Genomic DNA, 40,460 nt, shown 5'->3' with positions numbered 1-40,460 from the left:
TAACTATAGGCGTGGACCACTTCAAAGGGGGAGGCTCAAGAAGCTGAGGAATAATAATTAATCGGCAAACCTTCTTTTGCGGCAGTGCAGACGTCATGCAACTATCATGTTTTGCGTTTAGTGCTCAATTGAAGTGAAGTGTCACCCCTCTCTTACCTTTGGTAATTGTATTTAAATGGCCTGCGCCTTTAAATAGGTCTTGCGAGCGGGTTGCAGCTTCTGTGATGGCCGCTTTTGTGGGGTGTAACAAAGGGCGAACGATGGAAGAGATTCTCGAAAAGCTGGAAGCTGCGATTGCACAGGAGGATTGGGCGGTAGCGGAAAAGTACATTCTTCTCATGCTGGAGGAGGATGAGACCAACCCGAGCCTTTGGTACAACCTTGGCCTTGTGCGCCGCCGTGCGGGCAACAATGTGCAGGCCCTTGAGAATTTCGAGAAGACACTGGACCTCAACCCGCAACACAAAGGCGCGATGTTTGAACGGGCTGCGGCTTGTCTGGACATGGAGGATTTCACCGCAGCGCTCAATGACTTTGCCGAGTTCACCGCCGCCTACCCTGATGATAGCGATGGTTTGCTGAACCTTGCCCGCATTGCACTGCACATGGAGGTTCCGGACCTGGCCCTGCAAGCCTTCCAAAAACGGGCTGAGCTGGAGAATGATGCTGAGAATATTCTTGGTGCAGCAGAAGCCATGCAGATGCAGGGCAATGATGAAGGCATCAACATGTTGCGACGATTGTTTGCCAACAATCCTCCTGTGCGTCCTGAATTGCTGAAAATTATGAGCCAAGGATCCTTCGGGCGCGTGCCATTGAACTCGAAAGCTGTGCTTCCATAAGACGGTCTATGACTGGCCTCTTAAGCTTCAACAGACCGTTTGGCACGGACAGATTTGCGGTAGTGGCCCGGTTCTGCCTGTAATTTACCTTGTGTGTCCAGATGGGTTTCAAATTCGTCTTCATCCATCGGAGCGCAATCCAGCTCCAACGCCTCTCGCTTGAATGGGAAAGCTTGTGCGATTGGAGTGCCTGCTTTTAGCGTGCCTTCGAATTTTGGGTCTTTCCAAAGCGCTGGAAAATGAACGAAGCCACCTTTGAAGCGGTCACAATCCACCACACCTGCCAGTGTTCTGAACGGCAGTTCCTCGCGGTTGAGCGGATGGGTGAAGAGCAGTGAGATGCCTTCAGGGGCCTCGATGCTCCAGAAGTTGTTGAGCTTGATGATGAAATCACCCGGATTCGTGCCCAGCGGAGCACCGGTTGCCTGTTCTGGCACATGCAGGCCGATGGGTGAGCGGGTTTGTTGTGCCTTAGGTGAGACTGGCTTTGGCCAGTGCCATGAGAACTCGCCGCCTTTCATCGTCACATCACAGGGCAGCTTGAAGAGGATGCCCGTTGAAAAGCCGTCGATGATTGGTGGGCAGTGTTTGAGCGTGCGCACCTGTTCGTTGCCCAGCAACTCACTTTCAGCCGTTGAAGGGATGTCTTTCAACCAGTCAGGCAGTGATGCCTTTGCTTCTACCGGCTCAGGAATATGTCCGTGAAGTTCTGGCAGGCAACGAAACTTGAGCTTCATGAAGGCTCCTAAATACGTCTCTTAATCTGAAATCCGGCGTCATCTTTCGGTAAAACGCCTTAGAGTTTCACGATGGCAGTTTTCAGCTTGTTCAGGCAGTAGGCCCATCCGGCGCTGGAGTTCATGGCACGCAGGTATTCCCGCCAGCCGTCTCCGTAGCGCTCGAAATGACTATGCACCAGTTTGAGCTGCGTTCCACCCTCAACATCTGAAAACTGAATTGTGACGATGCCAGCTTTTTGCGGGTCTTCAATCAGCAGGCGCTTGGGCGAGATCTGCCAAGCAAGGACAATCTTGCAGCCCTCCTCCAGCTCCTGAATGGTGCCCCAATGCAGGCGCCTGCCGTCTTCCACATCTTCAAAACACGAACCGCCCACCAGTGGCTCGATGCCGAGTACACCCTCAGGTGCAAACCTGTACTCTGCGGGCCACCAGGCGTCGATTTTCTCCAGAAAGCACGCATAGGCGCTTTGAGTTGATGCAGGCAGAAGCACCTCTGCCTTGCATAGTGAAAATTGCTCCAAGACGCCCGTTTCGCCTGATGTCATCGCATCCCCCAATTACACTCAACCGCGTCCCTTCCTACGGCGAGCCATCACGTAGACTGTAGCAGCAATTATCGTAATTGCTACAAAGAGAACACCGATGACATTGATGACAGGGGATATGCCAAACCGCATGCGCGCACCAATCTCCGTGACCAGTGTCCAGCTTGGGCCAATGGCAAAGAAGGTGGTGTTGTAGTTCTCAATAGACTGCAGGAACGAGATTGCAGCAGCTGTGAGAATGGTCGGCATGAGGAATGGCAGTGTGATCTTGCGGAACACAAAGAACGAGGAGGCTCCCAGATCCAACGCCGCTTCTTCCTGCACGATATCCTGCCGTTGCAGGCGTGCCATGAACATGAGCATGCAGTAGGAGGCGATGAAGCTGGACTGCGCAATAGTTGCGGTCAGCAGGCCACCTTCCACCCCGAAGGCATCCCGCCAGAAGATGAGCGTGGTTGCCCCCAGCACGATGCCCGGAGTGAGCATAGGCGACACCAGCACTGTGTAGAGGAATGTGGTGGCTTGGGATTGCAGGCGTGTGAGCAACAAAGCCCCAGCCAATCCAAGTGGGATTGAGATGACGATGACGCCCAGCGCGATAATCAGCGAATGCCATAACCCGTCTATGAAACGCTGATCCTCCGGCAGTGCACGAAACCAGTCCAGCGTGAAGCCTTGCCAGTCGATGACAGATGGAGTCGGTGATGCGTTGAAGGCTGCAATCACCATGAAGATCATGGGCAGGAACATGTAGGCGAAGAAGATCACCAGATAGCCATTGAGGATGGTGGCGGCCCAATCAATAGGAGATTTCACCTGTTCTTTCATGGCGCCGCTTTCAAGTGTTGTTGTTGTCATTTCGCGATGTCCCGAATGCCGACGCGGAAGACCCACATGTTGAACAGAATGAAGACAATACAGGCCACCAACAATGCCAGCGAATAAGCGGCGCCCTGGTTCCAGCTGTCGGCCTCAAAGAAACGGCGATAAATCACCTGAGAGAACCAGTCGGGGTGCAGGCCACGGCCCACAGCACTTGGAACGGCGATGGAACCCGCAGAGAGCATGAAGGTCATGATCGCGCCAACGGCAATACCGGGTTTGGCGTGCGGAAGAACCACGCGCCAATGAATACGCCATGTGGACGCGCCCAGATCCTTTGCCGCTTCGATCTGGTTTTTGTCGAGCGTATCAACCGTGTTGTAAATTGGGAAAACCATGAAGAGCACGTAGGCGTAGACCATTACGGTGAACACGGCACCATTGGAGGCAACAAAGCGGAAGCCTTCGCCAGCTTCCATGTTGATGATGCCCAGCAGGTCCAGCAAGCCGTTGAGCACGCCTTGCTTTTCCAGGATCATGATCCACGAGAAGATGCGCAGCAGCTCGTTGATTGCGTAGGGAATCAGAAGGCCAAGCATCAAGATTGCAAGCTTGTTACGGTTCGTGGTCATCGCAACGGCGTAGGCCACTGGATAGCACAGTGCAAACGCCAGAATGGTGACGCAGAGCGCGTAGATGATGGTGGCAAGGAAGATTTGGAAATGCACAGAACTCATCATGGTGAAGTTCTTGAGCGAATAAGAGGTATCCAAGCCGACAGCGTCTGTCGTGGATTTCTCAGTTATTTCCAGCGCAGCAATTTGGGCTTCCAGCTCGCCTTTTTGCGCGAGTAACGGTGCTTCTTCGGCCTCAATTTCAGCAAGGCTGCGGCTTACCGCGCTTGTGTTGCCTGGTGATGGTGCGCCAAACGGGTTCAGGCCTGATGTATCGTTTGCTTCTGGTACCGACGGCGTTCCGAATGGATTGAGGCCGGAGGTATCATCAGAGGGTGACTGTGTACCAAACGGATTGAGTGCGGAGGCACTGTCTTGCTGAGGAGCAGTGGACGTGCCAGCAATCAGATCTTCTTTTTCGGCCTGAAGCTCCACCAGTCTGGTGTTGATCTGGAACACGTCTTCATAGGCGCGGTCAATTTCCAACGCCAGCGTTGCTGCGGCTCCGCCCCTGTCTTCATAGGTGAAGGCGCGGTCGATCATGGACATTTGCGGCAGCACAATCAGCACCACAATCCAGATCGCAGCCAGGCCTATAAAAAGTGTGGTCAGGCCTTTGCCATAACTCTTGATCAGACTATTCACTGGCCAGCTCTCCCGGACGCATCACTACGGCATCTTGCGCAGCAAACCAGAGTTTCTGGTCAGCGCCCAGAGGCTGGTGGGTTTGCTCAACATTGGTCACGTGGATTGCAACAGGCTGATCCCCTGCCCGCATATGGAGGTTCACAAAAGGGCCTTCCATGTCTCGGCGCTCTAGAATTGCGGAGAGGCCGTTTTGCTGGCCCTGCTTTTCTTCCAGGGTCATTCGCTCAGGACGTACGAAAAGGATGGCCTCCTCTCCCTCATTCAATCCGTGTGCGTTCTGGCCAAAGAGCTTGCCTTGCGATGTTTCCAGAATTGCGAAGTCGCCTTCTTTGCCAATGACTTTGCCTTTGAAGATGTTCTGCTCACCCACAAAGCTTGCCACAAAGGGCGTTTTGGGGTGCGCGTAAATCTCGTCAGAGGTGGCAACCTGTTCCACCACGCCTTTGTTCATGACTGCAACACGGTCTGACATGGTCAGTGCTTCGCCCTGATCGTGTGTGATGTAGATGAAGGTTACACCCGTTTTACGCTGCAGGTCTTTCAACTCTGCGCGCATGTGCTGGCGGAGTTTGAGATCGAGTGCGGAGAGCGGTTCATCAAGCAGGAGCACGGAGGGCTCAACTGCAAGGGCGCGGGCAATAGCAACGCGCTGGCGCTGTCCGCCTGATAATGCAGTTGGCAGTTTGTCGCCCTGACCATCCAGCGCGACCAGAGACAAAAGCTCCTGCGCTTTTTCCTGCCGGGTCTTCTTTGCAATGCCGCGCGCTTCCAGACCGAAGGCAATGTTGTCTCGCACGCTCATGAGCGGAAACAACGCAAGGTTCTGAAAGATCAGAGCGGTTGGTCTGGCGTTTGCACGGATGCCGGACATGTCTTTCTCGCCGATCACGACACGGCCCTGTGAAGGGGTGAGAAAGCCGGAGATCATGCGCAAAATGGTTGTTTTGCCACAACCAGACGGGCCGAGGATGGAGAAAAACTCACCAGCGTTGATCTTAAGGTCAGTGGGCTGGACGGCGACGAAATCGCCAAATCTCATGGAGAGGTTTTCAAGAATTACATCATTGCCGTGCATGAAGTGCCTATTGCTTCGCTTCAATCTTTTAAAGATTGGAAATCTGGGTTTTCTGCGTGCCTGACACTTTGACCAGTGCACAGTCCTTGCTCACAAGGTGCGCAGTCTTGCTGCTGCATTTCTTAGGAGCGGATGTGCAAAGCGCGGCTGATGCCGCGCTTTGCTGCCAACGTCGTTATGCGTTGGTGATTTTGTCAACGTATTCCTGACGCAGCGGGGCGAACCACGGCGTATCTGCCGGGTACCACCACAGGTTCGCCAGCGTGTCGTTGTTGTAGATTTCCAGGAACTGCTTCTTGTAGGTTTCGCCAGCATGGTTTGCAGCGCCTACAACGGCTGAGTTGTAGCCGGTGTTTGAGCTGAACATGCCTGCCATTTGCGGATCAAGCATCGCATTGATGAAGGCGTAAGCCTGCTCTGTGTTGGCTGCACCGCTTGGAATGCCCATGGAGTCCATCCAGGTCATGCCACCTTCTTTTGGCATGCGGTACTTCCATTTCGCATCTTCACGGCTGAGCAGCAGACCCGTTGTGTCCCATGTCTGGCCGATAGACGCGCCAGCCTGTTTGAAGGCGTTTGTTGCTTCGGTTGCGTTGTTCCAGAACGCAGCAATGTTTGCTTTGCGCTCAATGATGAACTTGGCCACTTCGTCCCAAACGCGGCGGGCGTCTTCCTCGGTCTTGTAAACATCGAGCATACGGTCAGATTTCACTTTGCCGATTGCATCGAGGTATAGGCCGGTGCCGATCAGAGCGGATTTCTGGCGGAAGGCAGCCTTGCCTTTTGCTTCCGGTGCCCAGAGGGAACCAAAGGAAACTTCGTCGTTTGACAGCGGGAATACGGAGCTGTCGAAGGTGATTGCCTCTGTGCCCCAGTCGAATGGCAGCAGCATGCGCTTGCCGCGGTAGGTACCGCCCAGCTTTACGCTGTCGCGCAGCATGGAAGGCACAACAGCATCAACCTTGAGCTTGCTTTCATCAAGAGGAGCCAGCAGGTCATCCGGGTAATAGTTGGCGCCGTTGGTGATGGATGGGAAGATCACGTCAAAGCCCTTGCCGCCAGCTGCTTTCAGCTTCTGCTCAGCTTCATCGTTGGAGCCAAAAGTGGACAGGTTGATCTTGATGCCTGTGTCACCTTCAAACTTCTTGATCATGTTGTCCTGAACGTAATCGCCCCATGCGAACACATTCACCTGACCAGAAGATGCCAGCGCATCAGAGGCCTTCAAAATTGCAGGAGCGGCAATCGCAGCAGCGGAGGCTGCGGCAGTGCCTTTTAAAACTGAACGACGAGAGATAGACATTTACGGGCCCTCAAGAGACAAAGAATTCTTAATAGCAACCGAGGCGCGATACTTAGATTCGGCGCCCCTCCGGTTCCATCACCTAGGCAGCTAACTGCAACCTGTGACAGACCCATGACAATTTACGTATATTAACTTATGGAGCGTAGCTCATTATTAGCGGGCTAGGCAATATTGTATTTATATTTCTATAGGTTGACCTGAAATCTCTAGGTAATTTCAATCTGTTATTTATTTGGCAAACTAAAAAGGGAGCACCTTTTCAGGTACTCCCTTTCAATTGTCGAGACCTACAGGCTCTATCAGACGCTTGCGTGCGCTCTTTGCCGGCGACGCCGCATAACGACGCCATAATGCGGAGCAAACAACATGGCAAGCACCTGCTGCAGACCAGCGACAACCGCAATCATACCGGCTGCGGACACGGAGAATTCGTAGCCAAGCAAGCCCGGACCGAACGCTGCCAACAAGTAACCAAACAGGCCAGCGGACAGGGATGCGATGCCGGAGATGAAGAGCTGGACTTTCAGGTTATCTGTCAGCATACGAGCCGTTGCTGCGGGGCAGATAAACATAGCAATCACAAGGATAGACCCAACAGCTGTAAATGCAGCAACAGCAGCGATTGCCACCATGACAATGAGTGAAAGGCCAAGCCATTTAGGCGAGAAACCAAGGCTTGCTGAGAGCAACGGGTCAAAGCTGGAGATCTTCAACTCTTTGAAGAACAGCACGATAAACATAATCACCAGCATATTAACAACAAACAGCTGCTTGATGCTTTCGGGCAGGGTCATGAGCACCTGCCAGTTCCACAGGTCTGAGAGGGAATAGGCATCCAACCAGATTGCACTTTCTAGATTACCGTAGAGCGCGTGTTCCACATCCAGATGGACGCCAGCGGTTCCGGTTTGCTCTAGAATGACAACGCCTGCTGCGAACATGGTGGTGAACACTACACCCATAGCAGCCCCCGGCTCTACATTGCCGATACGCCGGATAAGCTCAATCAGGAGGACTGCGAAGATTGCTGCTCCCCCTGCTCCGAGCATCATGGCCCAGGAGCTGGTCTCATGGGTGAACAGGAAGCCGATCACGATGCCGGGCAGAACCACGTGGGAGATTGCATCGCCCATGAGTGCTTGCTTGCGCAGAACGAGGAAGTTGCCAAGAAGACCGCAGGCAAGTGCTGCCAGAGATCCAAGCAGGATGCTTGGGAGGTCAAATTGCAGGAAAATATCCATCAGACTGCTCCTCCTCTGGTTGTTTCACCGCCGCGCACAACATGCGGGCTTAGTTCCTGTTCCAACACTCTGACTGTATCAGCGGGTAAAACTTCTCCGATTGGCTTCAGAGACCAGTCTGCGAGTGCATGGGATTCTTCGGGATGTATTTCGCGGTAGAGGTTCCAGAGTTTCTGGTCCCGCTCAATGAGGCGAGCTTCAGACTGGCCTTTGACCGTCGGCTGGCCATCGCCGCCCATGAATCCGCCGCGGCGGAGGATGGAGCGAGTGAGAGGTTCCAGCACTGGTTCATCGTGTGCGATGGCAAGTAAGCCCTGACGCAAGTGCACGATGCGCTGGAAACGATAGTGCTTGAGCGCTGCTGCCAGAATGCCTCTGACAGGCGAGATCAGCAGGGAAACTACAAAGAAACTGAAGAGCACCAGCACGATCAAACCGCCTGTTGGCATGTTTGGTGCACTGGCTGAGAGAGCAGCTCCAATGTAGCTTCCCGAGGCGCCAATACCTGCTGCAATGGCAACCAACACCGGCACGCGGTCTGTCCAGAAACGGGCAGCCACAGGTGGGATGATTGCCAAAGCAATAATGAGAACGAGGCCTACTGTTTTAAGGCCGATCACCACAATGCCCAGTAAGAGCAGAAGCAGTGTGCGGTCCAGCCAGCGCACATTGTAGCCACAGGCCGCTGCAAAGCTTTCATCAAAGCAAAGTAGTGAGAATTCTTTCATACGCAGCACAACGGCAAGGCCAACGAGTGCTGCAGCCACTGAGATGGTCAGCGCCTCAGACTTGAGCATGCCGGAGGTTGCACCAAGCAGGAAGCCTTCCAGACCCGCCTGCCCTGCAATGGACATGGACTGGATGATCGTCAGCAGTACCATACCCACAGCAAAGAACGTGGAGAGCACGGTGCCGATGGCGGCATCTTCTGTCAGACGGGTGTGGGTTTTAATCCAATCCACGGCCAGAACGCCGATACCGGCAGAAAGGGCTGCGCCAAACAAGAGCACTGGCAGGGAGCGACCTGAGTCAAAGTAGACCTGTGCGATGATGAAGGCGAGCGCTACGCCGGGAAGTGTTGCATGGCTGACTGCATCGGAGATCAGTGTCCGCTTTCTGAGCAAAACAAAAACACCGATGGCACCACTGGCCGCGCCCAAAAGCGCTGCACCAATACAAACCAGTGCCGTGTTGTAGCCTGCTGACAAAGTAAGGGCGGCAAAGAAATGTTCCATGACGTTGCCTTACGCGTTTGAGGCTTCAGAGAGGCCATCCAGCTGAGTGCTGGCAAGACGTCCGCCATACGCTTTTTGCAGGTTTTCAGCGGTGAAGGTTGTTTCCACTGGGCCGTCTGCCACGTGCTGCCCATTGAGCAGCAGGATGTGGGAGTAGTAATCACGCACGGTTTCAAGATCGTGGTGCACCACAAGAACGGTCTTGCCATCTGCTACCAGTTGGCGGAGCACTGCCACGATTGCTTTTTCTGTTGCAGCATCCACACCAGCGAACGGTTCGTCCATGAGATAGACTTCAGAATTCTGCGCCAATGCTCTTGCAAGGAACACTCGCTGCTGCTGACCACCAGAGAGCTGACCGATCTGTCGGTTTGCAAAATCCTGCATGCCAACAGACTTCAGGCAGTCCATCGCCTTTTGGCGGTGTTTGCGGGATGGCCAGCGGAACCAACCGATTTGGCCGTAAAGGCCCATCAACACAACATCGATGGCGGTTGCCGGAAAATCCCAATCCACGGCAGAACGCTGCGGAACGTAGGCGATGCGCTTGAGGGCCTTTTCGATTGGTGCGCCAAACACTTTGGTGTCACCAGAGAGTTTCGGGATCAGGCCAAGAGCTGCTTTCAAGAATGTAGACTTACCAGCGCCATTGGGGCCGATGATGGCGGTCAGGCATCCCTTTGGAGCAGAGTACGATACACCCCAAAGCACAGGTTTGTGGTGGTAAGCAACCGTCATGCCCTGCACTGTGAACGGCAGGTCTTGCGGGTTCACAGTTTTCGAGCTTTCGGTATCGTGCAACAAGTGCAGACCGGAGGAACTTCTATCATGCATCTTAGTGACCTGCTCCAAGCTTACCCTGCATACCCTGTGCTGGTGCTTCACCGCCCAGAGCGCGTGTAATCGAGGTCATGTTGTGGTCGATCATACCGATATACGTTCCTTCATAGGTATTGGACTGGCCCATCGCATCTGAGAAGAGCTCGCCGCCGACCTCGACCTTGTGGCCTTTGGCTGCTGCACCTTCGACCAGCGCACGTACGTTTCGCTCTGATACTGACGATTCAACAAACACTGCTGTGACTTTGCGGTCGACGAGAAGGTCAACCAGTGTCTCAATCCTCTGCAAACCAGCTTCTGAGTTGGTGGAGATGCCCTGAATGCCAACCACTTCCAGATTGAAGTCGCGACCAAGATAGGTGAAGGCATCGTGCGCGGTTACAAGAACACGGCGCTCTTGAGGTACTGTCTGGAGAATCTTATCGCCATAATCTGCGAGCTTCTGCACCTGTGCCAGATAGGCTGCTGCGTTGTCGCGATAGTCCTGCTCGTTTTCAGGGTCCATGGAGACGAAGGCTTCGGTCACACCATTGATCGCACCTTGCCAAAGGGTTGGGCTCATCCAGACGTGCGGGTCATAGCGACCAGTATACGCGGTTGAACCTTCAAGCTTGGCAGAGTCGATGGTTTCACCGATGAAGAAGACAGGCTTACGTTTTTGTAGCTTCAACAGCAGATCTTCCATCTGCGCTTCCAGAAACAGACCGTTTGCGAAAATTGCATCTGCACGACCCAGTTTCACCACATCAGAGCGGGTTTGACGATAAGAGTGAGGATCGATGCCGGTTCCCATCAGCGCTTCAACGGTAACATTGTCTCCACCAACTGCACGCACAGCGTCGGCGACCATGCCGACTGTTGCAACTGCATTGATCGGAGTTTTTGCAAATGCTGCTGACAGGCCAGAGAGACCTGCAAAAATCATGACTGTTACTGCAAGCACAGCAGCTTTTAAGTAGCGCATAAAATCCAACTTTCTAAAACGACTTGAGCAAATTTTCACGCTCATCATCTTGCACAGTTTTCGGACCCGGCCTCGTTGTTCTCAGCCAACATCTTCGCCCTGAGCTCTTTAAATAAAGATACCATTAGAATTTCTGCAGGCATCCTGTTTCTTCCGGCAGTCTAGTTGCAACTCATTCTTAATTGCAATAAAAAAATGAAGCTTTTCGAAAATTGGTGTTTTGCGTCGTTTGCGATGGAAAGCGCGGCGTGAGCAGAAAGTCGACCATCAATCAGGCCTAGTTGCCATTGCCTCTTATTTGCCAAAGGCTTATTTATGGAGGCAATGGGAGAGACCTGACATGAGCAAGATGGACTTCAATCGCGAATTTGATGCACGACATGGTGAGCTTGTTGCAATCACCGATGAGCTGTCGCGCGTAACCTGCAATAACCCGAGTGCCCTAACGTTTGCAGGAACTAACACTTTCCTTGTTGGTAAAAACGAGGTTGTTGTCATCGATCCGGGCCCGATGGATCTGGAGCATCTGGACGCGTTGATGAAGACCATTGATGGCCGACCGGTAAAAGGTATTCTCGTCAGCCACACTCATGTGGATCACTCCCCTCTTGCAGGCCCTTTGAAGGAAAAGACAGGCGCTCCCGTGATGGGGTGCGGACCTCACAAACGAGCTGTTTCGTTTGCTGACATGGCCGAAACGCCCATGGATGCGAGCTCTCAAAAGGACTTTGCGCCGGATGAAGAGCTGAAGGATGGTGCCAAAATCTCTGTTGATGGCGTGACAATTGAAGTGGTTGCGACGCCGGGTCACACAGAGAATCACCTGTCTTTCGCCCTTCCTGAGCAAGGTGTGATGCTGCCCGGTGATCACGTGATGGCCTGGTCCACGACCATTGTGGCGCCTCCAGACGGGTCCATGAACGCCTACATGAAGTCGCTGGACAAGCTCATAGCGCGCAGTGAAACTCGCTATTTCCCGTCCCATGGCGGCGAAGTGAACAACCCGAAGGTCTTTCTTCCTCAGTTAAAGCAGCATCGCCAGATGCGCTCCGATGCTATCCTTGAACGTTTGCACGCTGGGGATGATGACGTCATGACCATGGTGAAAGCCATTTACACGGATGTGGACCCAAAGCTTCATGGCGCAGCGGCGCTCAATGTTCTTGCACAACTGGATGATCTCATCGCGCAAGGGGTTGTCTTGTGCAATGGTAAGGTTACACTCTCCGCAAAATTCACGTTGCGTGAGCTGACTTAGCTCAGCTTACACACTGTCAGGACACCCCAGAGAAACCGATCTCTCCAACATTTAGAGACGTAATGACCAGTATTTTTGACCAGAAGATCGATCGCAGAAACACTCATTCCCTGAAGTGGGATGAGATGGAAAGTCGCTATGGCATCAGTCCTGATGACGGTTTGCCGATGTGGGTTGCTGATATGGACTTCCGCCCGCCACAAGCCGTGAATGACATGGTTGCCCGCGCTGCGGAGCACGGGATCAACGGCTACTACGGCAATGATGCGCCTTACAAGGAAGCTGTCATTTCCTGGATGAAGCGACGTCACCAGTTCGATGTATCTGCAGACTGGATCACCACTGTACCGGGAGTTGTTGCTGGTTACTCCATGGCTATTCAGGCGTTTTCTGAGGAAGGCGATGGCGTCCTGGTGTTCTCACCAGTTTACCACGCGTTTGGCCGCGCCGTGCGCGACAACAACCGCCGCCTTGTAGAAAGCCAGCTGATTGAGCGTGATGGCGCTTATTACATGGACTTTGACAATCTGGCCGATCAGATTGATGAACGCACCAAGATCCTGCTGCTGTGCAGCCCTCACAACCCGGGTGGTCGTGTTTGGACTGCAGAGGAGCTGACCCGCATTTGCGAGTTCTGTCTTGAGCACAACATCCTGATCATCTCTGATGAGATCCACCACGACCTTATTCTGGATGGATCCAAGCATGTGGTGACCTCGACCTTGTCTGAGGCGATTGCAGAGCGGACGATTACATTCACATCTGCTTCCAAGACCTTCAATCTGGCTGGATTTGCGACGGCTGCGTGCATCATCAGCAACAAAGAGCTGCGCGACAAAATCCGCAAGGTCTTTACAGCTTGTGGAGTTCACGCCACCCCGCTTGGCTCACAGGCCACGACTGAGGCTTACAACCATGGCGATGAGTGGCTAACAGAAGCTTGCGACTATATTGCGGCCAATCAGGAGCTGCTGATCGAAGGGCTGGAAGCTGCTATTCCCGGCGCTAAAGTGATGCGCATGGCAAGCACTTATTTGCAGTGGGTCGACTTCAAAGAAGTAGACCTGCCGTTTGATGAGATTGTGACGCGTATCCAGAAGCAGGCAAAGGTCGCCGTCAACATCGGCAGCACGTTTGGAAAAGGCGGAGAAACGTTCCTGCGATTCAATCTGGCCTGCCCAAAATCAACTGTCGAAGAGGCTATCAAACGTTTGGAAGATGTTTTTGCAGATCTTCGCATCCAAGCAAACGCCTGATTTCAAAGCAATATTTTGAGTTATCAAAGATACGCCCGTTTCTGGGCGTATTTTTTTGTGAGGTCGTGACAATTATCACACACATATGCTATTAAATGAGTCATATTGAATTCATAGAGTTCAACGGCTTCCCCGGCTTCAGAACTCTCAGAGTTTCGCGATAGCCTTAAAGCGGTACTCGTTGTTCACGCAAGCTTTCATAACCAGTGCTTCCCCGGCGCTGGTTATGTCGTTTCTGGGCCTGCTTTTATCTCGAGACCACACTCCCCAAAACAACAGCTGATCTTATGAGAGATACTCGCGATTTATTGCGCAGGCTTTTGTGATGGGATTGGCGCGGCGCCACGCTCTTTCAACATGGATGCAATTGAAGGTGGCAGCTCTAATGGCGCTTCCAGCAACGGTACGCTCTCAGAGATTTTTAGCTGAGCCGGTTGCTCGGCCTCGTCCTGCAAGACCAGCTCAGGCTCTTCAACCCGGGCTGTGATGCCGTAGTTTTGCAAGAGCACTTTATCCAGGCTTGCCAGAAACCCTCTGATACGGCGGGCGTTGGTGCCAAAGTCATGACTGCCGAAGCGGGACGCAGAGCGGATGTCCAAAAGTGTACCGACCCTATCAGGCTGGATGCGAATGGCGACATCATCCTTCAAAGAAAAGTATGGCATACGCGCTTCCATGAGCAAGTAGGTGGGCTCATCCGGGAAACCTGCGGGCAGTTCGTAAATCACCTTCCACCCCATGCTGGAGGCGACGTTGGAAACAGCGTTGTGCAACTCTGGTGGAGGCAAGCGGAACCGGCGCGGGACGATGTCAGGATAGCTGGCCTTTTGCATGAGCTGCTTGTCCTGCTCAATTTCATCATCAATGCGATCACCAGCGATTAGCGCAGGTGGCTCATCCATATCCGTTGAGACATCGTTGAGCGGCGGAAACAGATAGAGCCCCAATGTCGCGACAAGTAGTGGGGCAAGCACGATGGCACCATAGAAAGTGCCCAAGAAACTGTTGCCGAACCCTTTGCCGCCGTTGTTCCACAAATCAACCACGGCCATGGCAGCCAGAGCAATTGCGGCAGCGCCCATGAAAAAGCCAATTACAAAGAGAACGAGCAGCACTTCTGTATTGAACAACTCGAAGTAATGACCGGCAACGGAGATAATGAGGAACGGGATCGCAATTGCGCCAATGCGACGACTGCGCAGGGCAGTGCGAGAATGTTTCGAGGGCAATTGCAGGGTCATTCTATCCCACTCTCTTCAATCTGCAGCTCAGAGTTCAACTTAACCGTTCGGCATGAAGGTTACAGCTCTTTACTTTACGATACCAGATAGTAGCAGTTCAGAATTACCGAGGGTTGAATACTGCCATTATTTTCGCGCAGATTTTGAGAGAGGGGAATTGCGGCAGATGAACCGCCGCATTCGGGAGCCGATACTAAGCAGCAGCGCCCTCTCCTGCCGCCTTTAGGCCAACCAGGTTCACAAGATCAGTCAGGCTGTCGAGCAGGTGGTCACAGTGATCCTTCAGCTCTTCAGCAGTCAGCGCGCCAGTTGTTACGCCAACCCGCACCATGCCTGCGTTTTGGGCTGCATGCATGTCGTGAAGGCTGTCACCCACCATGGCGATGTGCTGAGGCTCGATACCTGTGTGCTCTGCAAACCCGAAGAGCTGGCCCGGCTCCGGCTTTTCACCATGACCACTGTCATAGCCCACAACGAAGGTGAAGTAGTCGAGAATACCAAGGCGCTTCAGCTGGGCTATGGCACTTGCTTCTGTACCATTCGTTGCCAGACCAATCGGCAAACCAGCAGCTGCCAGGGCTTTGATAGATGATGCTGTGTCATCAAATGCTGCAACACAGTCTGCAGCATGGTCCAGAATAAGGTCTTCAATACGGTCCAGGAACGCGCGGTTGAACTCAACACCAAGATGATTGGCCCATGGTTCGCTGTAACCGCTTGGCGGATTGGTCAGAATAGGGCTGCCCGGTTCGCAGGCACAGCTGGCGTAATCAAACTTCACGAGATGACCCAGTTCAGTAGCCAGCTTCAGATTTCCATCTGCCAGATCCATCAGAACATGTTGGAGCACCGTGCCCCATGTCCTATTGAAATCAATGAGAGTTCCATCGCGATCAAACAGTACGGCGCGCACGTTCATTGTCATTTTCCTTCAGCGCATTTGACGGCTTATATGGGAGACCGTCTTCGGGAGATTACCCGAGCAAAATAGTTCTTATGCAAGCGGCTCAATCTACGCACTTATACAGAGTATTACGAGCACCAATCACTATGAGCGATGCTAATCAATCAGCCACAAGCTTCTTGGCACACTAAATACACAGTTTTTTGTCAGTTTCGCAGTCAGGGAAATCGCGGCCAAATGTCACTCAAAATAGCCTGATACATTAATGGTTTAGTCGCGATAATTTTAACTAGCTCACAACCTGATATCCTATCCTTTTGTATAATAATAATAATTTCCAGAAAGGCCGCTGAGCAATTAGTTAACGTCATGTTTCATGCATTCAAATTGCTGAGTTTATTGGGAAATTCCCCCCTCGAAATTAGATTGGCTTTTTTAGTTTTTTTGGCGCTAACATATTCATGCCCGATTTGAGTATCACTCCTGCATATGAGCTGACGCTTATATCGGGTTATCCGGCTACTCATTCCGGATAAGCATCGCGATTTCTGCAACACAACTTGTCCCAAGGGGACGGACTAAAATGGCCTTCGGAACGACTGAGCAACAAAAGAAAAACGCTAAACCTGATCTGGACAAACTTTATCGTCCAGTGGGCATTCAGGCTGTCAATGCTGCGAACTGCTGTAACGGCAAGCAGAAAGAGGCATATCAGCCTAAGGTTCAGGAAGAATATCCTCTTCCGACGGACTGATGCGTCAGGGCTACAAATCAGAGATTCCAGCTTGTTTTTCAAGAACTGAATTGCTTGATTATGTATTCCAATCACATTGATGACTGCTTCAATGCGTAAGCCACGCCTTATTAGGGCATGGCTTTACAGAGACTTGATGGCTGAACGGGCGTCTGGTTATCTGAACAAAGAAGGCGACCCGCAGGATTGCGAGCCGCCTTATTTCTTGCCGAGCCTGTAGAAGCATCAACTGTTATGTCTTCTGCATGACGATCCCGCAGCCCTGCCCCATATCTAATTTTGCTTTCAATAGCGGCTCATGTTCTGGCGCTGATAAATGACCAAGCACACCATGTTTGTAATGCGCTCTGCCTTCATCTGAAATGCATTATGGATACAGACGTACCTTATCCCACTGGTCTTCTGCACTGTCTCTTTTGAAGACAAATCTGTCATGCAGGCGGAAGGCACGATCGTGCCAGAATTCGATTTCCAATGGTTGCAAAATGCAACCGCTCCAATACCCAGGACGCGGAATATCACCAACAGCATATTTAGCAGCGTATTTGGCAACTTCTTTTTCAAGCGCGAAGCGGCTTTCCAATGGGCGGGATTGTTTGGACGCCCACGCACCAATGCGGCTTTTTCGTGGCCGTGAGTTGTAGTATTCGTCGGCCTGGTCTTCAGTTACGTGGATAACATTGCCACGTACCCGGACTTGCCTGCGCAAGCTTTTCCAGTGAAAACACAAAGCAACCTTAGGGTGAGCAAGAATTTCGCGGCCTTTTGTGCTTTCAAAGTTTGTATAAAACACAAAACCCTGTGGACTGTAACCTTTAAGGAGTAACATCCGTACATTGGGCATGCCATTCTCATCTACAGTCGCAACTGACATGGCATTAGGATCATTGGGCTCGCTCTTTTCTGCAAGCGCAAGCCATTCACCAAATAGTTGAAAAGGAACCTCTACGCTTTCAGAGTAACTATTTGTAAACTTTTCTTCCAGATTTTGGATGTCACCATTCATAGTTAATAGTCCCTTTAGGATCCTCACACTGTGGATGAACCGGAATTCGTTAAAACAACGGATTCAACCTGAGGCTCTAGTAGTAATATGGCAGTTTTGTATAGCAAGAAAACCCGTTTACGCCAGTCGTGTTTTGTCTCGGCTGCGCTCTTGCTGACACTTCCTGCCTGCACTCAAATGTCCATATCTGTGAACAACAGTGAGTATCAAGAACCTCTGAACCTGACAGAGACAGTTGATACCAAGCAAAAGGTCGCGGATAGCGAGATTCATCGCACCGACCGTACGGTTATTACGAATACCATTGAGGAAGCTCTGAACGAGAACGGGCAAACCAAGCACCGGTTTGCCCCTATGGCCTGGACTAATCCTGTCAGCGGCAATAGCGGCACAATCACCTCTCTCATGTCTGTTGATAAAACAGAAAGCATTGCGGGTTGCACCGATTTTGTGACCAGCGCGAACACTGTTGGCGGCGTCAGAGCCTATCAGGGGCGCAGCTGCCCTGATACCAATCATAAAATGAAGATTGTCCAACTTGCTCCGTTCCAAACAGATGCAACGGTCACAGAATAACTCTTCCTCGCTTCAGTTTCGCAAATGCGATGTAGCCTACTAGATTAAAACCACTGAAATACTCACGTCTGATTAGCTAAGTTCGGCTACGGCTGCTTGCGCCTCATCGAACTCAAGGTTATGTAATGGGTGAGTAATAAACTGCCCTTATTTCAATTTGATGGATGACGATGAGAGATCCCTATTCTGTTCTTGGTGTTAGCAAAAATGCCAGTGAGGCAGAGATCAAGAAAGCGTTTCGCAAACTGGCCAAACAGTTCCACCCAGACCAGAATGCAGACAATCCAAAGGCTAAGGAGCGCTTCTCTGAAGCGAACCAAGCCTATGAAGTTTTGGGCGACAAAGATAAGCGCGGACAGTTTGATCGCGGTGAGATAGACGCGGAAGGCAAACCGAAATTTTATGGCGGCCCGGGTGGTGGCGGTGGCTTCGAAGGTTTCCGTAATTCAGGACGTCGTGGTGGTTTCCGGTTTGAGCAGGGCTTTGGCGAAGGCCACGGCGGTGCCGGCGGACCTCAGGATGCTGGTGGTTTTGACGATATCCTAAATGATATTCTTGGTGGCTTTGGCGGCGGCAAACGCCGCAGCGCAGGCGGTGGAGAATCTCATTTCCATGCTGGCCCTACCAAGGGAGCTGATGCCAACCTGATTGCACGGGTGACACTTGAAGACCTTGCCCACCATGGCAAGGTTCAGGTGAAACTGCCAAGCGGTAAGACTGTGAATGTAAAAATTCCGGCTGGTACGCAGAGCGGCGACAAGATCCGCCTGAAAGGGCAAGGTTTTGCTTCTGCCAAGAGTGGTCAGGCTGGTGATGCACTGGTAGAAGTTCGTATTTCCACACACAAGCTCTTCAAAGTGGATGGAGAAGATATTCGTGTAGATGTCCCCCTCACCCTTTATGAAGCCGTTCTTGGTGGGAAAGTACGCATTCCAACTCTCAGCGGCGCGGTTAACCTGACAATCCCTGCAAATACCAGCAGCGGAAAGACCATGCGGCTGAAAGGCAAGGGCCTGCCGAAGAAAGAAGGTGGCCACGGCGACCTTCTTGTTGGGCTTGAAATTGTCCTGCCAGAACAGACAGATGAAGAACTTGAAAATCTGATGCGCGCCTGGAAAGAAGTGAAGCCGTATTCGGCACGCGGTCCCGAGTTCGACTAATCATTACCAATGATAAAGGCGGGTTACCCCGCCTTTTATTTTGCCATGCTTTGAATCTCTCAGAAGCAGAGTGCCTCAACGATCAAAGCTAAGCTTCGATTGCAGCCAGGCTGACTGGCGCTACACTGTCATCGGGAACAAAGAAATCTGGCTGCAGATTCACTTTCGGATTCACGCGGTACTTGTCAAAATCGATCATACCGTTTTCCGCCAGCAATGTATCATCAATGAAGAAGTTGCCAGTGGTTTCTGCTGCCGGTTTTGTGAAGATCAGATGTGCAGCATCTGCCAGAATGTCTGGCGTCCTGCTTGCCTGAACCATCATATCACCACCAAGCAGATTCTGAACAGCAGCCGTGGCAATGGTCGTGCGCGGCCAAAGGGCGTTTACAGCAATCTTCTTAGAGCGCAGTTCTCCGGCAAGTCCCAGTACAACAAGGCTCATGCCGTACTTGGCAATGGAGTACGGTGTATGGTTCTTAAACCACTTCTCCTGCATATCCAGCGGTGGAGAAAGCATCATGATATGCGGATTTTCCGCTTCTTTCAGATACGGGATCGCTAGTTTAGAGCAGAGCAAAGTGCCGCGCGTGTTGATCTGGTGCATCAGGTCAAAACGCTTCATATCGATTTTCTGAACCGGTGTCAGGTTGATCGCACTGGCATTGTTGACCACAATATCGATACCGCCGAACTTTTCAGCAGCCGCCTTCATTGCATTCTCAACGCTCTCTTCGCTTCGCACATCAACCACGAGCGGGAGCGCCTGACCTCCGGCATCCTCAATCTCTTTGGCCGCTGTGTAGATCGTCCCTTCTAGCTTAGGATGCGGTTCTGCCGTTTTTGCAGCGATCACAATGTTCGCGCCATCTTGTGCTGCTCGCTTGCCAATCGCGAGGCCAATTCCACGAGATGCACCGGTAATGAACAGTGTTTTACCCTTCAGACTTCCCATGTTTTCCCCAATTTCCTGAATTGAGATGCGGCGATAAACACCGCATCTGAACGAGTTAAGCTTTGCTCATGAACTTCATGAAGGCTTCGCGAGCCTCATCAGATTTAAGCAGCTCAGCAAAGAGACCGATTTCCTCAAAAATGCGCTTTTCAAGCGGCTCACGCTTGCCACGCAGCAGCTCTCTGGAAATGCGCAGGGCGTTTTGAGGCTTGGACGCTACCTTCTGCGCTATTGCAAGCACGCGGCCCTCAAGCTCAGCAGGGGATACCACGTGATTTACGAAGCCCGCTTCCTTAGCCATCTCAGCAGTGAAGCTTTCACCCAGAGCCAGCATTTCGAACGCTTTGTGGTAGCCCATTGTCTCTGGGCCGATCAGCGTTGAGCCTGCTTCAGGAATGATGCCGAGATCGGTGAACGGTGTTTTGAAGAGCGCATTTTCTGTCGCAAACACCATATCGAAGTGGAACAGCATGGTGGTGCCTACGCCGATGGCAGGTCCATCGATGCCCGCGATGACAGGTCTGGACGGATCATGGAGTGCGCCGAGGAATTTGCCAACACCGCCAGCTTCCAAGCCTTCGCCTGACATTGCGGCCTTGAGGAAGTCTGCAATATCATTACCCGCGGTGAAGACACCCGGACGGCCAAGCATGACATGGCAGCGGATGCTTTCGTCTTCTGTCTTCAGCGCATCTGCCATATCCATGTACATGGCTTGAGTCAGTGCATTTTTCTTTTCTACGCGATCCATGCGGATGATCTGGACTGCGCCGTCCCGTTCAATACTGATCATGTGTCCCTCCCAAACTGATTGGTGAGGCCAGTTCCGCCTCACCCTTTAAATACGATTGACTGCCTCTTGGATCAGGCAAGTTCAGCAGCGTCGAATGCAAGGATTGCTTCAGCTGCACGTGTTACGTCGTCTTTCAGAGGAGCGCTCTCACCCAAAACAGTTTCTGCAAAACTGCGCGCCATCAGGTAGCGCGGCTTCTTCAGCGTCTCTAGTGCATCCTTGGATGCCAGAGCACCTTTTGCCAGTAAGCCAGCGCCCAAAGTGATGCCTGCCAAACGCAGATATGGTGTCGCACCTGCAAGCGCTTCCGGGATTTTCCCGTCAGCCTGTGCGCTCAACATCCATTCGGTGGCGGTTTCCAGATCAGCAACAGCTGCATCCAGCTTGGCACCAAGATCACCCAGTTCACCGGTATTGTCTGCGTTTACACTTGCAGCGATCTCTTTGATCTCAGCGATGAGGCTGCGGACCTGATCACCACCAGACATTGGCAGCTTGCGCATCACTAGATCGATGGACTGAATGCCGTTGGTGCCTTCATAGATCGGAGCGATGCGCGCATCACGCAGATGTTGGGCTGCGCCGGTTTCTTCAATGAAGCCCATGCCGCCGTGGATCTGGATGCCAAGAGAGGCAACATCGACACCAAAGTCGGTGGAGAGCGCTTTTGCGATTGGTGTGAGCAAGCCAGCACGCTCTGACCAGAACTTCTTTTGATCTGCATCCGGCGCAACTTTTGCCATGTCCAGTGCATGTGCGCAGGCATAACAGATTGCGCGGGCGACCTGTGTCTGCGACTTCATGGAGAGAAGGGTGCGTTTAATATCCGGATGAACTGCGATCGGATCCATACCATCGGTCTTAGATCCGATACCGCGGCCCTGCTTGCGATCCAGTGAGAACGCCAGAGACTCCTGGAAGGCACGCTCTGCGATGCCGAGACCCTGCACACCCACTGCAAGGCGGGCGTTGTTCATCATGGTGAACATGCAGGCGAGGCCTCTATTTTCTTCGCCGATGAGCCAACCGATTGCACCGCCCTTATCGCCAAAAGACATGGTGCAGGTTGGAGAGCCGTGGATACCGAGCTTGTGCTCCACACCAGCTACGGTCACGTCATTCTTCTCGCCAAGGCTGCCATCGTCATTGACGAAATACTTTGGCACTGCAAACAGTGAGATGCCACGTGTTCCAGCAGGCGCGTCCGGCAAGCGAGCCAGTACCAGATGGACCACGTTGTCTGTCATGTCATGGTCACCATAAGTGATGAAGATCTTCTGGCCAGAGATTTTGTAGGACCCGTCTCCCACAGGCTCTGCTTTGGCACGCAGGGCGTTCAGGTCTGAGCCTGCTTGTGGTTCAGTCAGGTTCATTGTGCCTGTCCACTCGCCACTGGTGAGCTTTTCGAGGTACTTTGCCTTAAGTTCCGGGGAACCATGCTTCTCGATAGCCTCTACAGCACCTGTGGTGAGTGTTGGGCACAAGGTAAAAGCCATGCTGCCCGCATTCCACATTTCGAACACGGCGACGTGGAGCATGTTTGGAAGGCCCTGCCCTCCGTACTCCGGATCACCTGTCAGCGCGCTCCAGCCGCCCTGACGCCAACTGGTGTAGGCCTCTTTCCAGCCCGGAGAGGTTTTGACGCTTCCATCGATCAATTGTGCCGGATTTTCATCTCCAACCCTATTGAGAGGCGCGATCTCTTCCTCTGCAAACTTTGCGGCCTCGCCCAGAATAGCTTCGATCAAATCGTCAGAAAGCTCTTCCTGTCCCGGCTGCGCCTGAAGCTGTCCTAAACCTGCTACTTCTTTCAGCGTGAATACAATTTCACTCAGTGGTGCACGATACATTTTGTTTTCCTCCCCTTCTAAGGCCGCCTGCCTTTCATATAGGGCCAGCAAACCGTCTTAGAGATGTATTTATGCGTAGTCCGCACCGACAGCTGGCGGCCACTCCTCGGAAATACGCGTATATTTGCGCATACTCTCATCCGAAAACCGACGCTCACGTCTCGGGAATACGCTATAGCGACTTGACGAATTGGCTTTTGCCCATCAAAAGGCCGCTACAGAATTTTTCCTGTTTGGGACAGTAGTGTGATTAACCTATACGTCAAGCGTCCCTTAGAGGCAGGTAGCCCCCTACATTCGTCTTAGTAAGAAAGAAAAGGTATGAAACTCTGGCGCTTACACCCATCTGACACCCAGTTGGAAGACACGCAAATTTTCCAGGATATTTGCGATGCGCTGAGCGATGGAAAACTCGTCGCGATACCTACTGAGACGGTATATGGACTGGCTGCAGATGCAACCAATGGCAAAGCCTGTGCGGGTATATATGAGGCGAAAGGTCGTCCAAGTTTCAACCCCTTAATTTCTCATATAGACAGTCTGGAAGCAGCACAAACCCACGCTTTTTTTGATGACCGCGCTCTCAAACTGGCCGAAGCCTTCTGGCCGGGACCGTTGACTCTTGTGTTGCCGAAGCGGCCAACCAGCCCGGTCTCTGATCTTGCTGTGGCAGGTCTTGAGACAATCGCACTTCGGGTGCCTCGCTCCGAGGTGATGCGGGCATTGTGCAAGCATACCGGGCGCCCGCTGGCCGCACCTTCGGCCAACCTTTCCGGGCGGATCAGCGGCACGACCGCAGAAGATGTTATCAACGATCTTAAAGATCACTTGTCTTACCTCATCGATTCCGGGGCGACCTCTGTAGGGGTTGAATCAACAATCGTCTCGCTTGTGGGGGACCGTCCAACACTTCTGCGACCGGGTGGTCTGGCCCGTGAAGACATTGAAGCTGTGCTTGGTGAAACATTGGTGCGTGCAGGAACAGACGACAGCGCCCCAATGGCACCCGGGATGCTGACATCCCACTACGCTCCCAACTCCCACATTCGCCTGAATGCAGAGGATGTGGCGGAAGGGGAAGCGTTGATTACCTTTGGTGCTAATCTGCCCAAAGGCTCCGATAAAGCTGCCAAGCTGGTTCCTCTCAGCGACTCAGAAGATCTGACCGAGGCTGCTGCACGCTTGTTTACTGCATTGCGTCAGGCCGACCTTGGAGAAGACGGAAAAATTGCAGTCATGCCAATCCCTCATCATGGACTGGGGGAAGCTATTAATGACCGGCTCGCCCGTGCTGCTGCTCCCCGCGATTAAACGCTGTTCAGAACGCTGAAAACAGGCCGCGCCTTGCCTTCTTCTTTGTATTTTCCCAAGACCTCTCTGCCGCAACCCGTTGAGAGCACAGGATAACTACCCCTGAATACTTTGGGCTTATTGTAGAATTCCTTGTATTTATGCAACACCTAAAGAATAGGTGTTAACCTTTTCTCTTTCCGCTCAGTATGAATTCAAGGAGCGGGGGAATAATCAGCGTGCAAATTTAAAGAATTGGCCCAATATTACAGTCATGTATTTCTTAGAGATGCAGCGGACCTCCCCCACGAGCAACACAGATTGCTCGCACCTTTAATCCGGGGTTGCGTGTTATACACGCACTCCGGATTTTTCTTGTCTTACTCACGGGACAGCTGGGCATTCCACGCAGGCATAACCACTGAGATTTATCGGCACCTCATCCCAATTACCGAGATAAACTGGAGGGGTGTACAATTGACAGACTGCTCGGCAATGTGGACTTGTATATGAAATTCGCCCAATTTTTCACAGGATTGGATTTAGGTGCCATCACACTAGAGTAAGTGTGCTTACTTCACGCTCCAACTTCGCTACTGGAACGAGCTCTAACATTGGCTGTGTACCTGACTTCATTTTTAACGGGTTCAATATCTTGAGTACTTTGCTGCTGCACCATCAGGCTTTTTTAAATCATCTTACTCCGCTTGGTCATCCAGAACGCCCCGACCGTTTGCGGGCTATTGATCGTATGCTGGAGAACGAAAGGTTCTTCATGCTGGATCGCGATATCGCGCCATTCGGAACGTTTCAGGATATTGCCCGGGTTCACAGCTCTGACTACATCAACTCCATCCACAACATGAATCCTGAAGAGGGGCTCATCGATTTTGCGCCAGACACCAATCTGTCTCCGGGCAGCTGGGAGGCGGCGATGCGAGCTGTGGGTGGCTCTACACGCTGTGTGGATGAGGTGATGAGTAAACGCGTTTCCAACGCTTTTGCAGCATGCCGACCTCCAGGACACCATGCAGAGTCAGCTCTTACCTCTGGTTTTTGCCTGTTTAACAATGCCGCAATTGCAGCCCGCTACGCACAGGACGTTTATGGGCTTGAGCGTGTGGCGATCATGGATTTTGACGTTCACCACGGAAACGGCACTCAGGAAATCTTCTGGAACGACCCAACAGTGATGTACACCTCCACTCACCAGATGCCGCTGTTTCCGGGCACCGGTGCAGTGAATGAAACGGGTGAGCACAATAACATTGTCAACGCCCCACTCACGGCAGGCGATGATGGAACCCAGTTCCGTGAAGCCCTCGATTACGCGATTTTGCCGCGCATCCGTGAATTCTCACCGGATCTGATCATTATCTCCGCAGGTTTTGATGCTCATGAGCGTGATCCACTTGGCGGCCTGCGCCTCACAGAGCTGGACTTTGCGTGGGCGACCCGCAAACTCATCGAAATTGCGGATGATTGCTGTCAGGGACGTGTCGTTTCGCTTTTAGAAGGTGGGTATGATCTGGAAGGTCTTGCGCGATCTGCCGCCGCTCATGTAATGACATTGATGGATTACTAATTGGGAGTGCGCCTACTCCCGACTGAGCGAGGACAGTTTGGTGACAGAAGAAGCAGCCGGTTCCATTGAAAACCTTTCCTTTGAGCAAGCATTAGCTGAGCTGGAAACCATTGTTCGCAATCTGGAGCAAGGCAACGTGCCTCTGGAAAAGAGCATTGAGCTTTATGCTCGAGGTGAAGCCTTGCGTGAGAAGTGCGATGGCTTGCTCAAAGCTGCTGAAGAGAAGGTAGAGAAAATCCAGATGAACACATCTGGAAACGCAGTTGGCACAGAAGCGCTAGACGACCAATAAATTCAGCTAATATGGAATTGAAATTCTAGTCCCAAACACAATAACTAGAATTTCCTCTCTAGTACACGCGTTCGTTTTTTCAACAGACCCCGCCTTGAGCGGGGTTTTTGTTTGCACCAGAATCATCAGGAACGCCGCTTTACTTAAATGATAAAAATTCCGTGATAATTTATTATTTAGCCTACTAAATAAAATTGGACAAAAACTATTGAGCATATAACACACCTGTTATTCTAGTGAGCCGATAAGTTTTAATTGGAACAATACTTAACCGGAGATATTTCACAGAATATTATTTCAAGACAGAGAATACAAAGCACTGGATAGATCGTATAACCGACCGGACGGTCTAGTTTAAATCGACAAGTATTCTTCATTTATCGCCGGATATTGGTATAGGCAAAAAAAAGGGGGCTACGAAAACCGTAGCCCCAAGTCGATCACTGTGCACGTGGCCCCATCGACCACACATTCGACATAGGACGTTTCGTCGCAGATTGCATCACCCCATGGGGTGACAAAAGCGCAATTAATACTAGCAAATGAAAAAAAATACGTTCTCATCCCCTATTGACACAGGTTTTGAAGAGGCATCCCTACAAAAGGACCTAGCATAAACGATCAATTATTCATGACAGGCAATTGCACAGAGGGCAGGCTTGCTATAATCGTGGTCAATTACGGAAGACAGTCGTTTCGGCCATAATTTAGAACATATGCCATGGTCGGGTCGTTCTGTGTTAAGCTGCGAAATAGTCAAAAGACTTAAGAAGACCCAGATGTCCCTGCTAGATCAAATTCAAAACCCATCTGATCTCAAAAAGGTCCCCGAGGACCGCCTTCAACAAGTTGCTGAAGAGCTTCGAGAGGAGATGGTTGATGCTGTTTCTGTTACAGGAGGGCATTTAGGAGCTGGATTAGGTGTTGTTGAACTCACCGTTGCGCTCCACCATGTCTTCGATACGCCCAAAGATCGGTTGATCTGGGATGTAGGACACCAGTGTTACCCGCACAAAATTCTGACTGACCGCAAAGAGCGTATTCGCACACTGCGTCAGGATGGCGGCCTGAGTGGCTTCACCAAGCGCTCCGAGAGTGATTACGACCCATTTGGCGCCGGGCACTCTTCCACTTCTATTTCAGCTGGCCTTGGCATGGCTGTGGCCCGCGACCTTGCCGGCGGCGATAACAATGTGATCGCTGTAATTGGTGATGGCGCGATGTCTGCTGGCATGGCTTATGAAGCCATGAACAATGCGGGTGCACTGAACTCCCGCCTGATCGTTATTTTGAACGACAATGACATGTCGATCGCTCCACCCGTTGGCGCCCTTTCCGCGAGCCTTGCACGTCTTGTCTCCGGCAAGACTTATAAGGGCTTCCGTGAGGCAGCCAAACAGGTCGCGAGCGCACTACCAAAACCACTGCAGGAGAAAGCAGCGCAGGCAGAAGAGTTTGCCCGCAGCTTCTTTACCGGCGGCACACTGTTTGAAGAGCTTGGTTTCTATTATGTCGGCCCCGTTGATGGGCATAATCTGGATCACCTTCTGCCGGTCCTAAAGAACGTTCGGGATGCCAAAGAAGGCCCGATCCTCGTTCATGTGGTGACCCAGAAGGGTAAAGGCTACCTGCCTGCCGAGAATGCAAGCAACAAATATCACGCCGTTGCCAAGTTTGATGTTGTGACGGGTGAGCAGTCTAAGCCGAAACCGAATGCACCCGCCTATACTCGCGTTTTTGCCAATGCACTAATTGAAGAAGCGAACAAAGACGAGAAAATCGTTGGCATCACAGCTGCGATGCCGGACGGAACTGGCCTGGATGTGTTTGAGAAAGCTCATCCAACCCGCATGTTCGATGTGGGCATTGCTGAGCAGCATGCTGTGACATTTGCCGCCGGCCTTGCCTCTGAGGGTTTCAAGCCGTTCTGTGCGATTTACTCAACTTTCCTCCAGCGTGGCTACGATCAGCTCGTTCATGATGTTGCAATCCAGAAGCTGCCTGTGCGCTTCCCGATTGACCGCGCTGGTCTGGTTGGTGCGGATGGCGCAACGCATGCTGGTTCATTTGACACTGCATTCCTCTCCTGCCTGCCGGGCATGGTAATCATGTCACCTGGTGATGAAGCAGAGCTGGTTCATATGGTTTCCACTGCTGCGGCTTATGATGAAGGCCCGATTGCCTTCCGTTATCCACGCGGTGAAGGCATTGGCATTGATCTGCCGGAAATCGGCATGCCTCTGGAGATCGGCAAAGGCCGTATCGTAAAAGAAGGTTCCAGCGTTGCTTTGGTTTCATTGGGTGGTCGTTTGCAGGAAGCCCTGAGGGCTGCCGATACGCTTGATGCAGCGGGTCTTTCAACAACGGTTGCTGATGCACGCTTTGCCAAACCGCTTGATACAGAAATGATCGGGCGCCTTGCTAAAGAGCACGATGTGTTGATCACCATCGAAGAAGGTTCTATCGGCGGCTTCGGAAGCCAGGTGCTTCAGTTCCTCTCTGACAACGGTTTACTTGATGGCTCTCTTAAAGTTCGCAGCATGATCCTGCCGGACGTTTTCCAGGACCATGCGAAGCCAGAGACCATGTACAAAGATGCCGGATTAGATGCATCAGGGATTGTACACCGTGTCTTTGAAACCCTTGGTAAAGCAGAGGATTTGCCGTTAAGGCTGGTGTAGAACATTGTATTTGTGTTCATAACTCATCAAAAAATTAAATGAGGGGCAGCTTTCGCTGCTCTCCTTATTTTCTTTTTGCATATGATATGTAGTGTGAATCCAGTTTTACATCGTTGGCTGGTGCGCGCATGATACTGCTGCTTGCAACCTTTGCGTCCTTGATGCTGTCCACCGCCCTGATTCTTGCAGGGCATGGACTTTCTTCGACGCTTATCCCCCTCAAAGCTGATTTGGCCGGATTTGGAGACCTCCAGATTGGTCTGATCTCGTCCAGTTTTTACATTGGCTTTGTGATTGGGTGCCTGTTTGGTCCGTTTCTCATTCTGCGGGCCGGTCATATCCGTGCATTTGCTGCACTTGTTTCTTTGATGTCTGGCGCCGCACTGCTCCACCCTATTCTGGTGGATCCTTTGGCGTGGGCGCTTTTCCGCATCATCACTGGTGTGTGTTTTGCTGGCATCGTTTTAGTTGTTGAAAGCTGGTTGAATGACCGGGCAACTAATGAGAACCGTGGCACAGTCATGTCGCTTTACATCATCTGCTATCTGGGTGCCACCATGGGTGGCCAGCTGATGATTGTGGGCTTTGACGTTAGTACCTTTGTGCCATTTGCAATTGCGTCAATTTTTGTCAGCGTTGCGGTGGTTCCCGTTGTGCTCACCAAAGCTGTTCAGCCAGCTCCTATTACGTTGGTGCGTTTCCGCCCGATCAACCTCTATCAGACCTCAGCTGTGGCCCTGATTGGTTGTTTGCTGATTGGCCTTGCCAACAGTTCCATGTGGGCGCTGGCGCCGCTTTACGCCAAGCAGATCGGCTACAGCACCAACGAGGCGGCGTATTTTGCAGCGGCCATCGTTTTGGGTGGTGCGATTACACAGTGGCCGATTGGTCGTCTGTCTGACCGTGTAGACCGTCGTATCATTATTTTGCTCTTGGGCTTCGCCGCGGCAGCGGCAGCACTGGTCCTCTTTACGCTTGAGAGCGGAAACTTCTGGACCACATTCACCGTATTCCTGATCCTTGGCATGGCTAGTCAGCCAACATACGCGATTGTTGCTGCCCACGCATTCGACTATGTGGAAGCAGAAGACTACGTCGAAACATCTTCCGGCGTTCTGATGTCGAACGGAATCGGGTCGATGATTGGACCAACCGTTGCAGCAGGCCTGATGTTCAGTATCGGTCCTGAAGGGCTATTCATATGGGTGGCACTTGTTGAAGTAGCTCTTGCGCTCTTCGTTGTCAGCCGCCTGGTTATTCGCCCTGCAGACGAAGACCTGGAGAAGACAGACTTCGAATACGGTGCAACATCCAACATGGGTGCCGTGCTTACGCCCGATCCGCTAGATATCGAAGATCCTTACGTTATTCCGCCTGAAGAGTTCCCTGCCTATGAACAGGATGAGGGCATGGCATCAGAAGAAGTTGGTGATTTGCCAAATCGCAATGATGAGGATGAGAATCCGCCTACAACTGATGAGACTCAGGATAATTCCAGATTCCCTTCTGGCTGAGTGTAGACACACTCAGCGGAAGCAACTAAGAAAGACCCATGGTCAAGCCGAGTAATACATTACATGTACTCAGAAGCGAGCGGCATCCGCTCGTCTTACTTGCCAGCGTTGCGATGCTGGCCCGAGTGCTGTTGCTTGTCTTGAGTTTTTCCGGCGCGACTGCTGATCCTTCAGTTGCTGCGCTCATGCAATTGTGTGCCCCCTCAGGCGGCTCGCAGATTGCAAAGGTCGAAGGCTCCACTCACACCGAAAATCCGCTGGGAATAGGCTGCGATTGCACGTTCATGTGCCCGCATACGTCCAAACAGGCGACTTATTTTTCGATAGAGCCTGAGAGCTGGCAGAGTCCTACCCTCGTGGTTGCTGGTTCTCTCTCCCTTGATAGTGCTCTCGTAAATGACAGAAGCCTCCGTGGTCATAATTTCCTCATCCGAGCTCCTCCAGTCGCCTAGGTTTTCCCTTGATCAACAAAACCTGATTTGACTGATCTCTTCTGCCTGAGTTTACAGGTAGGGAGCTATTCCTTGGATGGATATTATGAAAACACGTGCTCTTCTTGTTGCAGCAGCTCTTGTTGCGTTTACTGGTTCGGCTGCTCTCGCGGACAGCATTCAGCATGGCGACCTGACCATTAAAGACGCATGGTCCCGCGCGACACCACCAAAAGCAAAAGGCGCAGGCGCTTTTGTCTCTATCACTAACAATGGCAGTGAAGATGCACACCTGACTGGTGCAGTTTCCGGCTATGCTAAGCGTACAGAAATTCACGAAATGGCTGTGAATGATGGCGTAATGAAAATGCGTAAGCTGGATGATGGAATTGTTATTCCTGCTGGTGAGACACTTGAGTTGAAGCCTGGCAGCTACCACGTCATGTTTATGGGCCTGAACCAAGCATTCAAAATGGGTGAAGAGCTCAAAGTTACTCTGGAATTCGAAAAAGCCGGTCCAGTAGAAGTGACATTCCCAGTTATGAAAATGGGTGCAAAATCCGGTAAAATGCACCACTAACCAATTGAACTGTGCACGGGTGGATTAAGATGAACGTTGCGAAAACAATTCGATATGGAGCGTGGGCTGCAGTCGCATTGCTCGTTGCCGCAGTTTCTGCTGTAACAGTGATGAAATTTGTGAAAGAGGATGTCCCGCAGGCTGCCACAGTGCAGATCGGTGGCCCGTTTGAGCTGGTTGATGGCAAGGGACAAGTCTTTACTGACAAGAACCTCAATGGCAAACCAACTCTGATGTTCTTCGGCTTCACATACTGTCCTGATGTGTGCCCAACAACCCTCTCTGATATGCAGGGATGGATTGATAATCTGGGCCCGAAGGCAGATGATCTGAACTTCGTTTTCGTCAGCGTTGATCCTGAACGCGATACACCAGACGTTATTGCAGATTATGTTGCTGCGTTTGGCTCTCACGTCGTTCCACTGACAGGCTCCGTCGACCAGGTTAAAAAAGTCGTCAAAGACTACCGCGTTTATGCGAGAAAAGTGCCATTGGAAGACGGTGATTACACCATGGACCACACCGCAGCTGTTTACATGCTGAATGGTGATTTGGATTTCGTGGGAACCATCAGCTATCAGGAACCTGAAGAAACAGCGCTTCCAAAAATCAGAAAGTTGCTTGGTAGCTCATAAAAGTTTAGGGTGTCTGAGAATTCAGGCACCCTTTTTTGGATGAAGACATGAAAGATCATGCAGCTCTTTATGCTGGCACAGCCGTCGTTGGACTTCTGCTGATCTCAGCCACCGCTTTCCTTTGGATGCGCTATGGCAATTTGCTTTTCTCAGACAAACTGTTAAATGCACTGGCTGGTTGCTTCGGCCTTTAGGCTAAGCTTTTAATCATCCCAGTCAGGTGACATATGCGGCTTGATCAATTCCTCGTCGAACATGACTATTTTGAAACACGGGCCCGTGCTCGTGATGCAATTTTGCGCAACACGGTCATGATAGACGGTACGCCTGCAAAAAAGCCTTCGCAGAAGATAGCAGGCAAACCTGACATCACTATAGATGATCCGGCTTCTGACTATGTCTCCCGCGCTGCATTGAAGCTCATCAAAGGCCTGGAGCATTTTGACCTCGCCCCTGCTGGGAAGATCTGCCTCGATATTGGCGCCTCGACTGGAGGCTTCACGCAAGTTCTGCTGGAACATGATGCTCAGATTGTCCATGCCATTGATGTTGGACATGATCAACTGGCGGATAAGATTTCCAACAACCCACGCGTTGTCCGTAAAGACGGACTGAATGCCCGTGAGCTGACGCTTGAACATCTAGAAGGCCAGCATCCGGAGTTTCTGGTTTCCGATGTGAGCTTTATCTCTCTGAAGCTTGCCTTACCACCAGCTCTTGAGCTGGCTGCTGATGGTGCTGTAGGCGTCTTCCTCGTCAAGCCACAATTTGAAGCTGGACGTGAGCGGATTGGGAAAGGTGGTCTTGTTACTCTTGAGATTGCAGAGGAGATCTCTGTTGAGCTGCAAGAGTGGATGAATGCCCAACCGGGTTGGTCCGTCCTTGGCATCACCTCCTCCCCAATCAAAGGCGGTGACGGAAATGCTGAGTATCTGATGGCCTGCCAAAAGACACCATCATAGTTATCGTGAAGCCCTCTCCCGAGGCATAGAAGTACTCAGGAGAGGGTATTCCAGTGCTTCTTTAAAGTGCTCGCAATTATGCGCGTAGCTGAGACACGAAGCCTTCCACGCGTTCTTTGAGCTCTTCAGCAAGATCAGTCAGATCCACTGAGGCCTTTTTTACGCTCAACGCGGAGTCGCTGGTATCCTCTGCCGCTTTGCCTATGTCATTTACGCTGGCGAAGACTTCCTTGGTTCCGTTGGATGCAAGCTCGGCACTTCTGGCAATCTCACTGGTTGCCACGCCCTGCTCTTCAACTGCAGCAGCAATATTGGAGGCTACTTCATCAAGTTCGCTGATGGTTTTGGAAATGCCCGCGATCTCATCAACAGCTCCTTGCGTTGCTTCCTGAACGCCGCTGATCTGTTCAGCAATGCTTTGGGTTGCCCGCCCTGTTTGATTGGCCAGATCTTTAACTTCATTAGCAACTACGGCAAACCCTTTGCCAGATTCCCCAGCTCGGGCCGCTTCAATGGTGGCATTCAAGGCAAGAAGGTTGGTCTGATCGGCAATGGCATTGATGATATCAATCACTTCGCCAATTTTCAGCACGGCTTCGGAAAGACCACGTACGGTGATGTTGGTTTGCTCGGACTTAGAGACTGCCACAGCAACCGTTCTTGAGGCCAGATCAACTTGCATCCCAATTTCGCGAATGGATGCTGTCAGCTCCTCCGCTGCAGAACTAACGGTTTGTACGTTAACAGAGGTCGCCTCTGCAGCACTTGCCCCAGCTTGTGCACGAGACTGTGCTCTTGTTGCAGCAGGCTCAAGCACCTCGGCATATGACTTCATGCCTGTGGCTGCGGATGAAACAGTCTGTACGACGGTGCCCACGCTCTTTTCAAAGTCAGAAACAATCTTCGTCCGCGTTGCCTTCTCTTCTGCTCTGCGCTTACTTTCCTGCTCTTTCTTGTCTGCCTCCATCTCCTTTACTTTGATGGCATTGTCTTTGAACACCCGTACAGCAGTGATCATATCCGAGATCTCATCTTGCTGGCGGCGCTCTGAGATATCGACATTCAGATTTCCTGATGCCAACTCACCCATAACCCTGGTCAGAGAAGAAATTGGCTTGCTCAAAGAACTGGCAAATATCCATGCGCCCAAAGCTGCAAAGAGTGCGAGAACGACACCCAAGACAGAGACAAGCGAGAACACCTGATTGGATGCCTCAAGGATCTTACTGCGTGGGATGGTGATGACCAGCAGCCATGGCTCCTCGGTTTTTGCGATGCTGATTGGAACACCGACTTGCAGCATCTCAACATTACCGACCTGCGTGTTGGGCAGAACGTTGGTTTTTCTGGAGTTTAACGGCTCAAGAATTGCTTTTGAAAAACCAGCTGAACCAGCAGCTTTGGACACAAGCTGGCTATCTGGATTGGAAACAATTGTTCCGGAAGAGCTGATCAGCGTGAGATAGCCTTCCTCATAGGGATGCATGGCATTCAATCGCTCCTGTATGTCAGAGAGCGCAATGTCCACACCGGCAACACCGTCTCTGGCTCCAAAGCCATCCACCGGTACAACAAGAGATGTGATTAGGGTATCCACGCCACCAACAGAGTAGGTGTAGGGCTCCAGAATGATCTCTTCACCACTTCTTTGTGCAAGCAAGTAGTAGTCGCCAGCCCCATCCTTTTCATAATCGACAAGTGCTTCCCGGCCAATTTGTCCACCCGAGCGGAACCAGTACGGGATAAATCTTCCGGTTTGGTCATGATACGGTTTATTGGCCCAGTCCTGATCCTTGCCATCAAATGCATCAGGTTCCCAAGCCGCCCAACTGCCAATCAGTTGTTCATTGCTCTTGAGGACGCTTTTGAGGATCTCAGCAGAAGCGTCACGATTAGCATCCCCACTTTTCCTGAGTGCATCTAATGCATTGGCTGTGTTTCGCGCGACGGCAAAAGATTGATCCAGTTCAGCTTTGACGACGGCTGCACTTTCCTTGGCGATTTCATTAGAAAGTCCGATTGCTTGTTCTTCAATAACTCCTGCCCCAATGAACAAGACAGATCCCGATGAGGCAACCATCGACACCAGCGCAATCACGACGACCCAAAATGTCAATTTCCCTTTTAATTTCAAAGACGGCATTGAAAACCCCTACAGAACATCACCGATTATTTTTGGGAAATTTGCAGCCATAGAATGTATACCCAAACGCATGCAACCAGCACATTACGTTGGGAAATCGATCAAATAGACAAACAAAAAGTTTATTTCAGAGAACATTTTAAATAGATCGACAAAATCTCATCTGAAACTCAGTATAAAGTGGCTCTGAGTACGCCTATACAGCATTTTTCCACATTACCTTTGCGTCATAGAGGATTACTTCCTCTAGATCAGATCGAAGACTAAACATCGCCGCCCATTCTCCCTCAAACAGAATGCCGGACTTCGCGAGATCAAGCATTGCATGTCTCAGTGCAGCGCTGTAAACGCTGTGCCATGTCTAAGAAGCCTGAAGCCACTGTAGAAACCCTCCGTATTGCACGCCTTGCCCATAAGGGTGACGGTGTTGCTGAGACCGATGCCGGACAGATCTTTGTTCCCTATACACTTGAGGGCGAGCTTGTCAGCGCCCAGGTGCAAGGACCACGTGCGGAACTTAACGAGATCATTGAGCCGAGCCCGCATCGCATCGCGTCCGTGTGCAAGCATTTCAGCACATGTGGCGGCTGCTCTTTGCAGCATATGGATGAGGCTTCCTACAAGGACTTCAAGCGGCAACAAGTGATTGACGCGCTGGCCTCCCGTGGCATTGAAACGCCAGTGGAAGATGTTGTGGTTTGTGGCAAGGGCAGTCGTCGTCGTGCCGTGTTTGCAGCTGTAAAAGCAGGCCATAAAGTGTTGTTTGGCTATCACACAGCTAAATCCAACCGCCTTGTCGACATTGAAGAATGCCCTGTGATTGCGCCTGAGCTCATGAAAGCTGTACCGGGACTACGCAAGCTTGCTGGCGAAATTCTGCCGCGTAAGGGCGAATTGAAGTTCACCGTGACGACAACACAGAGCGGCCTTGATGTTGCTATTGGTGGGTTGGGTAAAAACAAAGACAAACATTACCTTGAACTGTCACAGGGTGCTGTTGAGAATGACTTTGCACGCCTGACTGTTGATGGTGAGACAATTATTGAGATCCGTCCTCCTTTACTGGACATGAGCGGCGTCGCTGTTCCAATCCCGTCCGGTGGCTTTATTCAGGCAGCCTTGAGCGCCGAAAAAAACATGGGCGATCTTCTTTCAGAGGGTTTGAGCAGCTGCAAGCGTGTAGCTGATCTGTTCTGCGGTGCGGGCACGCTGACCTTCAATATCGGACAGTTTGCCAATGTGCATGCGGTGGAAGGCGAAGCAACGTCACTGAAAGCGCTTGATCTTGGATTGCGCCGTGCCAAGGGCCTTAAGAAAGTCACTACTGAACGCCGGGATCTGTTCCGCCGACCAATTGTTGCTAAAGAGCTTGATAACTTTGGCAAGGGTTTTGATGGTGTGGTGTTTGATCCGCCGCGTGCTGGTGCTCTTGCCCAAGCGCAGGAGCTTGCAAAATCTCCAGTCAAGAAGATCGTTGCGGTTTCCTGTAGCCCAGCTAGTTTTGCTCGTGACATTCGAGAGTTGCTGGACGGTGGCTATCAGATCAAACGCGTTGTGCCGATTGACCAGTTTCTCTATTCCCCTCATGTTGAAGTGGTTGCTCTGCTGGAACGCGGTGCATAAGCGGTGATTATGCAGGCGGCAAGTTGCGAGTAATTTGCCGCCTTCCCTGAACTTTCGATATTTGCCCTAAGTTTGAAAGCCCGTGTTACGGAAGCTTCACGCCCCTTGTGTATACTTAACCAAGTTTGTGACGCGCACAGGTGGTCGAGCCATTGATCAAGGGCCTTTCAGTTTTTGCCGCTATCATTTGCATCGTGCTGGGCCTGCTCACGGTCTGGACCCCTATTCCAACGGGCGTTCCGCTGTTGGCGCTGGGGACAGTGCTGCTGATTGCCACAAGCCGCAGGTTTGCAAAATTCGTACGGCGGCACAGGAAAAACTTCACCTGGCTCAATCAGGCTCTGCATTGGATTGAAGTACGATCCAGTGGTCGTTTCAAGAAGATCATCCGCCGGACCCGCCCACGTTATTTCAAGCGGCAAAGAGGCAAAGGGCAGCCTTCCCCTAAAGATAACGGCACTAAGTCTGCCGCGTAATTTCCCAAGACAACCAAATCAGGTAGGCTCTTTTCCAATTACAGGAGAAGTATATGCCAGCTTACGTCATTGTTGATACAAAAATTGAAGATCCCATCGCCTATGAGGATTACAAGGCCCAGGCTCGCCCGATTGCTGAGAGCTTCGGCGGCATCTACAGGGCACGTGGCGGTGATATGGATGTGGTTGAGAGTGATTTATGGACACCACACCGTCTCGTCATCGTGGAGTTTCCAAGCATGGAAAAGGCGCAGGCGTTTTTGAACTGTCCGGAGTATGCCCCTGTTGCCAAAATCCGTCATGGTGCTGCTAAGTGTAGCCTGACGATTATTGATGGGGTGTAAGTTCTGGGAGCCTGAGGAGCGTTAAGTGCTCAGGCCACCGCTGACGATAATAAAAGGTGCAGCATCATTCAGGTTGAGTGCTGACCAGTCTCCATAGGAAGCTGTTGCGCGCAGGCCAACGGCTTCCAACAGGTCGCGGATATGATCGCGATGTACGAAGCGGCGCATATTGTTTCTGGAGTAGTGCTGACCGTCGCTGTCGTAGTGGGTTTGCATGGACACGAGACCGTTTTTGTCTGGCCCTGCTGTATCCTGCCACAGCGACACTCTTTGCCCTTCAACTGAGCGTACCAAAAGCGGTTTGCCTTTCTGGCCCCACTTCTCCCATGGCCGTGCCTTCGGATTTTCCATGCCGAATGCGAATTTGCCATTTGGTTTGAGGTGAGCAGCGATGGTTTGCAGGACGAGGATCTGGTCCGTGTTGGTTGCGAAGGCCTGGAAAGCATTGCCGGTTATAATGATGCGGTCGAACTTCTGATTGAGATGCACCGTACGGGCATCTGCCTCCAACCACGTTACCGTCTCTGATCGTTTAACAGCTTGTGCAATTTTCTTCGGATTTCGGTCAACACCAACAGTGTTTATACCTTGTCTGGAAAGTGCGTTGGACAGCGCACCTGTGCCGCATGCAATTTGCAAAACGCTTCCACCCGGTGTGCAAGCGAAGTTGAAAAGATAGTCATCATCTGCCCCCCAATCCTTATCCAGACTGGTAAAGCTGCATGTGTTTCCCTTTGTCTCCGTGCGGTTCAGCTGCATGATAATTGCCTTCCGGGTGCTGTCCTTCCTAATAAAAGTTAGGTTAAGAGTGTTAACGTCTTGTAACAGGATAAGCGGATTTGCGGCCAAACAAAGAATTCTGAGGTATTTAATCTGCCCAATGATTGTTTATAGATCAGTGTTGCAGAGAAACATCATTGCCCCCGCCAGAACTGTCTAGTTCTTTGCAACAGGATCTCAGGGTCACACGCAAGGAGATGTAAATCCACTTCAAGTACTGGTGCGTTCGACTTGGCTTGCTTCAAGCGCCAGTTCTTTCTCATAGCCCGTCGCGGCATAGACTGGGGCTCTCGCTTTGCGAGGCAGTCATCAATCGGGCCTTTGAGTTTGATGTGCAGCTGGTTGAATTCCATGGTGCGGACAGCTGTTTTGTAAAGGGAAAGCTCAGCAATTGCTGACCAGCGCAGAACGCCAAGCCTTTCCAGATAGAGCCCGGTCTCATTGGCTGCGATTTGAGGGCGTTTATCGACGAAAGGGTAGTGCCAGTGAACGCTGAGAAAAACGGGTAGTGATGCCAATGCAGGGATCAGTGAACCGCTTACAATGCCCGTACCAAGAAGAGCTGCCCCGAGCAGCAGGCTGCCGTAGACAACGGGCTCGCCCGTCCCTTTTCGATAGCCCAGTGTGAATGGTTCAGCCGAGCTTTGCTCTTCCTGCCATGGATCAAGATCAAACTGAGACATGCCCCCGCCACTTTCCATATTGCGCCGGGGGCCTGTTTATTAGTCCGCCGGAGTTTCTGTTGCTTCAACTTTCAAGCCGAAGCCTTCAAGGCCAACATAGTGGCGCTCACGCGATGCAATAACCCGGATGGAATTGGCTCCCAGATCTTTCAGGATCTGCGCACCGAGACCAACTTCGCGCCAGTCCTCAGACCGGCCTTGAGCGGAATCGTGCTGCTCATGCTCAGCAGCTTCCAGATTATCACGATGACGGTTGGACTTACTTGCGACGCCTACCGCACCTTCACGCAGGTAAACAATAATGCCTCGGCCTCGTTCCGCAAAGTCTTCCATGATTGCTTCCAGAGGTTTGGTTTGCCCAAACACATCATCCAGAACGTTTTCCAGATGGAGTCTGACCGGAATATCCTGACCATCACGCACATCGCCGTAAACCAGCGCCAAGTGGCCAACATTGTCGAACGGAGTAGAATACACGATGGCACGTGCTTTGCCTGCAGTGGTCTCTACATCGAACTCGTCGATACGGCTCACAAGGTTTTCATGGCGCTGACGCCATGCGATGAGATCCGCGACAGAAACCATTTTCAGGTTATGCTCACGGGCGAAGTCTTCAACCTGCTCACCGCGCTTTACAGTGCCATCATCGTTGACCAACTCACTGATGACGCCGACTTCCGGCAGGCCAGTCAGCTTACACAGATCAACTGCTGCTTCTGTGTGGCCAGAGCGCATGAGGACGCCGCCCTCTTTTGCGACCAGCGGGAAGATATGGCCCGGACGGACGAAATCAGCTGCACCAGCATTTGGATTGGCAAGGCCACGAACTGTTGCACAGCGCTGCTCAGCTGAAATGCCTGTTGTCAGGCCTGGCGCATAGTCAACGGAGACGGTGAACGCAGTTGCCAGTGGAGCGTCATTGTTGGCGACCATCGGCTCAAGGTGCAGGCGCTTTGCTTCTTTCAGCGTCATTGGAGCACACACGATCCCGGAGGTGTGACGGATGATGAATGCCATCTGCTCAGGGGTGATCATGTTGGCTGCTACAATGAGATCACCTTCGTTTTCGCGATCATCATCGTCGGTTACAACAACCATCTCGCCGTTTTCGAAAGCGCGCAGGGCTTCGGCTACTCTTGTTTGAGACACGACGTACTCCTTGTTTTCTTTTAGTCCGAGAAAATCGTTGGGGGTCACCTGATGGCCCGTCGCTTCAGCGATTTTTTGGGCCATATCCCGAGAAATCCATGCGCTTGGGTCGTTGCACAGAGCCGTTACAGATGCAGGAGACAAACCAGCGCGGCGTGCAAAGGCACTCCTGCTTTCACCAGCGTCTTCTAACCATTCAGTCAAGCGCATAATCCTAGCCCCTTGGCCTTGCAATTTTCAGTGATACTGAAATCGCGCTTTTGAACTCGGAAATCAAGGGGCAAATCGAAAAAAGCTTATCGCTTTCTACCTAGGTCGTATCTGTGGGTGATCTTGAGGTGAATAAACGGTTTGCGGCTTTGTGCGAACACGCTCGATTGCATGCATTGGGCCTGCCCCGAGTTCGCAAACTGATCAAAGAAGCACTTAAAGCACCACATGGCCTTCCATGCAGTGTTGAACCAGAGTTCCCGATAATCGGGATGAGCAAGGCGGCAGGCAATACCTGCGCTTTTTAATTAGTAATGAGTCTTCGGCATTGGCTACACGCCTTGCCCGGGCTTTTTATAATGAACAGCGTCGCCTCTTTTGCCTATAAGGCACGATA

40 protein-coding genes are annotated in these 40,460 nt (G+C 51.7%); 20 read left to right on the top strand and 20 right to left on the bottom strand.

The genetic code is table 11. From position 1 onward, the window contains the following. The first annotated feature begins 260 nt into the window (after positions 1-260). Complete coding sequence (locus PsWM33_RS02845) at positions 261-842, top strand: tetratricopeptide repeat protein (protein ID WP_063299153.1); 582 nt, start codon at positions 261-263, stop codon at positions 840-842. 20 nt (positions 843-862) lie between these two features. Here PsWM33_RS02845 and PsWM33_RS02840 read toward each other — a convergent pair whose 3' ends face one another. The 10 genes from PsWM33_RS02840 to PsWM33_RS02795 all read right to left on the bottom strand — a co-directional run bounded on the left by PsWM33_RS02840 (position 863) and on the right by PsWM33_RS02795 (position 10,932). Next, on the bottom strand, positions 863-1,579 hold the full coding sequence (locus tag PsWM33_RS02840; protein WP_063299152.1) for a hypothetical protein: 717 nt from the start codon (positions 1,577-1,579) through the stop codon (positions 863-865). Positions 1,580-1,638: 59 nt separating this feature from the next. Beyond that, positions 1,639-2,127 carry an SRPBCC family protein gene (locus PsWM33_RS02835; RefSeq protein WP_063287294.1) on the bottom strand — a complete coding sequence of 163 codons (489 nt, stop codon included), beginning with the start codon at positions 2,125-2,127 and terminating at the stop codon, positions 1,639-1,641. Between the two features lie 18 nt (positions 2,128-2,145). After that, positions 2,146-2,985 carry an ABC transporter permease gene (locus PsWM33_RS02830; protein WP_063287293.1) on the bottom strand — a complete coding sequence of 280 codons (840 nt, stop codon included), beginning with the start codon at positions 2,983-2,985 and terminating at the stop codon, positions 2,146-2,148. Beyond that, positions 2,982-4,268 carry an ABC transporter permease subunit gene (locus PsWM33_RS28295; RefSeq protein ID WP_063299151.1) on the bottom strand — a complete coding sequence of 429 codons (1,287 nt, stop codon included), beginning with the start codon at positions 4,266-4,268 and terminating at the stop codon, positions 2,982-2,984. The genes PsWM33_RS02830 and PsWM33_RS28295 overlap by 4 nt, the downstream gene beginning before the upstream one ends. Then, positions 4,261-5,346, bottom strand: coding sequence for an ABC transporter ATP-binding protein (locus PsWM33_RS02820; RefSeq protein ID WP_063299150.1), 1,086 nt, complete (start codon positions 5,344-5,346; stop codon positions 4,261-4,263). The genes PsWM33_RS28295 and PsWM33_RS02820 overlap by 8 nt, the downstream gene beginning before the upstream one ends. Before the next feature lie 175 nt (positions 5,347-5,521). Next, entirely contained in the window at positions 5,522-6,649 is a 1,128-nt protein-coding gene (locus tag PsWM33_RS02815; RefSeq protein WP_063299149.1) for an extracellular solute-binding protein, read from the bottom strand. A gap of 302 nt (positions 6,650-6,951) precedes the next feature. Then, entirely contained in the window at positions 6,952-7,893 is a 942-nt protein-coding gene (locus PsWM33_RS02810) for a metal ABC transporter permease (RefSeq protein WP_063299148.1), read from the bottom strand. Next, complete coding sequence (locus PsWM33_RS02805; RefSeq protein ID WP_063299147.1) at positions 7,893-9,128, bottom strand: metal ABC transporter permease; 1,236 nt, start codon at positions 9,126-9,128, stop codon at positions 7,893-7,895. Before PsWM33_RS02805 ends, PsWM33_RS02810 begins: the two co-directional genes overlap by 1 nt. 9 nt (positions 9,129-9,137) lie before the next feature. Then, positions 9,138-9,962 (bottom strand): metal ABC transporter ATP-binding protein, encoded by an 825-nt coding sequence (locus PsWM33_RS02800; RefSeq protein ID WP_063299146.1) that lies wholly within the window; start codon positions 9,960-9,962, stop codon positions 9,138-9,140. A 1-nt stretch (position 9,963) separates the two neighbouring features. Continuing rightward, positions 9,964-10,932 (bottom strand): metal ABC transporter solute-binding protein, Zn/Mn family, encoded by a 969-nt coding sequence (locus tag PsWM33_RS02795; protein WP_063299145.1) that lies wholly within the window; start codon positions 10,930-10,932, stop codon positions 9,964-9,966. A 340-nt stretch (positions 10,933-11,272) separates the two neighbouring features. Here PsWM33_RS02795 and PsWM33_RS02790 point away from each other — a divergent pair, with 340 nt between their 5' ends. Together PsWM33_RS02790 and PsWM33_RS02785 are read left to right on the top strand one after the other, a co-directional pair. Then, entirely contained in the window at positions 11,273-12,190 is a 918-nt protein-coding gene (locus PsWM33_RS02790; protein ID WP_063299144.1) for an MBL fold metallo-hydrolase, read from the top strand. A 62-nt stretch (positions 12,191-12,252) separates the two neighbouring features. Next, on the top strand, positions 12,253-13,446 hold the full coding sequence (locus tag PsWM33_RS02785; RefSeq protein ID WP_063299143.1) for a MalY/PatB family protein: 1,194 nt from the start codon (positions 12,253-12,255) through the stop codon (positions 13,444-13,446). A gap of 305 nt (positions 13,447-13,751) precedes the next feature. Here the strand turns inward: PsWM33_RS02785 and PsWM33_RS02780 are convergent, their stop codons facing one another. Together PsWM33_RS02780 and PsWM33_RS02775 are read right to left on the bottom strand one after the other, a co-directional pair. Then, positions 13,752-14,687, bottom strand: a complete 936-nt coding sequence (locus PsWM33_RS02780; protein WP_063299142.1) for a DUF1499 domain-containing protein — start codon at positions 14,685-14,687, stop codon at positions 13,752-13,754. 193 nt (positions 14,688-14,880) lie between these two features. Then, on the bottom strand, positions 14,881-15,606 hold the full coding sequence (locus PsWM33_RS02775; protein WP_208994361.1) for an HAD family hydrolase: 726 nt from the start codon (positions 15,604-15,606) through the stop codon (positions 14,881-14,883). A 568-nt stretch (positions 15,607-16,174) separates the two neighbouring features. Here PsWM33_RS02775 and PsWM33_RS27275 point away from each other — a divergent pair. Next, the gene (locus PsWM33_RS27275) at positions 16,175-16,345 is read left to right on the top strand and encodes a hypothetical protein (RefSeq protein ID WP_167550269.1); all 171 of its coding nucleotides are present in this window, start codon (positions 16,175-16,177) and stop codon (positions 16,343-16,345) included. A gap of 91 nt (positions 16,346-16,436) precedes the next feature. After that, positions 16,437-16,565, top strand: coding sequence for a hypothetical protein (locus PsWM33_RS28610; RefSeq protein WP_275078543.1), 129 nt, complete (start codon positions 16,437-16,439; stop codon positions 16,563-16,565). 147 nt (positions 16,566-16,712) lie between these two features. Here the strand turns inward: PsWM33_RS28610 and pdxH are convergent, their stop codons facing one another. Continuing rightward, positions 16,713-17,339, bottom strand: coding sequence for a pyridoxamine 5'-phosphate oxidase (pdxH, locus tag PsWM33_RS02770; RefSeq protein WP_373456179.1), 627 nt, complete (start codon positions 17,337-17,339; stop codon positions 16,713-16,715). A gap of 189 nt (positions 17,340-17,528) precedes the next feature. Between pdxH and PsWM33_RS02765 the strand changes: the two genes are divergently transcribed. Both PsWM33_RS02765 and PsWM33_RS02760 read left to right on the top strand, forming a co-directional pair. Continuing rightward, the gene (locus PsWM33_RS02765; protein ID WP_244276646.1) at positions 17,529-17,927 is read left to right on the top strand and encodes an RT0821/Lpp0805 family surface protein; all 399 of its coding nucleotides are present in this window, start codon (positions 17,529-17,531) and stop codon (positions 17,925-17,927) included. Positions 17,928-18,097: 170 nt separating this feature from the next. Further along, a complete protein-coding gene (locus PsWM33_RS02760) occupies positions 18,098-19,087 on the top strand; it encodes a DnaJ C-terminal domain-containing protein (protein ID WP_063299155.1) in 990 nt (329 codons plus the stop codon). 88 nt (positions 19,088-19,175) lie between these two features. Here PsWM33_RS02760 and PsWM33_RS02755 read toward each other — a convergent pair whose 3' ends face one another. The 3 genes from PsWM33_RS02755 to PsWM33_RS02745 form a co-directional block, all read right to left on the bottom strand. Beyond that, a complete protein-coding gene (locus tag PsWM33_RS02755) occupies positions 19,176-20,042 on the bottom strand; it encodes an SDR family oxidoreductase (protein ID WP_063299139.1) in 867 nt (288 codons plus the stop codon). Between the two features lie 55 nt (positions 20,043-20,097). Beyond that, positions 20,098-20,835, bottom strand: coding sequence for a crotonase/enoyl-CoA hydratase family protein (locus tag PsWM33_RS02750; protein WP_063299138.1), 738 nt, complete (start codon positions 20,833-20,835; stop codon positions 20,098-20,100). 71 nt (positions 20,836-20,906) lie between these two features. After that, complete coding sequence (locus tag PsWM33_RS02745; protein ID WP_063299137.1) at positions 20,907-22,685, bottom strand: acyl-CoA dehydrogenase; 1,779 nt, start codon at positions 22,683-22,685, stop codon at positions 20,907-20,909. Positions 22,686-23,006: 321 nt separating this feature from the next. On the opposite strand from PsWM33_RS02745, the gene PsWM33_RS02740 reads away from it, so the two are divergent. The 10 genes from PsWM33_RS02740 (at position 23,007) to PsWM33_RS02700 (ending at position 32,655) form a co-directional block, all read left to right on the top strand. Next, positions 23,007-23,996, top strand: a complete 990-nt coding sequence (locus tag PsWM33_RS02740) for an L-threonylcarbamoyladenylate synthase (RefSeq protein WP_063299136.1) — start codon at positions 23,007-23,009, stop codon at positions 23,994-23,996. 643 nt (positions 23,997-24,639) lie between these two features. Then, positions 24,640-25,560, top strand: coding sequence for a histone deacetylase family protein (locus tag PsWM33_RS02735; RefSeq protein ID WP_057465023.1), 921 nt, complete (start codon positions 24,640-24,642; stop codon positions 25,558-25,560). Positions 25,561-25,597: 37 nt separating this feature from the next. Further along, complete coding sequence (locus tag PsWM33_RS02730) at positions 25,598-25,852, top strand: exodeoxyribonuclease VII small subunit (protein ID WP_208860096.1); 255 nt, start codon at positions 25,598-25,600, stop codon at positions 25,850-25,852. Between the two features lie 779 nt (positions 25,853-26,631). Beyond that, positions 26,632-28,533, top strand: coding sequence for a 1-deoxy-D-xylulose-5-phosphate synthase (gene dxs / locus PsWM33_RS02725; RefSeq protein WP_063299134.1), 1,902 nt, complete (start codon positions 26,632-26,634; stop codon positions 28,531-28,533). Between the two features lie 128 nt (positions 28,534-28,661). Beyond that, on the top strand, positions 28,662-30,047 hold the full coding sequence (locus PsWM33_RS02720) for an MFS transporter (RefSeq protein WP_057465021.1): 1,386 nt from the start codon (positions 28,662-28,664) through the stop codon (positions 30,045-30,047). Positions 30,048-30,085: 38 nt separating this feature from the next. Continuing rightward, positions 30,086-30,499, top strand: coding sequence for a hypothetical protein (locus PsWM33_RS27060; RefSeq protein WP_153039888.1), 414 nt, complete (start codon positions 30,086-30,088; stop codon positions 30,497-30,499). 85 nt (positions 30,500-30,584) lie between these two features. After that, positions 30,585-31,058, top strand: coding sequence for a copper chaperone PCu(A)C (locus tag PsWM33_RS02710; RefSeq protein ID WP_244276645.1), 474 nt, complete (start codon positions 30,585-30,587; stop codon positions 31,056-31,058). A gap of 29 nt (positions 31,059-31,087) precedes the next feature. Beyond that, positions 31,088-31,693, top strand: coding sequence for an SCO family protein (locus tag PsWM33_RS02705; protein ID WP_063299131.1), 606 nt, complete (start codon positions 31,088-31,090; stop codon positions 31,691-31,693). Between the two features lie 47 nt (positions 31,694-31,740). Then, a complete protein-coding gene (locus tag PsWM33_RS27270) occupies positions 31,741-31,887 on the top strand; it encodes a hypothetical protein (RefSeq protein ID WP_167550264.1) in 147 nt (48 codons plus the stop codon). A 33-nt stretch (positions 31,888-31,920) separates the two neighbouring features. After that, complete coding sequence (locus PsWM33_RS02700) at positions 31,921-32,655, top strand: TlyA family RNA methyltransferase (RefSeq protein ID WP_063299130.1); 735 nt, start codon at positions 31,921-31,923, stop codon at positions 32,653-32,655. Positions 32,656-32,731: 76 nt separating this feature from the next. Here PsWM33_RS02700 and PsWM33_RS02695 read toward each other — a convergent pair whose 3' ends face one another. Next, positions 32,732-34,798 (bottom strand): methyl-accepting chemotaxis protein, encoded by a 2,067-nt coding sequence (locus PsWM33_RS02695; RefSeq protein ID WP_063299129.1) that lies wholly within the window; start codon positions 34,796-34,798, stop codon positions 32,732-32,734. Positions 34,799-35,155: 357 nt separating this feature from the next. On the opposite strand from PsWM33_RS02695, the gene PsWM33_RS02690 reads away from it, so the two are divergent. The 3 genes from PsWM33_RS02690 to PsWM33_RS02680 all read left to right on the top strand — a co-directional run bounded on the left by PsWM33_RS02690 (position 35,156) and on the right by PsWM33_RS02680 (position 37,241). Further along, positions 35,156-36,421, top strand: coding sequence for a class I SAM-dependent RNA methyltransferase (locus PsWM33_RS02690; RefSeq protein ID WP_063299154.1), 1,266 nt, complete (start codon positions 35,156-35,158; stop codon positions 36,419-36,421). Between the two features lie 140 nt (positions 36,422-36,561). Next, on the top strand, positions 36,562-36,897 hold the full coding sequence (locus PsWM33_RS02685) for a hypothetical protein (RefSeq protein ID WP_208860097.1): 336 nt from the start codon (positions 36,562-36,564) through the stop codon (positions 36,895-36,897). Between the two features lie 53 nt (positions 36,898-36,950). Then, on the top strand, positions 36,951-37,241 hold the full coding sequence (locus PsWM33_RS02680; RefSeq protein WP_063299128.1) for a DUF1330 domain-containing protein: 291 nt from the start codon (positions 36,951-36,953) through the stop codon (positions 37,239-37,241). Between the two features lie 21 nt (positions 37,242-37,262). Here PsWM33_RS02680 and PsWM33_RS02675 read toward each other — a convergent pair whose 3' ends face one another. The 3 genes from PsWM33_RS02675 to ribB form a co-directional block, all read right to left on the bottom strand. Continuing rightward, entirely contained in the window at positions 37,263-38,000 is a 738-nt protein-coding gene (locus PsWM33_RS02675; protein ID WP_057464889.1) for a class I SAM-dependent methyltransferase, read from the bottom strand. 155 nt (positions 38,001-38,155) lie between these two features. Further along, entirely contained in the window at positions 38,156-38,704 is a 549-nt protein-coding gene (locus tag PsWM33_RS02670; protein ID WP_208986500.1) for a hypothetical protein, read from the bottom strand. Positions 38,705-38,743: 39 nt separating this feature from the next. Continuing rightward, the gene (gene ribB / locus PsWM33_RS02665) at positions 38,744-40,063 is read right to left on the bottom strand and encodes a 3,4-dihydroxy-2-butanone-4-phosphate synthase (protein ID WP_063299126.1); all 1,320 of its coding nucleotides are present in this window, start codon (positions 40,061-40,063) and stop codon (positions 38,744-38,746) included. Between the last annotated feature and the right edge of the window lie 397 nt (positions 40,064-40,460).

Source organism: Pseudovibrio sp. WM33, from assembly GCF_001623165.1.
In the GTDB taxonomy this organism is placed as follows: domain Bacteria; phylum Pseudomonadota; class Alphaproteobacteria; order Rhizobiales; family Stappiaceae; genus Pseudovibrio.
This window is presented reverse-complemented; position numbering and strand designations above follow the sequence as displayed.

Coding starts and splice junctions, on each gene's coding strand:
- PsWM33_RS02845 (WP_063299153.1), top strand. CDS start 261: ATGGAAGAGATTCTCGAAAAGCTGGAAGCTGCGATTGCACAGGAGGAT.
- PsWM33_RS02840 (WP_063299152.1), bottom strand. CDS start 1,579: ATGAAGCTCAAGTTTCGTTGCCTGCCAGAACTTCACGGACATATTCCT.
- PsWM33_RS02835 (WP_063287294.1), bottom strand. CDS start 2,127: ATGACATCAGGCGAAACGGGCGTCTTGGAGCAATTTTCACTATGCAAG.
- PsWM33_RS02830 (WP_063287293.1), bottom strand. CDS start 2,985: ATGACAACAACAACACTTGAAAGCGGCGCCATGAAAGAACAGGTGAAA.
- PsWM33_RS02820 (WP_063299150.1), bottom strand. CDS start 5,346: ATGCACGGCAATGATGTAATTCTTGAAAACCTCTCCATGAGATTTGGC.
- PsWM33_RS02815 (WP_063299149.1), bottom strand. CDS start 6,649: ATGTCTATCTCTCGTCGTTCAGTTTTAAAAGGCACTGCCGCAGCCTCC.
- PsWM33_RS02810 (WP_063299148.1), bottom strand. CDS start 7,893: ATGGATATTTTCCTGCAATTTGACCTCCCAAGCATCCTGCTTGGATCT.
- PsWM33_RS02805 (WP_063299147.1), bottom strand. CDS start 9,128: ATGGAACATTTCTTTGCCGCCCTTACTTTGTCAGCAGGCTACAACACG.
- PsWM33_RS02800 (WP_063299146.1), bottom strand. CDS start 9,962: ATGCATGATAGAAGTTCCTCCGGTCTGCACTTGTTGCACGATACCGAA.
- PsWM33_RS02795 (WP_063299145.1), bottom strand. CDS start 10,932: ATGCGCTACTTAAAAGCTGCTGTGCTTGCAGTAACAGTCATGATTTTT.
- PsWM33_RS02790 (WP_063299144.1), top strand. CDS start 11,273: ATGAGCAAGATGGACTTCAATCGCGAATTTGATGCACGACATGGTGAG.
- PsWM33_RS02785 (WP_063299143.1), top strand. CDS start 12,253: ATGACCAGTATTTTTGACCAGAAGATCGATCGCAGAAACACTCATTCC.
- PsWM33_RS02780 (WP_063299142.1), bottom strand. CDS start 14,687: ATGACCCTGCAATTGCCCTCGAAACATTCTCGCACTGCCCTGCGCAGT.
- PsWM33_RS02775 (WP_208994361.1), bottom strand. CDS start 15,606: ATGAACGTGCGCGCCGTACTGTTTGATCGCGATGGAACTCTCATTGAT.
- PsWM33_RS27275 (WP_167550269.1), top strand. CDS start 16,175: ATGGCCTTCGGAACGACTGAGCAACAAAAGAAAAACGCTAAACCTGAT.
- PsWM33_RS28610 (WP_275078543.1), top strand. CDS start 16,437: ATGCGTAAGCCACGCCTTATTAGGGCATGGCTTTACAGAGACTTGATG.
- PsWM33_RS02765 (WP_244276646.1), top strand. CDS start 17,529: ATGTCCATATCTGTGAACAACAGTGAGTATCAAGAACCTCTGAACCTG.
- PsWM33_RS02760 (WP_063299155.1), top strand. CDS start 18,098: ATGAGAGATCCCTATTCTGTTCTTGGTGTTAGCAAAAATGCCAGTGAG.
- PsWM33_RS02755 (WP_063299139.1), bottom strand. CDS start 20,042: ATGGGAAGTCTGAAGGGTAAAACACTGTTCATTACCGGTGCATCTCGT.
- PsWM33_RS02750 (WP_063299138.1), bottom strand. CDS start 20,835: ATGATCAGTATTGAACGGGACGGCGCAGTCCAGATCATCCGCATGGAT.
- PsWM33_RS02745 (WP_063299137.1), bottom strand. CDS start 22,685: ATGTATCGTGCACCACTGAGTGAAATTGTATTCACGCTGAAAGAAGTA.
- PsWM33_RS02740 (WP_063299136.1), top strand. CDS start 23,007: ATGAAACTCTGGCGCTTACACCCATCTGACACCCAGTTGGAAGACACG.
- dxs (WP_063299134.1), top strand. CDS start 26,632: ATGTCCCTGCTAGATCAAATTCAAAACCCATCTGATCTCAAAAAGGTC.
- PsWM33_RS02720 (WP_057465021.1), top strand. CDS start 28,662: ATGATACTGCTGCTTGCAACCTTTGCGTCCTTGATGCTGTCCACCGCC.
- PsWM33_RS27060 (WP_153039888.1), top strand. CDS start 30,086: ATGGTCAAGCCGAGTAATACATTACATGTACTCAGAAGCGAGCGGCAT.
- PsWM33_RS02710 (WP_244276645.1), top strand. CDS start 30,585: ATGAAAACACGTGCTCTTCTTGTTGCAGCAGCTCTTGTTGCGTTTACT.
- PsWM33_RS02705 (WP_063299131.1), top strand. CDS start 31,088: ATGAACGTTGCGAAAACAATTCGATATGGAGCGTGGGCTGCAGTCGCA.
- PsWM33_RS27270 (WP_167550264.1), top strand. CDS start 31,741: ATGAAAGATCATGCAGCTCTTTATGCTGGCACAGCCGTCGTTGGACTT.
- PsWM33_RS02700 (WP_063299130.1), top strand. CDS start 31,921: ATGCGGCTTGATCAATTCCTCGTCGAACATGACTATTTTGAAACACGG.
- PsWM33_RS02695 (WP_063299129.1), bottom strand. CDS start 34,798: ATGCCGTCTTTGAAATTAAAAGGGAAATTGACATTTTGGGTCGTCGTG.
- PsWM33_RS02690 (WP_063299154.1), top strand. CDS start 35,156: ATGTCTAAGAAGCCTGAAGCCACTGTAGAAACCCTCCGTATTGCACGC.
- PsWM33_RS02680 (WP_063299128.1), top strand. CDS start 36,951: ATGCCAGCTTACGTCATTGTTGATACAAAAATTGAAGATCCCATCGCC.
- PsWM33_RS02675 (WP_057464889.1), bottom strand. CDS start 38,000: ATGCAGCTGAACCGCACGGAGACAAAGGGAAACACATGCAGCTTTACC.
- PsWM33_RS02670 (WP_208986500.1), bottom strand. CDS start 38,704: ATGTCTCAGTTTGATCTTGATCCATGGCAGGAAGAGCAAAGCTCGGCT.
- ribB (WP_063299126.1), bottom strand. CDS start 40,063: ATGCGCTTGACTGAATGGTTAGAAGACGCTGGTGAAAGCAGGAGTGCC.